Annotated in this window: 53 protein-coding genes and 1 pseudogene; 18 read left to right on the top strand and 36 right to left on the bottom strand. The window is 60.8% G+C overall.

Features of this window, described 5'->3' with window-relative positions; genetic code table 11:
* Positions 1-129: 129 nt before the first annotated feature.
* From A37A_RS0108425 to A37A_RS0108405, 4 genes and pseudogenes are all read right to left on the bottom strand, one after another.
* A complete protein-coding gene (locus tag A37A_RS0108425; RefSeq protein WP_020494194.1) occupies positions 130-2658 on the bottom strand; it encodes a tetratricopeptide repeat protein in 2529 nt (842 codons plus the stop codon).
* Positions 2655-5540 (bottom strand): excinuclease ABC subunit UvrA, encoded by a 2886-nt coding sequence (gene uvrA / locus A37A_RS0108420; RefSeq protein ID WP_018291077.1) that lies wholly within the window; start codon positions 5538-5540, stop codon positions 2655-2657. The genes A37A_RS0108425 and uvrA overlap by 4 nt, the downstream gene beginning before the upstream one ends.
* Positions 5541-5837: 297 nt before the next feature.
* Positions 5838-6163: pseudogene (locus A37A_RS16540) on the bottom strand (type II toxin-antitoxin system PemK/MazF family toxin).
* Entirely contained in the window at positions 6160-6417 is a 258-nt protein-coding gene (locus A37A_RS0108405) for an antitoxin (protein ID WP_018291074.1), read from the bottom strand. The pseudogene A37A_RS16540 and the gene A37A_RS0108405 overlap by 4 nt, the downstream one beginning before the upstream one ends.
* Positions 6418-6647: 230 nt before the next feature.
* Here A37A_RS0108405 and A37A_RS0108400 point away from each other — a divergent pair, with 230 nt between their 5' ends.
* Positions 6648-7304 (top strand): hypothetical protein, encoded by a 657-nt coding sequence (locus A37A_RS0108400; protein WP_040888741.1) that lies wholly within the window; start codon positions 6648-6650, stop codon positions 7302-7304.
* A gap of 89 nt (positions 7305-7393) precedes the next feature.
* On the opposite strand, the gene A37A_RS16535 is transcribed toward A37A_RS0108400, so the two are convergent.
* The 9 genes from A37A_RS16535 to A37A_RS0108355 form a co-directional block, all read right to left on the bottom strand.
* A complete protein-coding gene (locus A37A_RS16535) occupies positions 7394-8389 on the bottom strand; it encodes an MBL fold metallo-hydrolase (protein ID WP_018291072.1) in 996 nt (331 codons plus the stop codon).
* On the bottom strand, positions 8379-9770 hold the full coding sequence (locus tag A37A_RS16530; RefSeq protein ID WP_018291071.1) for a hypothetical protein: 1392 nt from the start codon (positions 9768-9770) through the stop codon (positions 8379-8381). The genes A37A_RS16535 and A37A_RS16530 overlap by 11 nt, the downstream gene beginning before the upstream one ends.
* A gap of 27 nt (positions 9771-9797) precedes the next feature.
* Positions 9798-10409, bottom strand: coding sequence for a YceI family protein (locus A37A_RS0108385; RefSeq protein WP_018291070.1), 612 nt, complete (start codon positions 10407-10409; stop codon positions 9798-9800).
* 48 nt (positions 10410-10457) lie between these two features.
* Positions 10458-12413, bottom strand: coding sequence for a cytochrome c (locus tag A37A_RS18315; protein WP_018291069.1), 1956 nt, complete (start codon positions 12411-12413; stop codon positions 10458-10460).
* Positions 12406-12861, bottom strand: a complete 456-nt coding sequence (locus A37A_RS0108375) for a hypothetical protein (RefSeq protein ID WP_018291068.1) — start codon at positions 12859-12861, stop codon at positions 12406-12408. Before A37A_RS0108375 ends, A37A_RS18315 begins: the two co-directional genes overlap by 8 nt.
* On the bottom strand, positions 12858-13574 hold the full coding sequence (locus A37A_RS0108370; RefSeq protein ID WP_018291067.1) for an ABC transporter ATP-binding protein: 717 nt from the start codon (positions 13572-13574) through the stop codon (positions 12858-12860). The genes A37A_RS0108375 and A37A_RS0108370 overlap by 4 nt, the downstream gene beginning before the upstream one ends.
* Positions 13571-14683 carry an ABC transporter permease gene (locus A37A_RS0108365; protein WP_018291066.1) on the bottom strand — a complete coding sequence of 371 codons (1113 nt, stop codon included), beginning with the start codon at positions 14681-14683 and terminating at the stop codon, positions 13571-13573. Before A37A_RS0108365 ends, A37A_RS0108370 begins: the two co-directional genes overlap by 4 nt.
* Complete coding sequence (locus A37A_RS0108360; RefSeq protein ID WP_020494192.1) at positions 14655-15515, bottom strand: polyprenyl synthetase family protein; 861 nt, start codon at positions 15513-15515, stop codon at positions 14655-14657. The genes A37A_RS0108365 and A37A_RS0108360 overlap by 29 nt, the downstream gene beginning before the upstream one ends.
* Before the next feature lie 390 nt (positions 15516-15905).
* The gene (locus A37A_RS0108355) at positions 15906-16733 is read right to left on the bottom strand and encodes a TlyA family RNA methyltransferase (RefSeq protein WP_018291064.1); all 828 of its coding nucleotides are present in this window, start codon (positions 16731-16733) and stop codon (positions 15906-15908) included.
* A gap of 97 nt (positions 16734-16830) precedes the next feature.
* Here A37A_RS0108355 and A37A_RS0108350 point away from each other — a divergent pair, with 97 nt between their 5' ends.
* On the top strand, positions 16831-18855 hold the full coding sequence (locus A37A_RS0108350; RefSeq protein ID WP_018291063.1) for a quinol:electron acceptor oxidoreductase subunit ActD: 2025 nt from the start codon (positions 16831-16833) through the stop codon (positions 18853-18855).
* Positions 18856-18875: 20 nt separating this feature from the next.
* On the opposite strand, the gene A37A_RS0108345 is transcribed toward A37A_RS0108350, so the two are convergent.
* From A37A_RS0108345 to A37A_RS0108310, 7 genes are all read right to left on the bottom strand, one after another.
* The gene (locus A37A_RS0108345) at positions 18876-19316 is read right to left on the bottom strand and encodes a hypothetical protein (protein ID WP_018291062.1); all 441 of its coding nucleotides are present in this window, start codon (positions 19314-19316) and stop codon (positions 18876-18878) included.
* A 100-nt stretch (positions 19317-19416) separates the two neighbouring features.
* Positions 19417-19926, bottom strand: coding sequence for a hypothetical protein (locus A37A_RS16520; protein ID WP_020494190.1), 510 nt, complete (start codon positions 19924-19926; stop codon positions 19417-19419).
* Entirely contained in the window at positions 19902-20276 is a 375-nt protein-coding gene (locus A37A_RS0108335; RefSeq protein WP_018291060.1) for a hypothetical protein, read from the bottom strand. Before A37A_RS0108335 ends, A37A_RS16520 begins: the two co-directional genes overlap by 25 nt.
* 162 nt (positions 20277-20438) lie before the next feature.
* Positions 20439-21344 (bottom strand): DUF72 domain-containing protein, encoded by a 906-nt coding sequence (locus A37A_RS0108325; RefSeq protein ID WP_018291059.1) that lies wholly within the window; start codon positions 21342-21344, stop codon positions 20439-20441.
* A gap of 27 nt (positions 21345-21371) precedes the next feature.
* Positions 21372-22394 (bottom strand): NAD-dependent epimerase/dehydratase family protein, encoded by a 1023-nt coding sequence (locus tag A37A_RS0108320; RefSeq protein ID WP_018291058.1) that lies wholly within the window; start codon positions 22392-22394, stop codon positions 21372-21374.
* On the bottom strand, positions 22391-23887 hold the full coding sequence (locus A37A_RS0108315) for a menaquinone biosynthesis decarboxylase (RefSeq protein ID WP_018291057.1): 1497 nt from the start codon (positions 23885-23887) through the stop codon (positions 22391-22393). Before A37A_RS0108315 ends, A37A_RS0108320 begins: the two co-directional genes overlap by 4 nt.
* 97 nt (positions 23888-23984) lie before the next feature.
* Entirely contained in the window at positions 23985-24782 is a 798-nt protein-coding gene (locus tag A37A_RS0108310; RefSeq protein ID WP_018291056.1) for a phosphoadenylyl-sulfate reductase, read from the bottom strand.
* A gap of 23 nt (positions 24783-24805) precedes the next feature.
* Between A37A_RS0108310 and cysD the strand changes: the two genes are divergently transcribed.
* Positions 24806-25612, top strand: a complete 807-nt coding sequence (gene cysD / locus A37A_RS0108305; RefSeq protein WP_018291055.1) for a sulfate adenylyltransferase subunit CysD — start codon at positions 24806-24808, stop codon at positions 25610-25612.
* Positions 25613-25629: 17 nt separating this feature from the next.
* A complete protein-coding gene (gene cysC / locus A37A_RS0108300) occupies positions 25630-27549 on the top strand; it encodes an adenylyl-sulfate kinase (protein ID WP_018291054.1) in 1920 nt (639 codons plus the stop codon).
* A 54-nt stretch (positions 27550-27603) separates the two neighbouring features.
* On the opposite strand, the gene A37A_RS16515 is transcribed toward cysC, so the two are convergent.
* The 9 genes from A37A_RS16515 to A37A_RS0108255 all read right to left on the bottom strand — a co-directional run bounded on the left by A37A_RS16515 (position 27604) and on the right by A37A_RS0108255 (position 35488).
* Positions 27604-28056, bottom strand: a complete 453-nt coding sequence (locus tag A37A_RS16515; protein WP_018291053.1) for a molybdenum cofactor biosynthesis protein MoaE — start codon at positions 28054-28056, stop codon at positions 27604-27606.
* A complete protein-coding gene (locus A37A_RS0108290; RefSeq protein WP_018291052.1) occupies positions 28057-28308 on the bottom strand; it encodes a MoaD/ThiS family protein in 252 nt (83 codons plus the stop codon). It abuts the gene before it with no gap.
* Positions 28309-28315: 7 nt separating this feature from the next.
* Positions 28316-29296 carry a GTP 3',8-cyclase MoaA gene (gene moaA, locus A37A_RS0108285; RefSeq protein ID WP_018291051.1) on the bottom strand — a complete coding sequence of 327 codons (981 nt, stop codon included), beginning with the start codon at positions 29294-29296 and terminating at the stop codon, positions 28316-28318.
* 217 nt (positions 29297-29513) lie between these two features.
* Positions 29514-29936 (bottom strand): DUF1844 domain-containing protein, encoded by a 423-nt coding sequence (locus A37A_RS18310; RefSeq protein ID WP_018291050.1) that lies wholly within the window; start codon positions 29934-29936, stop codon positions 29514-29516.
* A gap of 49 nt (positions 29937-29985) precedes the next feature.
* Complete coding sequence (locus A37A_RS0108275; RefSeq protein WP_081616224.1) at positions 29986-32568, bottom strand: pitrilysin family protein; 2583 nt, start codon at positions 32566-32568, stop codon at positions 29986-29988.
* A gap of 60 nt (positions 32569-32628) precedes the next feature.
* Complete coding sequence (locus tag A37A_RS0108270) at positions 32629-33087, bottom strand: Minf_1886 family protein (RefSeq protein ID WP_018291048.1); 459 nt, start codon at positions 33085-33087, stop codon at positions 32629-32631.
* Positions 33088-33119: 32 nt separating this feature from the next.
* Positions 33120-33302, bottom strand: a complete 183-nt coding sequence (locus A37A_RS0108265; RefSeq protein ID WP_018291047.1) for a hypothetical protein — start codon at positions 33300-33302, stop codon at positions 33120-33122.
* A gap of 371 nt (positions 33303-33673) precedes the next feature.
* On the bottom strand, positions 33674-33910 hold the full coding sequence (locus tag A37A_RS19200) for a DDE transposase family protein (RefSeq protein ID WP_081616223.1): 237 nt from the start codon (positions 33908-33910) through the stop codon (positions 33674-33676).
* A gap of 72 nt (positions 33911-33982) precedes the next feature.
* Positions 33983-35488 carry a transposase family protein gene (locus tag A37A_RS0108255; RefSeq protein WP_026195735.1) on the bottom strand — a complete coding sequence of 502 codons (1506 nt, stop codon included), beginning with the start codon at positions 35486-35488 and terminating at the stop codon, positions 33983-33985.
* Positions 35489-35650: 162 nt separating this feature from the next.
* Between A37A_RS0108255 and A37A_RS0108250 the strand changes: the two genes are divergently transcribed.
* The 6 genes from A37A_RS0108250 to A37A_RS0108225 all read left to right on the top strand — a co-directional run bounded on the left by A37A_RS0108250 (position 35651) and on the right by A37A_RS0108225 (position 42294).
* Positions 35651-36514 (top strand): hypothetical protein, encoded by an 864-nt coding sequence (locus A37A_RS0108250; RefSeq protein ID WP_018291045.1) that lies wholly within the window; start codon positions 35651-35653, stop codon positions 36512-36514.
* A gap of 82 nt (positions 36515-36596) precedes the next feature.
* On the top strand, positions 36597-37847 hold the full coding sequence (lpxK, locus tag A37A_RS0108245) for a tetraacyldisaccharide 4'-kinase (protein ID WP_018291044.1): 1251 nt from the start codon (positions 36597-36599) through the stop codon (positions 37845-37847).
* Complete coding sequence (waaF, locus tag A37A_RS0108240; RefSeq protein ID WP_018291043.1) at positions 37844-38836, top strand: lipopolysaccharide heptosyltransferase II; 993 nt, start codon at positions 37844-37846, stop codon at positions 38834-38836. The genes lpxK and waaF overlap by 4 nt, the downstream gene beginning before the upstream one ends.
* Complete coding sequence (murJ, locus tag A37A_RS0108235) at positions 38794-40536, top strand: murein biosynthesis integral membrane protein MurJ (RefSeq protein ID WP_155996527.1); 1743 nt, start codon at positions 38794-38796, stop codon at positions 40534-40536. The genes waaF and murJ overlap by 43 nt, the downstream gene beginning before the upstream one ends.
* A 107-nt stretch (positions 40537-40643) precedes the next feature.
* Positions 40644-41462, top strand: a complete 819-nt coding sequence (locus A37A_RS0108230; protein WP_020494184.1) for a BtpA/SgcQ family protein — start codon at positions 40644-40646, stop codon at positions 41460-41462.
* Positions 41440-42294, top strand: a complete 855-nt coding sequence (locus A37A_RS0108225) for a L,D-transpeptidase (RefSeq protein ID WP_018291040.1) — start codon at positions 41440-41442, stop codon at positions 42292-42294. Before A37A_RS0108230 ends, A37A_RS0108225 begins: the two co-directional genes overlap by 23 nt.
* A 56-nt stretch (positions 42295-42350) precedes the next feature.
* Here the strand turns inward: A37A_RS0108225 and A37A_RS0108220 are convergent, their stop codons facing one another.
* Genes A37A_RS0108220 through nuoB form a run of 7 tightly spaced genes read right to left on the bottom strand, consistent with a single transcriptional unit; the run spans position 42351 to position 49546 of the window.
* Positions 42351-43481 carry a complex I subunit 1 family protein gene (locus A37A_RS0108220; RefSeq protein ID WP_018291039.1) on the bottom strand — a complete coding sequence of 377 codons (1131 nt, stop codon included), beginning with the start codon at positions 43479-43481 and terminating at the stop codon, positions 42351-42353.
* A 14-nt stretch (positions 43482-43495) separates the two neighbouring features.
* On the bottom strand, positions 43496-45181 hold the full coding sequence (locus tag A37A_RS0108215) for a molybdopterin-dependent oxidoreductase (RefSeq protein WP_018291038.1): 1686 nt from the start codon (positions 45179-45181) through the stop codon (positions 43496-43498).
* Positions 45182-45205: 24 nt separating this feature from the next.
* On the bottom strand, positions 45206-46585 hold the full coding sequence (gene nuoF / locus A37A_RS0108210; protein WP_018291037.1) for an NADH-quinone oxidoreductase subunit NuoF: 1380 nt from the start codon (positions 46583-46585) through the stop codon (positions 45206-45208).
* A gap of 1 nt (position 46586) precedes the next feature.
* Positions 46587-47141: an NAD(P)H-dependent oxidoreductase subunit E gene (locus A37A_RS0108205; protein WP_018291036.1), complete on the bottom strand. Its 555-nt coding sequence runs from the start codon at positions 47139-47141 to the stop codon at positions 46587-46589.
* Positions 47142-47160: 19 nt separating this feature from the next.
* Positions 47161-48396: an NADH dehydrogenase (quinone) subunit D gene (nuoD, locus tag A37A_RS0108200; RefSeq protein WP_018291035.1), complete on the bottom strand. Its 1236-nt coding sequence runs from the start codon at positions 48394-48396 to the stop codon at positions 47161-47163.
* Entirely contained in the window at positions 48393-48980 is a 588-nt protein-coding gene (locus tag A37A_RS0108195; protein WP_018291034.1) for an NADH-quinone oxidoreductase subunit C, read from the bottom strand. The genes nuoD and A37A_RS0108195 overlap by 4 nt, the downstream gene beginning before the upstream one ends.
* 56 nt (positions 48981-49036) lie before the next feature.
* A complete protein-coding gene (gene nuoB, locus A37A_RS0108190) occupies positions 49037-49546 on the bottom strand; it encodes an NADH-quinone oxidoreductase subunit NuoB (RefSeq protein ID WP_018291033.1) in 510 nt (169 codons plus the stop codon).
* Positions 49547-49659: 113 nt separating this feature from the next.
* On the opposite strand from nuoB, the gene A37A_RS16505 reads away from it, so the two are divergent.
* From A37A_RS16505 to rpiB, 8 genes are all read left to right on the top strand, one after another.
* Positions 49660-50214, top strand: coding sequence for a low molecular weight phosphatase family protein (locus tag A37A_RS16505; protein ID WP_018291032.1), 555 nt, complete (start codon positions 49660-49662; stop codon positions 50212-50214).
* The gene (gene hisC / locus A37A_RS0108180; protein WP_018291031.1) at positions 50211-51341 is read left to right on the top strand and encodes a histidinol-phosphate transaminase; all 1131 of its coding nucleotides are present in this window, start codon (positions 50211-50213) and stop codon (positions 51339-51341) included. The genes A37A_RS16505 and hisC overlap by 4 nt, the downstream gene beginning before the upstream one ends.
* Positions 51338-52198: a prephenate dehydrogenase/arogenate dehydrogenase family protein gene (locus tag A37A_RS0108175; protein ID WP_018291030.1), complete on the top strand. Its 861-nt coding sequence runs from the start codon at positions 51338-51340 to the stop codon at positions 52196-52198. The genes hisC and A37A_RS0108175 overlap by 4 nt, the downstream gene beginning before the upstream one ends.
* A gap of 38 nt (positions 52199-52236) precedes the next feature.
* A complete protein-coding gene (locus A37A_RS0108170) occupies positions 52237-53487 on the top strand; it encodes an ABC transporter permease (protein ID WP_020494183.1) in 1251 nt (416 codons plus the stop codon).
* The gene (locus A37A_RS0108165) at positions 53480-54271 is read left to right on the top strand and encodes an ABC transporter ATP-binding protein (protein WP_018291028.1); all 792 of its coding nucleotides are present in this window, start codon (positions 53480-53482) and stop codon (positions 54269-54271) included. Before A37A_RS0108170 ends, A37A_RS0108165 begins: the two co-directional genes overlap by 8 nt.
* Before the next feature lie 99 nt (positions 54272-54370).
* On the top strand, positions 54371-55300 hold the full coding sequence (gene ilvE, locus A37A_RS0108160; protein ID WP_155996526.1) for a branched-chain-amino-acid transaminase: 930 nt from the start codon (positions 54371-54373) through the stop codon (positions 55298-55300).
* Positions 55301-55329: 29 nt separating this feature from the next.
* Positions 55330-55785 carry a UvrB/UvrC motif-containing protein gene (locus A37A_RS0108155; RefSeq protein WP_231363830.1) on the top strand — a complete coding sequence of 152 codons (456 nt, stop codon included), beginning with the start codon at positions 55330-55332 and terminating at the stop codon, positions 55783-55785.
* Positions 55786-55836: 51 nt separating this feature from the next.
* Complete coding sequence (rpiB, locus tag A37A_RS0108150; RefSeq protein WP_018291025.1) at positions 55837-56277, top strand: ribose 5-phosphate isomerase B; 441 nt, start codon at positions 55837-55839, stop codon at positions 56275-56277.
* Positions 56278-56410: the final 133 nt, after the last annotated feature.

The following is a 56410-nucleotide window of genomic DNA, read 5'->3' as shown; positions in this document are numbered from 1 at the left end:
GAGAGATACTCAGGCACTGCCAGACCGAAAGGGGCAGCTCCCGCTACGGCTCTCCTACGTCGCACCGCGCCACTCCTCGACTCTACACAAGCTTTCTCCTGCGGCTGGCGATGACCGGACGGTAGCCCATCAAGAGCCTTCCTCGAAGAGAAAATGATCCCGACGAAGCCGATTGACCGTCTCATGGAATTCTTCTCGCGTGGGTCCCCCCAACTCTTCCATCTTTCGATAAATGGTCACCGCTCCTCTCCAATCCTGAGCTTTTTCCTTGAGCGAAGCAGCCTGAATTCCGGCTTCGATCCGCCAGCGAATCTCCGGAGCGTTTCGCTTTCCGGAACCTTCTTTCGTGGCTCCCAAGCGACCATCCAAGACATCAAGATAAACCGAGAGCGCATCCTCTTCGCGTCCTTGCTTTTGCAAACAGATTCCCAACTTGAAACCTGCCTCATCCCGCTCTGCCGGATCGGCTTCCTTTTCTCTCAAGACCGCAGCAAACGCCTTTGCGGCTTCTCCATAGACCTTCGGAGTCTTGGAACTCTCTGCGAAGAGACAGTCCCCCTTTCGAAGCAGGGCTTCGGTTCGGATCGGCCCGGACGGGCTCTCCTCCAAGACCGCGTCAAAAAGAATCATCGCGTTGCCGTATTCTGCCAGTTGCTGATCGATCTTTCCTTGCAAAAGTCTGGCCTCCGCCTTCCATGAGGAACTCTCCGAGATTCGATCCAGGAGATGAAGCGCATCCATAAGATCATGGCGTCCTACTGCGGCCTTCGCCGCCCAGTAGTAGGCCGAATCCGCCAAGGGATTCTGGGGATAGTCCTGGGCGATGCGTTCAAAATCTGCCTGGGCGCCAGCATAATCTTGGGCATTGTAACCAAACTGGGCCGCCCCGAACAGCGCCTTTGGAGCAAGAGAAACGGCCGCTTTATTCGCCGCGAGATCCGCTAACCGCTGCCTTGCCTCTGCATCGGTCAGCCTCCCGCTGCGGTATCCGGCAAAGGCTCCCCGGTAAAGCGCTTCCGGCACAAGCGGGTCATTTGGGAAATCCCGGACGAGCCGTTCGTATTCGGCAAATGCCCGTGCATCCCCTCCTTCTTCCGCGTAGAGACCAGCGAGCTCCAGGAGGAGCTGCGGCTGGCTCGATCGTAGTCCTGGCTCTTGCAGGCCTGCTTCCAGTGCCCGTTCCGCCTCCTTCGGTCGCCTTACCTCCCGGAGGAGCTCTGCCTCCAGCAGCAGCAGACGAGAGCGCAAGGAACTATGCGGAAAACGCTCGACAAAGATCGCTTTCGTCTTTTCGAACTCCTCGAGCCGCTTTTCTCGTGCGAAGGAGATCAAACGATTGTAGAGGCTCTCCTCCGGGAAAACGCCGGCTCGCTCCGCCAAGCGAAAATTCTCTTCGGCGAAAGCGGCGTCCCCTCGAACCAGGGCGATCTCGCCCAAGCGAAAGGCGGAATAGGGAGCCAAAACCCCGCCCCCCTTCTCGACCAGAAGAAGGGATCGCGCCGCGGCATCCCACGCATCATCCTCTTGATAAAGCCGACCAAGCGCGTAACGGATCGCCAAATCCGACTCCCGCCCCAGCTTCCGACGGCTGGTCTCCTCCAAGAGGGCTTCTGCTCCCTCCCTGTCGCCGCTTCTTGTTCGCGCCTGCGCGATGGCGAAGGCAAGCCTCGCCTGCCCTTCGCTCGCGTTCCAACCCCGCTGGAGCTCGCCAAGTTTCCTTTCCGCCTCGGGAAGACGCTGCAGAGCCGCCGCACTCTCCAAATAACGCTCGCTGATCCGGAACCAAAGATTCCGTGCCTCCTCCAACTCGAGCGCTTTTTCCAAGGCGGCCATCGCCTTGCCGCTCTGACCCACCTTTTCATACGCCTCGCCCAGTCCGAGGTAAGCCTGCGCAAGCAGCTCTCTTGGACATCGCCCCGTCCTCGCTACCGCCTCGTAGAGCGGAATGGTTCGAGCGGGATCGTCCGCTCGATGAAGCTCCGCCAGCCAAAAACGAGCCTCGCAGAGGGCATCTTCCATTCGGCCTTCCCCTTGAATCACTCGACCAAAGAGGGTCTCCGCTTCCTCGCGCCGTCCTAGGGAGAGCGCGATCCGAGCCCGAAGAAGAAGTGTGCGCGTTTGTGTTTCGCCAGCCGTTCCGCGCTCCAGCTTTTCCAACACCGATTCGGCCTCCCGCACCTTTCCGGTCCGCCACAAGCACCACCCGAGCGCAAGCTGTGCCCTCTGCGCCAGAGGGCCCGCCAACGGCTTGGCAAGGGAAGCGCGATAGTCCTGAATCGCTTCTGTCCATCGTTGCAAAGCGCAGAGACATTCGGCTCGCCAGAACAGAGCCTCTCCCGCCGCGGCTTTCGGTAGCCGATTCCTGGCAATCGGAGTGAGCAGCTCCTCCGCCGCCCGATAGCGGCCAAGGAAGTAGAGCGCCTTCCCCTCAAGAAGGCTTGCACTCGAGGCGAGAGGGCTATCCGGGAAACGCTTCCGAAAGCCCTCGACCTCCTGCACGCATCGAGCGAAAAGTCCATCCTCGAAGGCAGTAAGAGCTGGCGCCAACGCCTCTTCTTGAGCCATGGCGCCTGGGAGTCCGCCTACCCAGGCAAGGAGGATGACGAGGATACCGAGGCCGGCCATCCCCCCTCGCTTGGACGATCGTTCTTCCCTCATGCTCTCACGGCCCCCTTCTCCGCTACCTGGACTCTGACTCTGATTGCCTCTCTTTGCTCGCGAAGAAATCGGCCTGTCCAGCTCGCCGGCTCCTGTGCTACTTGCGCAGGGGTCCCTTGAGCGACAACCTGTCCACCGCCCTCCCCTCCCTCGGGCCCCAGATCGATCAAGTAGTCGGCGCGCTGCAGAACGCGCAGGTTGTGTTCAATGAGGATGATCGTGTTGCCCGCGTCTCTCAACAGGGCTAGGACCTCCATCAGCTTTTCAATATCGGCGAGATGGAGCCCCGTCGTGGGCTCGTCGAGGATGTAGAGCGTCTTTCCCGATGTCTGCCGGTCGAGCTCCGCTGCGAGTTTCACCCGTTGGGCCTCTCCACCCGATAGGCTCGTCGCCGACTGGCCAAGGCAGAGATACCCCAACCCGACCCGAGCCAAGGTATCGAGCCTATCCCAGATGGCGGGAACCGGGCGAAAAAACTCTCGGCCTTCCTCCACCGTCATCTCGAGCACCTCGGCAATGTTCTTTCCGCGATAGGTGACTTCCAACGTTTCCCGGTTGAAACGCTTTCCGCCGCACGACTGGCAGGGAACGTAGACAGCGGGCAGGAAACTCATTTCGACCTCGATCGCCCCTTGTCCTTGGCATCGTTCGCATCGTCCTCCGGGGACGTTGAAGCTGAACCGGTCAGGACCGTATCCCCGCACGCGTGCGGCAGGGAGGCGGGCAAAAAGCAGCCGAAGCTCCTGAAAGGCTCCAGAGAAGGTCAAGGGATTCGACCGGGGCGAGCGCCCAATCGGTTCCTGATCGACGATCACCAGACGCTCCAACGCTTCCGCTCCCTCGACGCGATCGTGAGCGCCCGGCTCTGCTCGTGCGCCATGCAGTCGACGCTGCAACGCGCGGCTCAAGATGTCATGGACGAGCGTGCTCTTCCCTGAGCCGCTCACACCCGAAACGGCGGTCAGGCACGCCAGCGGGAAGCTTACTGTGATGTTCCGAAGATTGTTTGCCCGAGCGCCAACCACGCGCAGCCACCCCGCATCGGGTGATCTGCTGCCCCCCCCTCCCGGGGCCACTGGCTCGCGCAGACAGGCACCCGTGATCGAGTGCGGACGGCTCAAAACCTCCTGAGGAGCGCCCGCTCCAAGCACCCGGCCTCCAAGCGGCCCCGCACCCGGCCCCATCTCGATGAGATAGTCCGCGCTGAGGATCGTTTCCTCGTCATGCTCCACCACAACCACCGTGTTTCCCAGATCGCGCAATTCGGCCAGCAGACCCAGCAGTCTACGATGGTCGCGTGGATGAAGTCCTACGCTCGGCTCATCCAGAACATACAGCACTCCGCTCAAGCGTGCTCCCATCTGGGTCGCCAGCCGAATGCGCTGAGCTTCGCCTCCCGAGAGCGTTCGGGTTTCCCGATCGAGGGTCAGATAACCCAACCCAGCTCTCCTCAAAAATTCGAGACGCTCGCCGAGCTCTCGGAAGACGTCGGCGGCCACCGCTTTCTTTTCCAGAGGAATGGGGATTGCTTTCAGCCAACGTCCTGCCTCATCGACCGAAAATGCGGCCACCTCCCGGATGTTGCGCGGAGCCCAGCCGTTTGCCTGGATCGTCACCGCCAGGACCTCGGGGCGAAGGCGAGCGCCACGGCACGAACGGCAGACGCTGCGAGCCAGGAAGGGACGAAGCTTGGCGCGCAGAGCCGAAGAGCGCGCCTCTCGATAAATCCTCTCCAAGCCGGGAAGAACCCCTTCGAAGGCGCTCTTCTGCTTTCTCCGTTTCGCCGCTGGGCCGCCTTCGACCCCGGATCCCTGCAGGACGACTTCCCGGAAGACCTCCGAGCACTCCTGCCAGGGCCGGCTCATCTCCTCGCCGAATTCTTTTGCCAGCCTTTCGAGCTCTTGGTGACAAACCGCTTGGAGGGCCTTACCTAGCCTGCGCCATGGGGCGATCGGCATCTGCGCAAGAGGAAGCGAGGGATCCGGCACGACCGCATCCACATCGAAAGCGAACTCCGTTCCCAAGCCGTGGCAGGCCGGGCAAGCCCCGAGGGGATTGTTGAACGAAAAATGGCGGGGGGAATAATCGGGAAATCGGAAACCCGTCTCCGGATCGAAGTGACGGTCGCTGAAAAGACGCTCGCCAGCCTCCCCCTCCGGGGTCTGGTAGAGCAGAAGGACCACGCCATCGCCCGTCTTGATCGTCAATTCTAGGGAGTCGTGCAATCGGCTTTTGGCTTCCGATTCGCAACGAAGACGATCGACGAGGGCATCCACGGTGTACGGCCCTTTTCCGCGCAAGATCTCCGCCTCTTCCAACTCGATGAGATTCCCGTTCACTCGGGCCCGGACAAACCCGCGCTGCCGCATCCGCTCGACCGCCTGGCGGAATTCCTTTCGCCCCCCCCCGCGAATCACCGGGGCCAGCAGTTGAAGCGACGTCCCGGGAGGCAGGGCCAGAATCTCGCCGATCATCTCCGGCACGGTGTATCGCCGCAGCGGTTTACCGGTCTGCGGATGATGGGGAGTACCGAAATGCGCAAAGAGAAGGCGCAGAAACTCGTAGACGTCGGTCGCCGTGGCGACCGTCGATCGCGGACTGCTTCCCGATGTCCGCTGCTCGATCGCGATGGCTGGGGAAAGCCCTTCGATTCGGTCGACCTCCGGCTTCTCCCACCCACCCAGAACCTGCCGGGCATAGGTCGACAAGCTCTCGACGTAACGTCGCTGCGCTTCGGCATAGAGCGTGTCGAAGGCCAGCGAGGATTTTCCGGAACCGCTCACCCCCGTGATGACGATGAACTGATGGCGCGGGAGGTCGACGTCGACATTCTGCAGGTTGTGCTCTCGCGCCCCGCGTATCTGGATCCACTCTCCTGCCATTCCGATAAGGCAGCCCTTTCGTGCCGCCGGCTAATCGGTCAACTTACCATTACCTCCGAGCGGGTCAACTCTCCGGGGCGAGCCAACGGTTGGCAGGCAGGGGCTCCCGCGCACTGGACGATGCAGAAGGGAATGCAGGCTACCAAAGTCTCCGGCTGCCAAGACCGCAACTCTTGCCTGCGGAAATGCCGATGCTTCAAATTCCGAATCCCATGATCCGGTCGGGTCCTCACGCCCGGAAGGGATGGGAAACGGTTGTAACGCTTTTCGATGGAATGGAGCAGGATTTGGTGGAAGTCACTCAAAGATCGTGACGGTCTTCGCCAGAACCTCATCCATGATGGCCGAGGTCAAGCTTTCCACCTTGCGCCCGTTGCGGGCCGTCAGATCGAGGACGCGGGGCTGACCGCAGCGCACGACCCCGGTTGTCTTTGTTCCGGTCAGTGGCACAGCAAAGCCGATGCGACGGACGAATCCGCCGCCCTTCGTAATGGGTAGAATGACCGGCAGTCTGGTTGCCCGGTTGAAATCGTCGGGCGAGATGATGAACACGGGCGATGCCCACGCTGTTCCCGGCCTCGCGTGGGTTCCAGATCGACCATGTACACGTCGCCGCGCCTCATATTAGTTCGTCGCCCACGGCCGGGGCATCCACCCATTCGCGTTCCTCCGCTGGCTGCGGTTGCGAGTAGTCAGATGCGGCCAACAACTCGGCCATCGTGTAATGAGGCCGTGCCGCTGGTTCGATCACGAGGCGACCGTGATCGACGGGCAAGCCGATCTTGGCGCCGGCTTGCAGGTGCAGAACATCGAGCAACGCGCGGGGGACGGCCAGCATGACCGACCCGCCGACCTTACGCAGATTCGTGGTATGCATTGGCGTCTCTCAAGAATTATATCCATATGTAACTTCCGGCAGCCGATCTTTCAAGGCTTTCGTTGGTGCGACGTCAAGGCGGCGGAACGCTTTTCGATGGAATGGAGCAGTATTTCGTGGAAGTCACACAGGGTGCCGCTTACCCTCCTCTCTCAATCGCCAAGGTGTAGAATGGAGAAGCGATTGAAGCCCCTGACCCCGCGGCAATCGCGACCTTTTGCATGCAACCGATGAAACGGATCGTCGAGCCCGAGTGGATCGATCGGCTGGATCCCGAGAGTCCCGAAGCACAACGGAGCCGACGCGAGTTGCGGCGAATGAACGCCTTGATGCGGAATTTCGACTGGTTCCGGACCCGGCTTGCCGAAGACACTTCCGGCTCCTGGCAAGGCTTGGAGATAGGAGCGGGAGATGGGGCCCTGGGCGCGCATCTCTTTGCCGACCCGACGACTCGACGGCGCATCGAGTTCGCAGGAATCGACCGCATCGGCAGACCCGCCTGTTGGCCGACAAGCTGGCAATGGGTGCAGGAAGATATTCTGCAGTTTCAAAGATGGAAGGAGTTCCCTCTTCTCATCGCGAACATGGTGCTCCATCATTTTTCGGAAGACGAACTCGTGCGGCTGGGTGTCCAAATACGGGAATCCTGTCGCTTTTTCTTCGCGCTCGAAACCGCACGGAGACTGCTCCATCTCGCCCAAGCGCGCGTTCTGCGAACGCTCGGAGCCTTGGGACCGGTCGGCTACCATGATGCATCCACAAGCATCCGCGCGGGCTTCGTCGGAGAAGAGCTTCCGCAGTTTCTCGGTCTACGCTCCAGCGAGTGGCGCTGGAGGATCCGTTCGACCTTCTTTGGGGCGTATCAGTTCGTTGCCGAGAGGCGATAGTCAACCCTCCCGATACGGATTGGGATGCATGGCCTTCCCTCTCCGCTCCCGCGGGCAAACCGCAGGAGAACGCTTGGGAGAAAGGCAGGCTAGAGGCGAATGATCTCCCCCAGCTTGGGCGCCCGGAAGGAGTCTTCCGAAAGCCCGAGAAGCCGGCGGGCGTCGGCAAGGAGCTGAAGGGGCTCCTCCCACGGTTCGTCGGAGAGACGGAAGGTTCCCCAATGCATGGCCAGCGACGTCCTGGCCTGGAGATCCCGATGCAATTGGGCCGCCTCCATGGGATTGAGGTGAAGCGGTTGCTGCAACCACGAGGGCCGATAGGCTCCGATGGGAAGCAGGGCAAGCTCGACGGGTCCCAGAGGCTTGCTCAACTCCGCATGAAAGCGAGCATAACCGGTGTCGCCTGCGAAAAAGATCTGGCGGCCTCGCGAGGAAAGCAGCCAACTGCACCAGAGAACGCGGTCGCGATCCAGTGGACTTCTCGCCGAAGCGTGCTGCGCGGGGAGACAGAGAAGCTTCCACGAGCCGTCGGCGATGAACTCTCCCCATCCGAATTCCACAATCCGGCTGAACCCCCATCGCGCGAGGAGCGGCCGAAGGCCCAGCGGACAGCAGATAAGAGTCGCGCGAGGAAGCTGCTGGAGGCTGGCTCGGTCGCAATGATCGAAGTGGGAGTGGCTGAGGATCACAAGGTCGGGAGCGGGACTTTCTTCGCGGCGGAACGGGGAGGGGCGACGGCGGCGGAAGCCCGGAATGGGCCAGGGTGCGCAGTACTCTCCGAAGAGAGGATCGGTGAAGACGGTGAGTCCATCGAGTTGAAGAAGAAAAGTCGAATGACCCAGCCAAGTAGCCACGATGCGCTCCGGTGGCGGATTGCGTAGCGCGGGCCAGTCGACGAAGACTTCTTCCGGCAGGCAGGCTCCACCTCGGCCTGCGGCTTGGCTCCTCGGAGGCCGGCTGGCAAGCTTCCAACGAAAGATATCCTTCCAGCGGGGAACCCAGGGCGAGTCGATGTTCTGGAAACGGCCGTCCTTCCGGCTGACCTTCCAAGGAAATTCGGGCAGGCGTTCCGGTCTATACCCCATGGCCTTCCGAACGCTCCCGCTCTCCTCGAAGCAAGGCAAACAGCCAGGAAAGGGAAACGGCGGTCATGCAGACGCCGCCCGCCGCCCGCAGAAAATAGAGCCAGCGTACCTCGGTCGCATGGTGCCACAGCCATCCGGGCAACCGTACCTCGTTCCATCCAATGGCAGCGAGCGCCAGGAGATGGAGGAAGAGTCCCGCATGCCACAAGGAAAAGCGTATCGGCTCCCCCAGGAGGTCCGGGCCTCCGGGAACTCCTCTGGCTAACTGCAAGAGCAGCAGCATGTTCAAACTGGTCAGCATGCCGGCCATAGCAATATGCGCGTGGGCGACAAGTAGATGGGAATACTTCGCGGCATCGAGAATTCCCGGCAGGAAAAAGGCAAAGCCCGTGATCACCAAGGCCGCCCACCATCCCGCGAAGGAAATCCCCCAAAGCCGCGAGCCGTCCGCCCAGGCGAAGGAGCGCAGATAGAGAGGCAGCAGGGGAATCCAGATCAGGAGGCATGCCAATCCCCCGATCTGCTTCCAGTCCCGGTTCGACTGGTCACCATGATTGAGCAGCAGGTAGAGAATGCTCTCCGCCACGAAGACGCCCCAGAAGGGACGTGCCCTGTGTCGATTCCGGCGTGGAATCTCCAGAAAGACGGGGAGGAGCCCGAGGATGAGGACAACCGCTAGGGTAGAACCCAGAAGATTGGTACCGGTCGACCCCCCGCTTTCCGGATTGATGGGTGGATAAAGCTGGGGTTTGGTTGCGTTCCAGATGGCCAGGGGGACGGTGCCGAGCCCGGCAAGCAGAAGCCAGTCGAGCATCGAGGGGATCCGAACCAAGCCCTCGCTCTGCTCGCCGCTCTTTTTTCCCCGGAACCCGCGGATCAGAGTGTAAGCCAGCAGACCCCAGAGCCCGACAAGAACGGCAACGAAGCAGATCCGGGACAGACCCGACCAATCCAGGAAGAGCTTGCCGCTGCTCTCCCCTTCGAGCCACCAGGCGCCGCCGAGCCCGAGAGCCCACGACCAGAGTGCAAAAGACCAGCGCGCCTGGAGCAGCGCGGCGGGTCGGCGAGGAAGCCATCGGCTCAAGAGAACGCCGACAACCGGGAGAGAGCACCAGCCGTAGAGTTGCCAGTTGAGATGGACCGCCATCCACCTCCCATAGCCCGCAGGACCGGAAACGCTTCCCAACTCCGGCCAGCAGAGGAGAAGCGCGAGCCAGAGTCCGACGAAATTGGCGGCGCTCAGCCACAGGAGGCTGAAGCCGGCGGTGAGCCGGTAAAGTCCGGTCTGAAATCCGACCGGCCTTCGCTGTTCGCCAAGGAAAAAATTCATCGCACTGGCCCGGGAGGGCGATCCGTCCTCCAAGACAGGACGGATCGCCATTCCTCCCGAGAGTCGCAACAGGTCCGGTTAAGGGAGAACGAAGGCAAACTGATATTCGATGGGTAAGGTGGTGCCGACCGTCATGAACGCTTTCTTAATCTGGGGCAGGTTGAATTGAAGGGTGTCGAGGTTTGTCTTGCCGGAGACCATGATCCGTTTTTCTTCCTGCCACCAGAGCGCGTCACTGTTCAGCGGATGTCGCACTCCATTCAGATCGAAGGTGCCGGAAACCGAGACGTGAGCCGGATCCTGGGCCGTGGCGGTCGAACAATTACCGGAGAGCACGCGGATCCCCTCACATCGAAACGAGGCTTGCGGATGAAGCTTGGCGTGAAGCCAGAGGAACATCTCCTCGTCCCGCTTCTTGTGGAAGGTCGTAAGGCCCGCGATCGGGAAGACCAACACGGACTTCTGGATCGACGGGGTTGCCGCGGCTTCCCAATCCGCGCTCCCCGTGATCCGGGTTTCCGCGCCGTGGAAGTCGTGGAGGAAGGAGTCCCCCACAAATTTCACGTGGCTTTTGCTGCTGTCGACCGGCAGCGAGACGGGCTGGGCCGAGGCCCAGCCGGTCCCCCAAAGCGCGGTGAGCAGAAGAAGGCTCAGAGGGCGAAGAATGGATCTGTTCGGTCGTATGGACATGTTGTCTCCTGTTAATCTATGTTTCTGTCTCTGTCGCGAGCTTCCCGACTAAGGAGCACGCGTTGACTCGTCGCCTCTCGTCGACAATCGGGCGAGGTGGGCGGCTAGTCCGAGAATCGCGGAGTCCTCCAAACTTTCATGGCCGGCCATCGTTGTGCCGGGAATTCCGAATTTTATGATTCGGGCCAAGCCGACGAGCCGCTCGGGGGCTTCGGACTGCGTTCCCCCCAGCCAGCAGCTTCGTGTCAAGTCGCTGGGAACAGGGGATCCCACGAGCGAGGAGAGAGGCCCGTCGCCCCTACCCGAGAACCCGTGACATTGCGCGCAGTTTTCCGCAAAGAGCCTCGCCCCTGTCGTGGAATCGACGGGGCAGCTCTCTAGAGCGGGGCGCCATCGCTGCACGGCCTCCATTCGCTCTTCTCGGGTCATCGAGCCGAGATCCTGCAAGTAGGCGACAAGCGCCTCTCCCCGAGGATCGCCCTCCACGAAGAGATGCCCGTAGGAAGGCATGCGCGAGTCAGGGACGACCGAGCGCGGGTTAATCAGGTGCAGCCGGTTCCACTGAGCCGAGCGTCGATTGCCCACGCGCAGCAGATCGGGTCCTTGACGGCGATTGCCGATGAGGGGAGGAATCTCCTCTCTGGCCTCCCGCGGAGGCTGGGAAGGGCCCCACCACTCCTCATCGCGGGTGCCCGGCCGTACGTATTGAGAATGGCAATGGATGCATCCCTCGCGGATGTAGACCTCTCTGCCGAGCCTTTCCGGACTCTGCGCGGAGGACGAACTCTGGAAGGAGAGAAGCTGCTTTTCATGAAGTCGATAGGCGAGAAGGCCGATTGCGCACAAACCCGCCCAGTAGGGGATCGATTGGGGCGTCGCAAGAGAAAAGAGTGACCGGGGAAGGATCAGGCAGATAGCGGCAATCAGCGTGGAACTGGCAAGAAAGAGTCGTGGAACCGAATGGAGATTTTGGGCCATTCCAATCCCCATGGCCGAACCGACCCACCCGGCGATGACGTAAAGGAGGGCGGCATGCCAGGCGGTGGACCGTGCGCATGTCGCGTTCGACAGGCTGCCTGGAGCAAAGACCAGCGCGGTCGAATAGAGGGAGACCCCGACTGGGTAAAGCCAACCCGCGGCTCTTGCGCCGACGCCATCGCTGCCCAACATGGCCGCAGATCCGGCCAGCAACAGGAAGGAGAGCGCCAGGACCTCCCGTAGGTTACCCCGATCAAGGCTCCAACCGGCCGCACACGCGGCGACGAAGTGGATAACGCCGTTCCTCCATTGGAAGCTTGCTCCCCCCCAAGCGAACCGATTGAGGAGAGGCGTCGCTTCCAGGATGGTGAAACACGCCGAATCGAGCCAGACCAGCGCCAGGAAGACGACAACGATCCTTTCAAAGCCGAAAGCCCGTCGGTCGGTCGATCGGAGCGTGTGAGCATCGGCCGCCCTCGCCAAACCGGCAGTGCTTATCGCCCCAAGACCGCAGGCAATTGCGCCAGCAATCGCCTGCACCTTGGGCGAGCCGGCGAAGAGAGCGGGAACGTTACAAAGTCCATAGGCGATACCGGTCCCTAAACCGATCTGGAAACCTCGTCGTCCGCAATCGAGCAGGATGGGAATGCTCGCACAGAGGCTGACGGTGAGAAGTCCTACCGATGCTCCGATTGCTGCGGCAAGAAGGGTAAAGGAGACGGCATTACGAGCGGTCGTCGAGAGGAGAGCGGCGGCTCCGCTGGCCACGAAGCCGACGAGCAAGAGGATCCTCAGGCGGGAGTAGTCGAAGAGCTTGGCGGCCAGCAGGCTTCCCCCGATTCCGCCGAGCCCCATCGAGAGGAGCACGCGTTGGAGATTTCCGCCGGCGATGCCCTGATCATGGACCAAGCCCAGGAAGCCGAATTGAGCAAAGAGCAGAAAATTCACATAGGTCGCCGCAATGGCCACGATGGCAGCAAAAGCAGCAAGGACGGGAGGCGGGGAAAAGGTGTCGCGGTTAGGCATCACTGGGAAAGCTTCGCCAGAGCAAGAGGAATTGCGCCAATGCCCAGAATCCGTCGGTGAGCGAGACACTGATCCAGGCGCCTTCCATCTGGCCTCCGGCGATCTCTGCGGCGACGAAGACGCAGACTGCGGTTCGAAGAAGAGCCGTCAACTCCCAGACGGTCCGCAGGCAGCCCGCGCGACGGCCTGCCATCCAGCAAAACAGTCCATAAAAATAGCCGGCTCCGACCGCTGCGACGAAAACTCCGACAAACCGAACCCAGCTAACCTCTGGAACAGAGGCAACCCCCATCCGGGCGAGGGTCCATGCCGGAGCGAAGAGCAGGCAGAGGCCGGTGGCCAGATCGCCTCCGCCGGCAAAAAGGCTGAGAGCCAGCGCCGTTCTCGCTCCGTTTTCTCGGAACCCGACTCTTTTCGAGTCTCCCTGGATCGGGTGCGGAAAACTCATAACGGGAGCGCTTTCCCCTGATGGATATGCAGACTTCGATGGCATCCCTTGGTGAAGCGCTGGTCGTGCGTTGCGAGGATCACGGACGCCCCTTCCTCAGACACCAGGCGGAGGAACAGGTTGAAGACGACATCCGCGGTTCGTTCGTCGAGAGAGCCGGTCGGCTCGTCTGCAAAGATCACCTCCGGTCGATTCATGAGAGCCCGGCAGATCGCGGTCCGCTGCCGCTCGCCGCCGGAAAGATTCTGGATCCGGCTCGTGAGCCGGTGGGATAAGCCGACCTTCTCTGCCAGATAGCGAGCGCGCGCATCGATTTCCCGCGCAGGCCGCCGCTCGGAAAAGCAGGGAATGCGCAAGTTCTCCAGCATCGTCAGGTCCGGTATGAGATTGTGCAGTTGAAAGACGAACCCCACGTGACGACGGCACAACCGCAGACGCGTTTCTTCCCGGGACGGATCCAGACCGAGAATGGTAATCTCCCCTCGATCCGGACGGTCCAATCCGCTGAGCAGGTGGAGGAGGGTACTCTTCCCGGAGCCCGAGGAGCCCCAGAGCGCCACCATTTCCGCGCGCCCAATTTCCAGGCTCACCCCTTGAATGACCGGAGTCTGCCCGTGATCGAAGCTCTTCCAGACATCGCGCGCGACGATGACGCTGGACGGCTTTTTTCCGGCGGCCGGGACCGAACCAAGGCGAGACTCTTCGGTGTTCATTCGAAACGCAAGGCTTCCGCAGGTGCGATCCGCGAAGCAAAGTAGGCGGGATAGAATGCGCCTGCGATCGCGGTGGCCAGAGTGACGACTGCCACTCCAACCAGGAGATCCATCCGGAGAGCCGCGCGGACATATCCTTGAAGCTGGGGAGCCGCGTTCATCGCCACGAGCGCAGCGAATCCCGCCACGCAACCGACCACACTCCCCAAACCGGAAAGGATCGCCGCTTCCCCCAAGATGAGACCGGCGACCTGCTGCCGGGAGAACCCGCACACCCGCAACACCGCGATCTCCCGCACGCGGGCAAACACCGACATCAGCATTGTGTTTGCCACTCCCATGCCACCAAGGAGGAACGAGCAGATCCCAATCGCCCAACTGGTGACATTGAGGATGCGAAACTGCGAGTAGGACCGGTTGAACTCCTTGTCCTCGAGTGCAATCAGATCCGGAAAGCGCGCATCGATCTGCTTCTGGAAGGCCACAAAGCTCGCCCCCGGCCGCAACTCCACCGTCGCCAAGGAAGCCTGCGATTCCTTATGGAAGAACTCCTGGGCGAGCGACAAGGGAAAGAAGACGCCGCCATCTTCGAACCCGTTTGCCGTGCGAAGCACGCCCCCGACAAGAAAGCGGCGGCTCCCAATCGGGATCTCCTGCCCTATCGTCGCCTTGAGGAAGGAAGCCGCCCGTTCCCCGAGATAGATGGCATCTTTCTCCCGGCCGAAGGCAGTGGCCGAGCCGTGTAGCCAGTGGGCTTGGCGGAGGCGCGGATTGTCGGCTTCCACTCCGAAGCAGGTGATGATGGGATGGTTCGGAGAACTGACGATTCCGACGAGCAGGGGGTCGACCCGTTTTACCAAGGGAAAGTTTCGGATCTCCTCGAGTTGGGAGGCACGAACACTGCTGAAGAACAGATCGGAGACATTCCTCTCAAAGAGAATGAACTGGCTCTCCGTCGACAGGATGTTTTGGAACATCCCTACGGCGCCCAAAACGATCGAAACAATGCACAACATGGAGGCTGCGCCGAAGCCGATACCGGCGGCCGTGATGAGGGAACGAAGCCGATGACGGCGAATGTTAATGAAAATGAGCTTGAGGAAGTCCATGCCAATCCGGCTCCTGCTCTTCGAGCAGAGAGGTGATCAGTCGTTCCGCAATGCTTTTTTGCACCGCGTCGAGAAACCCGAATCTGCGATCCCCCGTTAGGAGGCCGACGGCCTCTTGTGCCAGCCTTGAGAGCCGCATCAGGGAGGAGATGGTCTCTTCCTGGCCAACGGCGAGGAGGAGGTTCGGTCTGCGAAGTCGCGCATCCCTGCCGGCCATCCGACCGATGGAGGCGGGCTCGCTCGCGTCCCGGACGTCGTCAATCCCCTGGTAGAGTAGTCCCCAATAGACGCTGATCCGATTCAGAAGAAGCCGCTCCCGCATGGGGAGGTTTGCCGCCACGGCAGGAAAACCGAGAGCCAATCGAATCAGGGGAACCGTCTTCCCTAAAGCGATCCTCAGGACTTCCCGCCGGCCTCCGGGCCGATAGGCCAGATCTTGCGCCTGTCCATTGACAATGCCGGCCGATCCAAGACACCGGTCCAGGAGCCGATGCGCCTCCATCTGCCGAGATGCCGAAATCTGCGAAATCACTTCTCCCAGCAGCGCGTAGGCCCGGGTAATGAGGGCAAGACTCCCAAGAATGGCCGTGGGTTCCCCATGGAGAAGATGAAGGCAGATCCGCCCGCGCCTCTCCTTCGAATCATCCATGCACGGCAGATCATCCAGGAGCAGGGAGGCGACGTGGAAATATTCGACCGCGCAGGCAAACTTCTCCGCGATGTCCCTTCGGAATCCCGTGGCGACCATCGCGCCGTAGGCAAGCTGGGTTCGAAAGAGGCTTCCCGGATTGGTCAACGCACCGACAATCGCCATGCGCAAGGTCCGTTGCATCCCCGAGTGGAGGGGAGCATTGTCCTGAAGCGATCGATAGAGTGTTGTCCGGATAGATCCCCTTTCGCACATTAATAAATATTCACACATTAATAAAATTTCATTTCAATTACCAACTCGCTCATCAAGCGTAGTTTGACAATGCTGATCTCGCCGCAATGAACCCTGGACAAGAAGGTCAGTTAGCTCGCTCTGGTTGAGCATGAAACTGTGGGAGATTAACAGACGATTCCCCACTGTCAATAGTTATAAGCAAGCCTCAAGATGAGAGCGGATTCTTCACAACGAATACGCCACAAGAAAAGAGGGAGGATCGGGTACCGAGCGGAGGGCGGAACGCCGGACCCAAGAGAAGTTGGGGGATGCCAGGGAGCTTGGCTTGCGGCCGGCTCAATCGAATGGAGCCACCGTCCGGCGCAGACCCCAGAGGAACTCCTGATTCCCCGAACCTCCCAGGATCGGCGAAGGAAGCACCCCCCGATCCTCAATTTCCGCCCAAGCCTTTACCCAATCGCCCAAATCCGCTACGACGCGTTGCCGCACCGCTGGATCCCGAACGATTCCGCCCCTGCCCACCTCGGTCCGGCCTGCCTCGAACTGCGGCTTGATCAGCGCGACGATCCACCCCCCCGGGCGGACGAGGGGAAAGAGTGCCGGAAGGATCAGACGCAGCGAAATGAAGGCCACATCGGCCGTCGCCAAGTCCACGGGCTCTCCGAGATCCTCAGGCCGGAGCCGGCGGGCGTTGATCTTCTCGCGAACCAGGACTCGCGGGTCCTGCCGAAGCTTCCAATGGAGCTGCCCTCGGCCCACGTCCAAGGCGATAACCCGCCGGGCTCCCCTCTGCAAGAGGCAGTCGGTAAACCCTCCGGTCGAGGCTCCGACATCCAGGCAAACCCACCCGGCGGGATCAAGGGAAAAGTGGGAGAGACCGGCCTCGAGCTTGTGGCCGCCGCGGCTGACATAACGGTCTGGCTCTTCCAGCAAGAGGGGGGCTTCGCGATCGACCATGCGGCTCGGCTTGTCCGCCAGGGTCTCCCCGATGCGTACCCGCCCGGCGAGAATCGCCCGCTGCGCCGCGTCCCGGCTCTCGCAAAACCCTCGTTCCACTAGGGCCAGGTCAAGCCTGAGCTTTCGGGGTTCCGTACTCTTGCGCGCCTCTTCGTCCAGTGGCCTGTCCCCCGGTTTTCCCCGAAGCTTCTTTTCTTTTCCACGCATCGTCTTTCCGTTAATTACCTATTGTAGCGCCTTTCGGTAGGAAAGGCCGCTGGCGGTCTGGCAACAGGGTAATGTGAAGATTGGTTACTCTGGATCGATGCCTAGGGAGTTCTCGAGCCCTCCCAGCGAGACCTCATCTCTTGCCCCGGAAGCCATTACCGTTGCTCGCCCGCCTCTCTTAGGATCTCCCGGCACGGCCGCCTCGGTCACGAGAGGGGTCTGCAACCTCCTCGAACGTCCCGCTCCCCGCTGGTGGGGGCCGGCCACCCTCCTCACTGGTCTGATCGCCCTCTTCGTCCTCGCAACCAACTCGTATCTGATTGGGACCGGCATGGGCGTCTGGGGCGTCCAGATTCCCGTCGTTTGGGGATTTGCCATCATTAACTTCGTCTTTTGGATCGGCATCGGCCACGCGGGTACTCTCATCTCCGCGATCCTCCTGCTCACCCGGCAAAAGTGGCGCAACTCCTTGAACCGCGCCGCGGAAGCGAGCGCCGTCTTCGCGGTCGCCTGCGGAGCGATGTTTCCGGCAATGCACATCGGCCGCCAATGGATGGCCTGGTACCTCTTTCCGATTCCCGAATCGATCGCAGCCTGGCCGAACTTTCGAGCACCGCTGCTCTGGGACGTTGCCGCAGTCACGACCTATCTCACGGTCTCGGTGCTCTACTGGTATCTGGGGATGATCCCGGATTTTGCCACGCTGCGCGAGAGGGAAAAGCATCCCTGGCGGCAGAAGCTCTGGGCGATCCTCTCGATGGGCTGGTCGAGCTCGGCCCGGGAGTGGAATCACTATGAAATGGGCTACCTCTGCCTGGCCGGACTCCTCGCGCCGCTGGTGCTCTCCGTCCATTCCTTCGTCTCTTGCGATTTCGCGGCCATGGTCCTTCCCGGGTGGCATGCCACGATCTTCCCCCCCTACTTCGGCGCCGGAGCGATCTTCGGCGGCTTTGCCGTGATCCTCGTCCTTCTCATCCCCCTGCGGGCGCTCGTCCCGGAATTAAAGGAGTTCATCCTGCCCATCCACATCGAGCAGATGGCCAAGTGGCTGCTGACGACGGGATCCCTGGTTGGCTACGTCTACCTGATCGAGCTCTTCATTGCCTGGTACGGAGCGAATCCCTTTGAGCGCTATGCCTTCTGGAATCGGATCACCGGGCCGTACGCCCTGGAATTCTGGGGCATGCTCACCTGCAACGCCGTCGCACCGCAACTCCTCTGGTTCCGGCGGATCCGCCAGAGGCCCTGGATCGTCTTTGGAGTGGCTGTCCTAGCCAACATCGGCATGTGGCTCGAGCGCTTCGTTATCATCATCATCTCGCTCCACCGGGATTTTCTTCCCTCGTCCTGGAGTCTCTATCATCCCACCTGGGTAGACATCGGGCTCCTGATTGGCTCAGTCGGTCTCTTTCTCTTCCTCTTCCTTCTCTTCCTCCGTTTTCTCCCGGTCATCGCGATGTTCGAGGTGAAAGCCCTCTGCAGCCACTCCGAGGAGGCATCGTCCGCTTCCGCCAAGCCGGCTTCCCCCCCGCTCCCGAACCTCGGTTTGACTACTTTCGGGGTGGGCGCCCGGTTCCCCTCTGCCGAAGCGCTTTGTCGGGCTGGCCGCGCTCTCCGCGAGCGGGGCTTTCGAAAGATCGAGCTCTACTCGCCTTTCCCGTTCCACGGGCTGGCGGAGGCCGCCGGGCACGGGAGGAGCTGGGTCTCCGCCTGCGTCCTGGGAGGAGGGTTGCTCGGCTTTTGCCTTGCTGCTTCGCTCGAGATTCTGACTTCGGTCCCCCGCCCAGCTGCTCTGCGCGGCATTCTTTCCAGCCACTTTCTGGACCTTTTTTTCCCCCTGGTCCTGCAGGGAAAGCCCTACATGAGCACGCCGGCTTTTTTTGCCGTGGCTTTCGAGACGACCGCCCTGTTCGCAGCGATCGGAGCGGTGCTGGGAATCCTTCTCGGAAGCGCCCTGCCCCGCTTCCATAAGCCGATCTTCCACTGGGATCTCTTCAGCCGCAGGGGTCAGGATGACGGCTTCTTCCTCCTCGTCGAGCGGCAAGACCCGCAGTTTTCCGCCGACCTCCCTGAAGTCTTGGAAAGCATGGGCGCTTTGGAGATCAGCGCCGTTCCCGAGTGAGACAATACTTCTGGCCGGGTTCAGGGCGAAGCGCTCGCTTCGGCATGGACCGGAAGGATCGGCAGCGGCCGCTGACCGACCTTCTCGTTGTTCACCAGGATTACGATCCAGTAGACCGCCGGTTGAGGCACTAGGAAGGGGGGCATCGGAATGGGGAGATCGAGAACCGTCTGCTCCTCGAAGGGCGGAGCATCGGGGGGAAATTGGATCTGCCCCGAGGCGCTCGCCAACACGTGTCCAGACTGAGGATCCTCGACACGGGTCGCGATGTCCAGCCTCGGGACTCGTCCCCGCAGGTGCGTGAGCCAAACGGTGATAAAAAAGGGTGGGGTAGGAAAAGGAAACCGGGGCAACCGAAGCTGACCAAAGGAGTTGACCAGAGAAAGCTTCTCGGTTCCTTTCTCCCGAACCACTAGGTCGGAGAGCAAGATCGCCGGACAGAGAACGGGCTCCTGGACCACGGCTCCTCACCATAGGAGGGCCTGCTTCGAGAAGCAAGCCCTCCTCCTTCCCCGGCACTGGTGCCGAGCACGATTTTCCGGAAAGACCGCATCGAGGCGGCTATTCCCGACGGGTTCCCACGGCGGCTTCCGAGCCTCCTCGGCTCTCCTTGGAGGCGAATTGGGCTTTCAACTCCTTTTCCAACTGCTCTCGCAGCGACTTCCGCTCTCCCTCGGTCTCCTTCCAAAGCTGACGAGCCATCTCCTCACGACGCTGCCAATATTGGCGCCGGAAGGCCGCGCGCTGATCTTCGGAAAGCGTGAGTCCCAATCGCTCCGCCTCTCGATCGGCGGCGCGGACGCGCTCCACCCGCATCCGGGCGATTCGCTCCAGAAATCTTCCTTTTTGCTCGAGATTCATCTCCTGGAACCGAGGCCACTTTCCCAACTCGGCCAGCAGGCGATCATCGGGTAGCTCCAGGAGTCCGATGATCTTCTGCTTCACCACCCATCTCTGGTGGTCGGGTTCTTGCGCAGCAGAGGCCGCATGATCCCCCGCGCGCAAGGAAACTCCTCCGACCAGCAGACCCGCGATCAACCAGCCCGCTAAAACGAACTCTCTTCTTCCCATAGAACGGTTTCTCCTATTTCTGCTTCTCCGTTTTCCGCGTGCTCCGGCAGGAGCTGTCCTTGGAGCCAGCCGACATCTTCAACCTCTCGATGGGATTCGATCGAAGAGAAGGCCGCTCGGGCTAAGCCCGCCTCCTGCCCGCTTCTCCGTTCCGACACCCAGAAGACACAGCTCCCTCCCCCAAAGATAAGAAAGAGGAAGACTCCGAAGCCCCACTCCAACTGCGCCCATCGCCTTCGTCGACCCTTCTCGACCGCAAGGCGCGACAGAGTCCTGGGTGCCAGCGAACCACCGAGTTGAGGCGGAGGCGCCTGCTTTAGAAGCTGCCAAAGCGGATCTTGTTCGCCCATGCACTAGGATCCAACCCTGCCGCAGCTCCTTTGTTTCGGTTTTTCTGCTTGCGTTCCTTCCTCTTTGCCACAGTGGCCTTCGTTGGCATTTGCTTCGAGCTGCTTGGCCTTCTCCTCTGCTCGGACGGAGGAGGAGGGGGGGCAGGGAGGGACGCCAATGGGCTATCCCGGCGATGTTGCCCGTCCCGCGATGATTTCTCGGAAACGAGCGGCGTTGCGCACTCCGTAGTCTCGATAACAGTTGTTGAACAGGACATGGATCTGCGAAGCCCGCAGGGATCTGACCCCGGCGGCAAGCTCGCGAAGCTCCCCATCGTCGTACCAGTACCGGAACCGATCGGCCGCGGAGGAGAGATTCCGGGCGATCCAGGTTTGTCGGTTCCTTCCATGCAGACGCACCACGGCAATCTCGGACTCTGGAATCGTCCAGAGGGCCGGAACGCTCGCCCGGGTCCCCTGCGGCCCGTCGACGATCACGGGAATGAGCCCATGCTCCCCCTCCCACCGGAGCGTCTCCTCGGTCCGCCCGCTGGAAAACCAGGTCGCATTGCGAAACTCGACGGCGATCCGATCGCTCTGGAGCATCTCGGCGCAATGCAGCAGATGCTCGATGTTCTCCTGCCCATAGGAAAACCAAGGCGGGAATTGAAAGAGAACGACGCCCAGCTTCCCCGATTCCCTCAGAGGAGAGAGGGCGTCGCGAAATCGCTTCCAGAGCTCCTGTCGAGCCTCTTCCGCCAGATCCCGATAATAGATCTTTTCTCGCCCTTCCCGGCCAGCTGGCGGCCTCAAATCCGGAGGAAGCGTGGCAGGAGAAGCGGGGTGTTGGGTAAAGAGGCGGAATGCCTTGCAGTCGAATACGAATCCTGCCGCAGTCCGCTCCGCCCACCGTTTTGCGTTTTCCCGCCGAGGAAGCGCGTAGTAGGTCGCATCGATTTCGACCAGCGGGAAATGGTCCGCATAGTACCGAAGGCGCGACTCGGGATCACGGGCTTCCGCCGGATACCAGCCGGAACTCAGCAGGGTGGGATCCGTCCAGGAAGCCGTTCCGACCAGGACAGTCGTCATCTCGCCGTGCGGAGGCGATCCCCCCTCTTACGACTCCATGAGATTCACGGCAACCTCCCGATACCAGGAGACGAACCTGTCGATCCCTACCCCAAGCGGTGTGTTCGGGGTAAAACCCGCCTCCTTCTCCAGTTCGGTCGTGTCCGCTGCGGTCGCCGTCACGTCGCCCGGAGGCGTCGGGGAAAAATGAAGAATCGCCTTTTTGCCGACCGCCTTCTCGATCGCCTCCACCAGCTCTCGAACGGAAAGCGGGGTGCGATTGCCGACGTTGAAAATCCGGTAGGCAGCCGAACTGCTCGAGGGGTCCGGATGAACCGGATCCCAGTGGGGGTCTGAGGCGGGCGGCCGAGAAATGAGTCGCGCCACCGCCTCGATCACGTCGTCGACGTAGGTAAAGTCCCGCCGCAGCTCCCCTTTTCCGTAAACCTCGATCGGCTCGCCCCGCAGAATGGCGCGCGTAAAGGAAAAGTAGGCCATGTCGGGACGCCCCCAAGGCCCGTAGACGGTAAAGAAGCGCAATCCGGTGGTCGGCAGCCCATAGAGATGGCTATAGGCATGAGCGAGCAGTTCCCCCGCCCGCTTGGTGGCGGCGTAGACGCTGGCCGGATGGCCCGTATCCCCTCGCACCGAAAACGGAAGCGAGGCATTCAAGCCGTAGACCGAGCTCGAACTCGCATAGAGCAGATGAGACAGGACTTCGGAACGCCGGGCGGCTTCGAGCAGATGCACCGTCCCAAGGACGTTGTCTTCCACGTAGGCGGCCGGCTCTCGGAGGCTATAGCGAACGCCAGCCTGGGCCGCGAAGTGGACGATCGCCTGCGGCTGCTCCCGCCTCAGGAGTTCGTCGATCGGTTCCGGATTGCGCAGATCGAGTCTTTCGAACCGGAACGAAGGGGAGTCCCGAAGAAGGCGCAGCCTTGCCTCCTTGAGCGTGACAGAGTAGTAGGAATTCAGGTTGTCGATCCCGACGACCTGCTCGCCCTGTTCGAGGAGCCTTCGAGCGAGCGAAAATCCGAGGAAGCCCGCACTGCCGGTGATTAAAATCTTCATCGTCTAAAAGCCCCTTTCTTCCCTTCCTTGCTTCTCGAGAATCGCGCAAAAAGCTCCCGAAGGAAATCGCTCGGAAGAGAAACCTCCTCCGGCCAGGGACGGGGATAGCCTTCGACCGGCAGCTTCCGGGTGGCGTCGATGCCGACATGACTCCCGATGTTCGGGACCGCCGGGGCGTGATCCAAGCTATCGCTGGGTCCCCGAGTAAAGAGAAAGTCCCGCTCCGGATCGACATTGGCGCAAAGATGAAAGAGGACGTCCGACGTGTCCCGGACGTTCACCTCGGCATCGACGACGACCAGGATCTTGGTAAACATCATCTGCCCCATGCCCCAGAGCCCGTGCATCACCTTGTAGGCCTGATAGGGATACTGCTTGCGAATGCTCACGAAGACCAGGTTGTGGAAGACTCCTTCGGGAGGGAGCGCTAAATCCACGATCTCCGGGAAGTTCGACTGAAGGATGGGGAAGAGCAGGCGGACGCTGGCGGTACCCAAATAGAAGTCCTCCATCGGTGGCTTGCCGACGATCGTCGCCGGGTAGACGGCGTCCTTCCGGTGGGTGATACAAGTAAGGTGAAAGACCGGGTAAGGCTCCACGGGCGTGTAGAAACCGGTGTGATCCCCAAACGGTCCTTCGGGGCGAAGCTCAGGCGGTTCCACGTACCCTTCGAGCACGAAATCCGAGCTCGCCGGCACCTCGAGGTCGACCGTTTCGCAGCGGACCAGAGGAATACCCTTCTTTCGCAGAAATCCAGCGAAGAGCAGCTCGTCGATCCCGTCCGGAAGGGGTGCGGTGGCCGCGAAGGTGAGGATTGGATCGCCGCCCAGGCAGACGGCGACCGGCATGCGCACCCCTTTCTTCCAATACTCCTTCCCGTGGCGAGCTCCGACCTTGTGGATCTGCCAGTGCATGCCGGTCGTGGCCCTGTCGTAGACCTGCATTCGATACATGCCGACATTCCGTCTTCCCGTCTCGGGATCTTTCGTAAAGACCTGCGGCAGCGTGATGAAGGATCCCCCGTCCTTCGGCCAGCATCGGAGAACCGGAAGGATGGCCAAATCGATCTCCGCCGAAGGTCCCATCCTTACGATCCGGTCCCGGCAGGGTCCGTACTTGACCTGGTGTGGCCGGCTCTGCATGAGTCCAAGCCCCTTGCGAAAGAGCTCCCAACCTTCCCGGAACGAGCGAGGCGGCTCGGCGCGCAGAAGCGTTCGGATCTCCTCGACGAGCTTTTCCACCGGCACTCCCAGAACGAGCTCGATCCGCCGCTCGGAACCAAAGGCATTGATCAGCACCGGAAACGGAGAAATCAATCCGGTCGGAAGGAGAGGCTTTTCCACGAGGAGCGCGTTACCCCCTCCCGGAGACTTCATCTCCCGGTCCGCCAGCGCGGTGATCTCCAGCTCCGTCCGCACCGGCTCCGAGATCCGAACCAGCTCCCCTTCCCGCTCTAATTGACGGGCAAACTCAGCAAAACCTCCGCACTCCATGGGTTGACCCGCTCCTCTCGCCCTCCAGCAACGAGGGAATGGCGTATACGATACCCAAGGGCCCCGAGCTAACAGAAGGAAAAAGCCAACCCGCCGTTTACGAAGGCTGCTGATGAAGGCCGCACTCGCGCTTCCATCCGAAAAAGCGGGTCTCCTCCGGCAGCATCCCCTCTTCCCACGGTCGGCTCGTCGGGACATCCCCCACCGATACATAGCCTTGGGAAGCGAGCGGATGCCGCGGAAGCGCCCACTGATCGAGATAGGCTTCGACCTGCTCGTCGCTCCAATCGACGATCGGGTGCATCTTCGCCATGTCGCCCTGCCATTGGAGAACCGGCAAATCCGCCCGCGTTCTCGCCTGTGTCCGGCGCACTCCCGCTAGCCAGCACTGGGCGCGCAATCCCGCCAAGGCCCGACGCATCGGCTCGACCTTGCGTAGTTCATTGTATCGATTTAGCCCCTCTACTCCGTTTTCCCAGAGTCGCCCGTGCCGAGCCTCGAACCAACCGGCGGAAAGCGGAGCTTGCGCCACGTGAAGCCGAAGCCCGAGCCGCTCGGCTAGCAGGTCCACGTATCGGTAGGTTTCGGGGAAGAGATAACCGGTATCGACGAAAATCACCGGTATTTTCGGCCGAAGCCGCGTTGCCAGATGAAGGAGGACGGCCGCCTGAATGCCGAAGCTCGAGCTCAACACCACCCGGTCACCGAACCGATCGAATGCCCACTGAAGACGCTCCACCACGCTCTTCCCTTCCAAGGCCGCTTCTGTTTCCATGCTTTCCCCGGCTTCCCCCACTTTGCCCTCGCTCCCGCTTCCCTCCTCTGTTTGAATCTCCTCCAGATCGGGAAGAGTGGAAGCAGCCCCGCGGGTTTCAAAAGTGCTTGGCTTTCCCATATCTCTGTTTACTCTATAGACTCATGAGCAATTTGAGCAAGCTTGAATCGCAGAGCGTTTTTCTCCTGAGAGAGGCTTACCGGACGTTCCAACGCATCGGAATGCCTTGGTCGATGGGGAAGGACTCGAACGTTCTTCTCTGGCTTGCGCAAAAAGCATTCTGCGGCCGAATCCCCTTCCCGGTTCTCCACATCGATACAACGTACGAATTTCCCGAAATGATGGAGTTCCGCGCATGGGCAGAGACGCATTACGGCCTCCAGCTCATCGTGAAGATCAACGAAGAGGCGATTGCCCGCGGCGTTGGCTACGAAACACACGACCCCATCACGGTCACCCATGAACTCAAGACTGTCGCTCTTCAGCAGGTACTGGCTGAATATCGATGGGACGCTCTGATCACCGGCATTCGTCGAGACGAAGATCCGACGCGGGCGAAGGAACGCTACTTTTCCCCGCGCTCTTCCGAAGGGGAATGGAACTACAAGGACCAGCCTCCGGAATTCTGGAATCAATTCGCTCTTCCCCCCAAAGGGGCGGGCGGTCACGTTCGGGTGCAACCCCTGCTCGACTGGACCGAATACGATATCTGGCTCTATATCCGCCGAGAAAGGATCCCGATTCCCCCCCTCTATTTTGCACGGAATGGCAAGCGCTTCCGCTCCATCGGCTGCCAACCGATCACCCATCCGGTGCCGAGCACAGCATCGACGGTGGATGAGATCATCTCCGAGCTCTACGCCACGCGCACTCCCGAGCGGGCCGGACGAGCGCAAGACCATCACGAGCGAAACGCGATGCAAAAGCTTCGCGCCAAGGGATTCCTGTAAGAAGGGGCCAATCTACCATGCATTTTTCCACCTCAGAGGAAGTAGTGCCGATCGTCGTGATCGGCCATGTCGACCACGGAAAATCGACCCTAATCGGTCGTCTGCTCTTCGATACGGGCTCCGTCCCGGAGGGGAAGGCCGAAGAGCTCGCCCGAGCTGCTGCTGCCGAGGGGATGCCCTTCGAGCATGCTTTCCTGCTCGATTCCCTCCTCGAAGAACAGGCTCAGAACGTGACGATCGACACTACGGAGATCCGGTTCCGAACGAAGAAAAGGCGATATGCGATCATCGACGCTCCCGGCCACAAAGAGTTCCTCAAGAACATGCTCTCCGGCGCAGCGAGAGCCCACGCGGCCGTACTGGTCGTCGACGCTCAGGAAGGGGTTCGGGAGCAGACGCGCCGGCATGCGATGCTGCTGCCGATCCTGGGGATTCAGCACATCATCGTGGCGGTCAATAAGATGGACCTGGTGGACTTTTCGGAAGGCCGCTACCGGGAAATTGTGGGAGCCCTGGCGACTCTCTTTCAGGAGCTCGGCCTGCCGGAACCCACCTCTCTCCCGCTTTCCGCTCGAAGCGGAGAGAACATCGTCCAACCAAGCTTGCAAATGCTCTGGCACATCGGAGGGCCTCTTCTCGAAGCGCTCGACTCGGTTCCCTCTCCCCCTCGCCTCGATGCGTTGCCGCTTCGCTTCGCCGTGCAGGATATCTATCGCCGCGGCACCGAACGGCTCGTGGCAGGGCGCGTGGAAACGGGCACGTTGCGCGTCGGGGATGAGCTTCTTTTCTGGCCGGGCCGCAAGCGAGCGCGCCTACGCGCCTTCGCGGAGTGGCCGACCGAAACGACGCCTACGGAAGCTTCCGCCGGTCGATCGACGGCGCTGATCCTGGAAGAGGAGATCTTCGTGGAACGGGGGATGATCGGCAGCTCCCTCGAAAGGACGCCGATCGAGGCGCGCGAATTTCCCGCCAAGATTTTTTGGCTCGGACCGGACCCTCTCCGGGTCGGAGAACATTACGAGCTCCGCTTAGTGACGCAATCGGTGAGCGCGCGCGTCCTAGAAGTGGATCGGGTGATCGACGCGGAAACTCTCTCCGTCCAAGATTCCTGCAAGCCGGGAGTGGAGCCGAACGAGATCGCAGAGGTACTGGTTCGCACCCAGCGACCCCTTGCCTTCGACAATGCTTCCGAGATTGCCCAGACCGGACGATTTATTTTGGCCAGGGAAGGGAGAATTCTCGGTGGGGGAATCGTTCTTGGTGCCCGCTACCCGAGAGCTTCCCTGCCTCCGATTCAAAGCAGCCCTCTTTTTTGGACGGAAGGGGAGATCGACCGGTACGAACGGGCACGCGCGCAGGGGCACAGCGGGGCAATCATCTGGTTTACCGGCCTTTCCGGAGCGGGCAAATCGACGCTCGCGTTCCAGTTGGAGGCCCAGTTGTTTCGCCGCGGGATCTGGGCCTACGTTCTGGACGGAGACAATCTGCGCCATGGACTCTCGAGCGATCTCAACTTTAGCTCCGAAGATAGGAGAGAAAACATCCGGAGAGCGGCAGAAGCCGCTCGCATCCTGGCCGATGCAGGTAGTGTGGCGATCGTGGCCTTGATCTCGCCTTTTCGGGGCGACCGGCGGAAGGCGCGAGAAATCGCCGAAGCCGCAGGCATCCCCTTTCGAGAGGTCTTCGTTCACGCTCCCCTCGAGGTTTGCCGGGCGCGCGATCCGAAAGCCCTCTATGCCCGGGCCGAGCGCGGGGAGATCTCCGAATTCACAGGCGTCGATTCCCCCTATGAAATTCCTGAAGCAGCCGAGCTTGAGATCCCTACCCATGAGCTCTCGCCCACCGAGTGCCTCGAACAATTGATGAAGATCACCCTGGAAGCGATCACCCTCCCGAATCGGCCTTCCTTGCGGGAGGATCCCGCAGCGAACATTTAACCGCTATGGCTACTCGGCAGGAGATGCCGCTCAGCCGCCGCTCCTGCAACCGGGTCAGGAGCCTTCCACGACGGAAGGCATGCGTTCGCCTGCAACTTCAGGAGATGCTCCTGGTGAGGCTAACGCGACGGCGGTTTTCCAGATCGGGACGGCTTCCTTGAGTTTTCGGATGGCCTCTTCGGCGATCCGAAACGCGGTTCCGCGCCTCTCGGCGGCGACCCGGAGATAGAGAGAGGGCTCCCCTACGGGAACCGTTCCCACCCGATGAATGAGGATGAACTCGTCACAGAGCCCGGGCTGCGCCACCTCCTCGGCGACTCGCTCCAGCTCCTTCCGAGCCATTGCCCGGTAAGCCTCGTATTCGAGTGCCAGGATCGGCCTGCCTCCTTCCCGGCCACGCACGACACCGAAGAATTCGACGATCGCCCCGGATGCCCCATCGGAGGGCAAGGCGATCTCCGGCCGCTCGATACGCCTGTCGATCAGAGCAATAGAGACCTTCACCATTCATCCCCCGCTGACCGGAGGGAGCACTGCCATCTCGCCTGCCTCTCCGACCGGGGCGTCCCAAGAACAATACTCGAGATCCAAGCTGACACGAGCTCCGAAGTTCCTCTCAAAAAAACCGGGAGAGAGCCTCTCGAGGATTTCGCGCGGGGTCTCCTCGGGTCGAACGGAGACGAGGCGTTCCCGAAAACCCAGGAATTCCTTCGCCTGCGCGAAGAGGAGAAGTCGGATCGTCCTCTCTTCGTTGCCCATTTCTCTCTCATCCGCCTAACGCCGTCATCGTTCGCTCCGGCTCGTAGTAATCTCGGAAGGAGTGTTCGAGCGGCTTCTTCCGTAACGTGTCCAGGAAGGTCTCGCGCAAGCCTTCTCGGTCGATCGCCGGGCGTAAAAAGGGGCGCAGATCGACCTCCATCTGGTTGCCCAGGCACGGCCGAAGCCTCCCATCTGCCGTAAGACGCATCTTGTTGCACTGCTCGCAAAAGTGGAGATCGCTCAGCGCTCCGATGAAACCCACGGTGACTCCGCGCTTTCCCATCCGGAAATAACGGGCGGGGCCGAAGCCCAGCGACTGGCCCACGGGCTCAAGCTGGTCCATTTTTTCCAGCTTGCGGCGGATCTCGGATGCCGAAAGAAAATTCTCCGGACGAAGCACCTCCCGAGACGTCACGGGCATGAGCTCGATGAATCGGAGAATGAGGCCTCTTTGCGCGGCAAAATCGAGCAACGGCTCGATCTGATCCTCGTTACGATGGCGCAGCAGGACCGTGTTGAGTTTGATCGACGGAAAGCCGAGCCGGCGTGCGGCGTCGATCCCTTGGAGCACGAGGCCGAGCTGGCCTCCCGTAATTTCGTAATACCGCTTCGGATCGATGGCATCCAAGCTGACATTGATCCCGGCAAGGCCTGCTTCCCGCAATTGGGCGGCCAAGCCCGCCAAGCGGGTGCCGTTGGTCGAGAGCCGCACGCTCCTCACTCCAGGAATCTTCACGACTCCGCGCACCAGATCGGGTACTCCCGGCCGGACTAGCGGCTCCCCACCGGTGATACGAAAATCGGTGAATCCAAGTTCCACCGAAACCGCCACCGTCGCCAAGATTTCCTCGTAGCTCAAAAGGTCTTCGGTCTCTCTCCACCCGACGAAATCCCGGGGAAAGCAGTAGAGACAGCGCTCGTTGCAGCGATCCGTCACCGAAATCCGCAAATAATGAACGGACCGCCGAAAGCTATCCTGACAACTCACACGCCTCTTTCCTGCCACAAAAAGCTAGCCGCCATTTCTCACAAGCGTTCTCCTGCGGCTTGCACAATGGCCTTGTCTGCTTCGTTCTCGCTTGGTTTTCCATCCTTGCAGTATCTCCTCATACAACTCCGGTGGAAAACCGGTGCCTCGCCCCCAAGCCCATTTGCGGCGCCTCGGCTACGAAATTTGTGAGAAATGGCGGCGAACCAGCGAGACTTCACCCGTAGCTCTTGAAAAACTTCTTCTTGGTTTCCTCGCTCCCGGAGGGCTCCTGCGGGGAGGAGGTCGAAGTGGCCCGTGGCGGAACAGCCCGTCCCTCGCCGAAGGGTTCCGAAGTCTGCGGCGGGGAAACCGCCGGCGCGCGCCCTCGACCCTGGCTTGCCTCTACATACGCCAAGCGCAGCTCGGTCAGGGCGCTACCGAGAAACGCTTGCTCCCGAGGCTGAAGATTGCCACGTGTCTTTACTTCCAGAGCCTCTAGGTGATCGATGATCTCCCGTGCGTCCGGAAGACGGGGCTCTATCGCCTCCCTACCTGGCAGGGGAATTCGTCCCAGTAGAAGGAGAACATGGTCGATCTGCATCTGCACGTGACGCGCAAAACGAGCCTCCACTTCCGCGTCGGAGAGTGAATGATCCATGCCTAACCAAACGTTCTTTTCCGAAAAGACTCAACCGATTTCTGCAAAGTTACGGCCGGACGATCCCCACCACATACCCCTGGGTCGCGAAATAGGACCGAAGAACGCCATTGACCTCGTCCAGTCCCATCGCCCCTAAGCGATGGAGCCTCCGCTCGTCGTAATCCCAGCCCAAGCCTACGAGTTCGTGCAGAGCCGAACTCGTCATGATCGAGGCGGGATTCTGCCAGGACATCTTTTCCTCGCTAATCAGTTTTGCCCGAGCTCGTTCGAGTTCCTTCTCCGAAAGGCCCCCCTCGGCAAGACGGAAGACCTCCTCGAGCAATATGCGCTCCACCTCTCCTTCCTTGCCCGGCGCGGTTCCCGCGTAGAAATAGAAATACCCCGCCTGGCGGCCGACGAAACGAGAAGCGCTCACAAAGTAGGCCAGGCCCAATTCGTCACGCACACGGACGAAAAGCCGGCTGCCTAGGTCGGAAAGAGACTCCCCGACCACGGCAAGAGCCAATTGATCAGGATGAACCAGTTCCGGTATCGGGAAGGCGATCTCCACGATGGCTTGCTCCTTGCCCGTGACCCGCTTCTCGGCCCGCACGGGTTGCGAAGGGCGAGGCGGCAGGGGAGCAGAGGGGAGCGCCGAGGCCACGCCTAACCGGGAGGCCATAGCCCGAACAATGACCGGTTGCCACTCCGCCGGGTCTACCGGACCCGCTCCCGCAATAATCAGCCGATTCGTGAGAAGGACCTTGCGAATGAAGTCCTCCACATCGGCCGCACGAATCGAAGCAAGACTCTCCTCTGTCCCCAAGACGTTGCCCCCATAGGGATGTTCCCCCCATAGGGCTCGGCGAACGAGATTGCGAGCGATGGTAAGCGGATCGTCTCGTTCGGCCTGGAGCAGAGAGAGCTGCTTGCGTTTTTCGATGGCGATCTCTTCCTCCCGGCATGCCGGTTCCAGGAGCATCTCCAGAAAGAGTTCCAGCGCAGGCGCCCACTGGTCGCTCAAGACCTCCAGCGATAGGCCCGCAGAATTATTCCCAGCGTCGGCGGCAATCGAACCGCCGAGCTCCTCTACCTCTCGAGCAATCCTCGCTGCCGTCCGGTTCCGAGTGCCCTTGAGGAGGAGTTGTGAGGAAAGAAAGCAGATCCCCTCCTTTCCCCTGGGTTCGAAAAGGAGTCCACCGTCAAAGGCAGCCCGGAAGAACTGGAGCGGCAAGCCGTTTTCGAGCGAAAGCATTCGAAATCCGCCGCCCGCTTTCGTCAAGGACGGGGTGTGTCTGCTTCCGGGATGGGCGCCGACGGCCGGCCGGTAAGATGCGGGCTTGAAGTCGACAGGAACAAGGTCAATGCGATTTTCCTTATGCGGCACCAGATATCGGCGCGCCACTCGTTGCACCTCCTCGGCGCTCACACCAAGCAAGAGTCGCAAGAACGTTTCCTTCAAATAGGGATCTCGGGCCAACAACCAGCCGGAGCCCACCGCCTCCCCCTTGCCCGCCATGCTCTTCAGGTCGGCGATCGAACGCGCGAGGTTCAACCGGCGGGCCAGACTCAAGTCCGCTTCCGCCGGCAGCGACTCTCGGATCCGGGAAAGCTCCTCACGGAGACGGCCTGCCAGCTTCTCCAGCCGCGCCGGGGCGCACCGCGCCTCGACGCCGAAAACGCCAACCTCCAGTCCGGCGAACGCAAACGCCTCGACTTCTTCGGCCAAGCTCTCCTGCTCGACCAACTTTTGGTGCAGAATTGAACTCCGACTCTCGCCGAGCAACAAGGCGAGGACCCGAAGCGCCGCAGAGTCCGGGTGACCCAACCCGGGAACGGGATAGAAGATGGCGATGCGGGCCAACTCGCTCGGGAAAGCTTTTCGAGTATACCGCGCGGCAACTTGGACGGGTTCCTCCGGAATCAGAATATCGGAAAGAAACCGACGCGGCTCCCTGCCGAAACACCCCTCCGCGGCTTCGAAAACCTCGTCCGCTTCCACCGCGCCGGAAACGACGAGAAAGAGATTTTGCGGCGCGTAACGCTCTCGATGGTAGGCAACAACGTCCTCTCGGCTCAACGCATCGAAGAGATCGATCTGTCCAATGATGGGAAACCGCAACGGATGCCTCAGGAACGTAGTTTCCAAAGCCGCTTGCATGAGCTGGCTCTCGGGATCGTCCTCGACCATGGCGAACTCTCGTCGGATCACATCCTTTTCCCGGGCAAATTCCTCCGAATCGATCGCGGGATGGAGCACGGCGTCGGCGAGGATCGGCAGGGCCTGCCGCCAGGACTCCGCCGGCAGATCGATATGATAGACGGTCCGTTCGTAAGTGGTATAGGCGTTGAAATGACCGCCAAGATCCTGAATCTCCTGGACCATCTGCACGCCGGTCCGCGTGGGAGTCCCCTTAAAGAGGAGATGCTCCAAGAGATGAGAGATCCCCGAGCCGATCCAGCGGCCCTCATGAATGCTCCCGGTCGCGCACCAACACTGGAGGGAGACCACCGGTGCACGCGTGTCTCGATTGACGAGCACGGTCAGGCCATTCTTCAGTGCCGTTCGCTCTACTGCTAAGAGCGACAGCGGTAACGGTTCTCTGGTCACCGGCGACTGGCCGCTGGTCGATCGTAATGTGGAACTCATGGCGATCCTCGGGGAGAAGAGCCGACGGTGGACCCCGCGACTCTCCTGGCTCCACCCTTGTTATGCGGCCGGCGCCTTCTTCTTCGCTCGACTGGTCTTGCTAGCGGATCGTTTCCCAGCCGCTCGAACCGTCCCCACCGGACAAAACGGTTTCACAAACGCTGAGGTGAAACTGAAGCCATTTTTAAAATCTTTCCGCGTTCCTGCGCCCGTCTGGCCTAATATCCCGTAGGAAGCAAGGGCAAGGATCACGTCGCCTAGATCGCCGCAGTTCCGGATCCCCCACTCACTCAAAACCAGCTTGCTCATGGGCCCAAATTCTTGAAGGGCATGCGTACGCAAGGCTTCCAAAATCTCCTTGCCCGACGCGGCGGTCACCATTCGACGCTTGCCCTTGCGCTTTCCCCCTTTTTCGTTCGAATGGAGAGCTTCCCGAACGAAATAGTACGCTTCGTCGACATATCGTCCATCCCGCTCGCAAATCTCCTCGACAATGCTCGCAAAGTTCCGCTTGCGCATATTTTCTGGTACTCCCCCCCTTTTCTCGAAACCTACGAATTGTGGGGAAGCTGTTCCACGAGCTCCCGGCCGAGATCTTTGCTCCCACCAGATTCACGCAAGAGCTTGACCATCCCGCCTAGCGTCAGCACGACGATCAGGAAGAGCACGAGCCCCTGCTCCCGACGGGTCAACCAGACGTCTCGACTCTTCCACCAAGCTCGCAGACCGGCCACCTTGCTGCATATCTCTCCTGAACGGTCTCAACATTTCAAGCAGTTTTCCCGGCACCATTCTGCTGCAAGGAGCTAGCCTGCCTGTCTCGCAAGCGTTCTCCTGCGGCAGGCGAGATGGACCCGGCTGCTCCGTTGGGACTTGGGTTTTTGGCCCTCCTCGCAGGATGTCGTCATACCGCTCCGGGGAAAACCGGCGCCCCGCCTCGCATCCAAGCCCATAGGCGGCGCCTTGGCTGCAAAATCTGTGACAAATGGCGGCTAGAACCTTCTGGGAGAACAGGCGTCGCGATCGGACTGCGGACGGAACCCGATCCTCGCATTGGCGAACCGCCAAAGATGGATGGCTCGCCCAGGGTCTTTTGTTTTGGAGTTCATGCGGCGGCGAGGATGGCCAGACATTGTTTGGGACTGGAGAGGAGTCGTTCGCGGAACTGCGGGAGGGATTGTTCGCCGAGGCGTTCGGAGAGGAGCCAGAGGAGGGCGTTACGGATGAGCGCCAAGTTGGCCAGCAGGTTGGGCTGACGGGAACGGGAACGGTCTTCGCCCATCAGGACATCGCGTCGCCAATGATTGCGGATTTCGATCCCGCCCCAATGTTCTCGGATCAAGTTTAACCATTCTTGGGGCGAATACTGATCCGGTGGCGAGCTGGAGAGGTAGTAACGGGACTCGGGTGCCGGTCAGACCATCCTTTTTCTTCGTGCGCCTGGCTGCGCACCCACGATCAGGGCGCGGGCAAAGGGGAAGTCGACGACCAGGGGCTCGATGGGGGGAAGGCATGGAGCCCTCGGGTTTCGACCCGGCCATGACCGGTTTGGTTGTCGGGCAAAAAGGGGGGTGTCGGGCAAGGCGTCCAAGGCTTGAGCCTCTTGGAGCAAGCGAGGGGCTGATTTCCCTTGATCCCGAACAGGTAATCGCCCCCTTTTTTCGACGATGAGACGGGCCTGGCGCCGCGCTGACAATGCAACGGGTCGGGCCGTGATGATTTTGCCATCCAGGGCGGGCAGCTTTTCCAGCAGCGCCACCGCCGCGCTTTGTTCGCAACGGGGCGTGTCCTGCCCTGCTTTGTGGTCGTGGACCGCCACCGCTTGCGGGGCGCCGTCCTCCTGTTGGGCCAAGGTCAGGAGGCCAATGTGGTGACGAATCATTTTGCCGTCCATGGCCAGCGCCTGCGGCAGCAGGCCGCTGTGGGCTTGCAGCCAGTCGGTGAGCCTGGAAGCGAAGGCTTCGGGATCCATGCGGGTGAGCACCTGGTAGAAGACACTGTAGCCGGGAACCGGATGGAAGCCTCCGGTGCCCTTCTTGAGCGGCAAGCCCAGCCGACGGCGTTGGGGCTGGGTCAGACTGGTGGCAAAACGGGCGATCTCGGCGATCTCCCGCCGCCCGGCCAAAAGCGCCATCGCGATCAAGGTCAACACCGATCCGACCGGATAGTGGGCGTTCTTCTTGCGCGGATCGGGCGCTTTCCAAAAGACCTCCAGCAACGATTCGAGCTGTTGGGCGTTGACCGGCAGCGTGCCCGAGGGCCTCGCGCTCAAACCGGCGCGGCACTCTTCGGGTAATTGGGCCGCCCGTAACGTTTGCCGCGCTTGCGCCGAAAGAGGACGCAGCCAGAGCCGCTTGGGCCGGTCATTGGGCAAGGTAAAAAATCGGCCCGGATGGCGGCTGTAGCCGGCGCTGTAGCCGACCGCCCCCTCCCAGTTGCTCGCCTTGTAGCAGGTCCCCGTATAGGCGCCTGCCGATCGGTGAAGCTCTCGGCCAAAAGCGGAGTGTAGCCAAAACGATCCCGCCACTGCCCCGGCAACGCCCGCAAGGCCGCTCCCAAAGGCTTGGGAGGCCAGATTGGGGCGCCGCCCCCTTGGGAGTAAGCAGCAAGCAGCAGAAAAACGCCGATTTTGTACGATCAACTTGAGCCGCTCCACCCGCTGTACGGCGCTCCATCCAATCCACCGATCCCGATCCTTGAGCGCGTAGCAGGCCGGCCCCCAAACCAGCAGCGCCACCGCCTGCCCATCTTGGGCAATGACCTGGCGTAAATAGTCGCCTACCGATCGCCCCGCCCCCAGATAGTGGCGCTCCTTCAACTGCCCATCGAACCATTCGATTTCTTCGGGGGAACTGGCAATCGAAACTTCCAGTCCGCAATCCCTTGCCCCATCGGCTCTTAAATGGAAAAGCTGTTTCATCGAGCCTATGGCATCGAAAAAGTCGCCTCATGTCTAGCCTTTCTTTCCCTCCCTGGCGCAGAATCACTTGACCGTTCATAAAAAAAGGCCCTGATGGCTCGCCTGAGAAGGTCTGCTTTTTTCTTGCTTTTCCACTCCTCCCTCGTCCGGATAGGCGAAGCAATGTCCGCATTCCGCATCCTCGCTCCGACTAAGCTGTTTTCTCCCTGGCTTCTCGACGCACTGCGCGGTTCCCTCGGCTCGGAAGTCACCGTAGAAGCTTATGCGAGGGAGGAAGAGACCCGCAACCTGGTTTCCTCCGGTTCCTTCGACCTAGCAGCGCTACCCGATACGATGTTTCTTCCCCTCCTCCAAGCGAGCCAGCTCCTACCTCTTGCTGCAGCCCTTCCCTCTGCGCTCCCGGCGGAGCCGAAATTCCTCCACCACTATTTCGATCCGGCCAACCAATATGCTTGGCCCTTTGGCTTCACTCTGCTGGCGATCGGCGGCCGGGGCATTCCCTCGGAGCTGCCGAGCCATTGGAAGCAACTCGCAGACCAGCGAATCCCTTTCCAGTTTCCCTCCTCCGCTCTTATTTCCCGCTTCCTCTTCGCAGCCCTCGAGCATGGCTTTCCTCCTCCCCCTAGCGCGGTACGCAGCCAAGCCGCACCGGCCGAGCCGAGCCAGGGCAAGAACGCCCGCATCCAAGTCGACTTCGTGCAGCCTCTCGAGCAGCGACAGGAAGGCCCCGGCTGGATCGTCCGCATCCCCGCGGAAGGCTCTTGGATCCGGCTTTTGCACTGGGCCATCCCTCGTGGATGCGCTAACCCGAAGGTCGCGGGAGCGGCTCTCCGCGAGCTTTATCGTCCCGGAAATCTCGGCCGTTACACATCGGAGTCCTTCCTTGCGGTCACGGCCCGAGAAGCGCGCCAAGTTGTCCCAGCAGAGCTTCTCCAAAATCCCAACGTCTATCCGGCCGACTCCCTCCTCGACCGATGCATCTTCGCTCGGGTAGACTGGCTGCCCTCTTCATCCAACGTCGGTTGATCGGCGCCCTCGAATCCGGTCGGCGGCAGAAAGCGCGAAAGAAAGGACGGAGGAGAGACAAGACAAAGGAAATTAGCATCGCATGCCTCGCTGGACGGATCGGTTCGAGCGCTTCGCGATCGATGTGATCTTAGAGCGCCGGGATGGAAAGGGCGCGGCCCTGTTGCGTGGCCTCCTTTTCCTGCTCTCTTCGCTCTACGGCCCCTTGGTCCGTCTCCGAATCTGGCTCTACAGCCGCAACTTCCTCCATTCCCACTCCTTGGGGTGCCTGATCATCAGCGTCGGCAACCTCACCGTTGGCGGAACGGGGAAGACCCCGGTAGTGGAAAAACTTGCCCGAGAACTCACTCGCGCGGGCCGCCGGGTCGCCATTCTCAGCCGCGGCTACAAAAGCGCGGCGCGCCCGTTTTGGACACGATGGCGGCAAACGGCCCAGGGGGAGACGCCCCATCCCTCTCCGCGTGTCGTTTCCGATGGGAAGCGGGCTTTCCTGGGACCGCTTTTGGCGGGGGACGAGCCCTACATGCTTGCCTCTAATCTGCAGGGGGTCGTAATCCTGACCGGAAAGGACCGCGTGCGATCCGCCCTCACTGCGATCCGGCGATGGGGAGTCGACACCCTCCTCCTCGACGACGGCTTCCAATATCTTCCTCTCAAAGAGCGGATCGACATTGTCCTGGTCGACCGGGAAACACCGTTCGGCAATCGGTTCCTGCTGCCCCGCGGTACTCTTCGAGAGCCAATGAGCCATCTTCGCCGGGCGGATATCCTCCTTCTCACCAAGTGCGACGGCTCTCCGCTCGCGGAGCTGAAATCCGAATTGCGTCGATACAATCGACACGCCCCCATGATCGAGTGCGCCCACCTCCCTCGCTATCTTGCCCAAGTGAACACCGGAGAAAGGCGGGCCTTGCCCTTCCTTCAAGGGCTTCGCGTCGTCGCCCTTTCCGGGATCGCCCGCCCGGAGAGCTTCGAGAACGGACTTCGGAAGCTCGGGGCCGAGATCGTCTATTCTCGGCGCTTTGCCGACCACCACCGCTTTTCCGAGCAGGAGCTTCTCCGCGTTTTCGAACGGGCAAAAGCCCGTTCCGCCGCCGCCATCGTGACGACCGAAAAAGACTCAGTTCGTCTTCCTTTCCTTCGCATTCCCCCTCCGGTTCCGATCTATTTTCTGCGCGTGGAAATCGAGTTTCTCCACGGAGCCGAGGCTCTCCAAATCCGCCTGCGCGAGAAAATGCGGGAACGGGTGCCGCTTACTTTTTCCTCGTCTGGCCGCACTTCCCCCGCCGTGGAGAAAGCAAGGCTCAATGGAGCCCATCCCGTTTTCCTGTGATTCCTCCCACTTCCCTTCTGGTCCGTTCCCCCAACTGGTTGGGGGACGCCGTCCTGAGTCTCCCTGCGGTGGCAAGTCTCAAAAGGTGGCTCGGCACGCGAATCCTTGCCGTAGCCACTCCTGAAAAATTGAGCGCTCTTTGGCGGCTCTGCCCGTTTGTCGATCGCGTAATCGCTCTCAACCGCACGGAGCGCCTCTTTGGCACGGCAAAAAGGCTGTGCGAGGGGAAATTCGAGGCTGCGCTCCTGCTCCCGAATTCCCCACGCTCGGCTCTTGAGGCGCGCCTTGCCGGCATTCCCACGATCTGGGGCAAGGCGGCTTGGCCCCGCTCCACGCTGTTGAGCCGCCCAGCTCTGCGAGGCGACCCCGGAGGCTGCTTCCCGCAGCAAGCCGCCAGCTACCTCGCCCTCGCCCAGGAGCTTGGAGCTTCTGGCTCCCTGGCAACACCCGAGTTGCGTCCCCCCTCCTCGTGGGGCAAACGGCCGGAACCCGTCATCGCCTTCTGTCCAGGTGCCGAATATGGCCCGGCGAAACGCTGGCCGGCCGAATTCTATAGGATTTTGGCCCGGCGGTTACATGCCGCCACGGGTTACCCGGTCTGCCTTTACGGGGCCGCCGGTGACCAGGATGTCTGCCGCCAGATCGCCTCGGGCGTTCCCGGTGTCGAAAGCTTCGCGGGTCAGACGACCTTGGAAGAGTTTCTCTCGGCCCTGGCGCACGCTCGGCTTGTCGTCTGCAACGATAGCGGAGCCATGCACGTCGCCGCTCTTCTCGGAGTGCCGGTCGTTGCCCTCTTTGGGTCGACTGACCCGGTGCGGACCGGCCCTTTGGGAAACACGACGCGGGTGCTCTCTCATCGGGTGCCCTGCGGTCCCTGTTTTCGCCGCTCCTGCCCGAGAGACTTGGCCTGCCTCCGCCAAATCGATCCAGAAGTAGTATTTACCACATGCCTGGAACAACTGGGCTTCTCCACGGCGGGTTCTTCGTGAGCGCTCCCAACGATCCTCAAGCTGCCCTGCCTCCCCCTCTTCCCCCTGGGCCGACGGAATCGACCGAGGGAAACGCCGCCACGCATCGGGCGGCGGGAGTCGTGAGCCTTGCGGTCATGGGTTCGCGGATCTTCGGTCTCATCCGCGAGCTGGTCTTTGCCGCACTTTTCGGTGCAGGCAAACTGCTCGACGCCTACCTCGCCGCTTTCCAAATTCCCAATCTTCTTCGTGACCTCTTCGCCGAAGGAGCACTCTCTACCGCGTTTACCACTGTCTTTGCCAAGACATGGGAAGAGCAGGGAAAGGCCAAGGCGTTTTCGCTAGCCAACCATCTCCTTGCGATCCTGCTGCTCCTCCTATCCGCGCTCTGCCTGGCGGGCATCCTCCTGGCCCCTCTCCTCGTCGAATTAACCAGCTTCGGCTTCCACGCGATTCCGGGAAAGTTTGAGCTAACGGTACGCCTCACACGAGTGCTCTTCCCCTTCATCCTCTTCGTCGCGCTTGCCGCTGTCGCCATGGGGATCTTGAACGCCGGCCGCATTTTCGGCCTGCCCGCCTCGGCCTCGACCGCCTTCAACATCGTTTCGGTTGTGCTCGGCGTTCTTTTCGCCTACGCGCTGGAACCCCAGCGCGATCCCTTTCATCCCTCGTTCGGGGAAGCCGCCGTCTTCGGAGTCTGCTTCGGCGTTCTCCTCGGAGGCCTTGCCCAGCTTTTGATTCAGCTTCCCGCCTTCCGCTGGATCGGGTACCACTGGCGATGGGAACTCGACCTTTCGGACCCGAAGCTTCGGGAAATCTGGCGCTTGATGATCCCCAGCATGATCGCCGGGGCGGCCGTCCAAGTGAACGTATTGATCAACGGGATGTTCGCTTCGGAAATCAACGGAGGTCGCTCCTGGCTCAACTGCGCTTTCCGTCTCATGCAATTTCCGATCGGAGTCTTCGGCGTGGCCATCGCCACGGTTACGCTCCCCACCGTCTCTCGCCAGCACGCTCGGGCAGATCTCGACTCTTTTCGCCGAACGCTGCGCCACTCCCTTCGTCTCGGCCTCTTTTACACGGTTCCCGCCGCTGTCGGGTTAGCCGTCCTCTCCGAGCCGCTGATCCGACTGATTTACCAGCATGGCCGCTTCAGCTCCTGGGATACCCATCAAACGGCAATGGCCTTGGAAGCCTACACCCTCGGGCTTGCCGGTTACGCGGGCATCAAGATCCTAGCTCCTTGCTTTTATGCCCTCGACTCGCCGAGCATCCCCCTCCGGGTCAGCCTCTTCGGCATCGCTCTCAACCTGCTGCTCAACTTCTTCCTAGTCAAAGGGCTCTCCTTCGGCCACGTCGGCTTGGCCCTTACCACCTCGTTCGTCGCCCTTCTCAATTGCGCTCAGCTCTTCCTCTCCCTCGACCAGCGTGTCTTCCCCGGAGGAGTCCGGCACTGGCTCTCCTTCCTCTGGCGCTTGGCACTGGCTTCCGCCGCTTGTGGCATTACCGCCGGCTCGGTTGCCCAAGCGGCGGGGCGATCTCCCTTGCTTTCCTTGCCTTTGGGCGGCGCGGTACTCGTCGCGGCAGCCGTTGCCTCCGGTGCCTTGGCCTTCTTCCTTTCCGCCCAGGCCCTCCGCCTGGACGAATGCCGCGAAGCCCTAGACCTTCTCTGCCGCGTTCTCCGGTTGCCGAAGAGGACGAGAAGAGGAGCAACGCCCTAACCACCATTTCTCACAAGCTTTCTCCTGCGGCTTGCACAATGAGCTTGTCTGAGACAAAGGGGAGCGAATCGCTTGTCCCAAGCCCGACTCTTCGTAAAGATTCCTCCGTGACCCGATTTGTGGAGCTTCCTCTGACCGCCGGCGGTCCAAAGCTCCTGATCGGCCTCGTGCATCTGCGACCGCTGCCCGGAGCGCCGAGGCATGACGGTCATTTCGACGGAGTGATCGAGGCTGCTCTCGCCGATGCCCGCGCTTGGCAAGAGGGCGGAGCGGACGCCCTCTGCATCGAGAACTACGGAGATGTCCCGTTCTGGAGGAACGCCGTGCCCCCGGAAACGGTCGCCGGCATGGCAGCCATCGGAAGCGAAATCCGCCGGATGACGTCGATGCCCCTAGGCTTCAATGTGCTGCGCAACGATCCTCGTGCGGCGCTCGCCCTCTGCGTGGCTTGCGGCGGAAGCTTCCTGCGTGTCAACGTCCTTGCGAACGCGGCGGTAACCGACCAAGGAGTGATGGAAGGGGAAGCGGCTTCCCTTCTTCGCGACAGGTCCCGTTTTGCGGCGGGAGTCCGCATTCTGGCTGACCTTCGCGTCAAGCACTCCTTGCCTCTGGCCCCTCGTCCGCTGGAAGAGGAGGCGCTCGATCTGGTCGAGCGGGCTCTGGCCGACGGAATCATCCTTACCGGACCAAGGACGGGAACCGAAGCCTCCCCCGAGGAAATCGATCGCGTCCGGAGGGTTTTGCCGCAAACTCCAATCCTCGTGGGAAGCGGGATCACGGAAAAGAACTGCTTCGGCTATCTTGCCGCGAGCGATGGGGTCCTTGTCGGAAGCTCCGTGAAAGCCTGCGGGATCGAGAGCCCAGTCGATCCGCAGAAGGTCGAGCGGCTCGCTCGCATCCTGCATGCGGGATTCCATCCGCATTGATTCGCGGAACCGGATTGGGATGAGGAATCGGTGGCTTACTTGGCTGAGTAGGAACCGCTTGCCGAGTTCGCTCGCCATTCTCCCCGAGCTGCTCCTGGCGCTCCTCTGGATCTGGAAGTCCCTTCTCCTCTGGCCCTTTCGGCTGGAGCAGCGCATTCTGGTCGTCGTAAGCGAAGCCAGCTCCTGGCAGGGGAGGCTTTCTTGCTGGGAACGGGTTCTCCCCTGGGGAGGATGGAGGCGAGACGGAGAGATCATCTCCGTCCTCCTCGGCCGCAATGGAGTCGCCTGGGGATCCGGCCTTCATCCGCCGCAGCCGGGTCTTCAGAAAGAGGAGGGTGATGGCCGGACTCCGGCGGGCCGATTCCGGCTCGGGCTTGTCCTGGGCGTCGCCCCATCTCTCCCGCAGGATGCAAAATGGCAGCTCTATCATCGGAAATCTCCGCTGGATGCCTGGATCGAAAATCCGGAGCTCCCCCAGTACAACCATCTCGTGACAATCCCGAATGGGGAAAGCCCACCAGACTGGTTCGAGGAGGAACGGCTGCGAATCGAGGATCCGGTGCTCGAATGGATGATCTTCGTGGAGCACAACTACCCCGCAAGCCGCCCGGGAGGAGGCAGCGCCGTTTTCCTCCATGGCCGATACGGGGAACGAGCAGCCACCTCCGGGTGCCTGGCTCTCGAAAAGAAGGCGCTCCTGAACCTAATCCGCTGGCTCGATCCGCGGGGAAATCCCGAGCTCGTCGTGCTGACCACCGACGACTATCGGCGCCTCTGGCGATCCTGGGAACTGCCCAACCCCACAAGGATCGGGCTGGCGCCGCCTCCTTGACCTGGTCGAGTCGCCGAACGAGCAAGCTGCGGCAGAAAGCTTGTCGGAAATGGCCGCTAAGGCGTTCCGCCAAAAACGGCGAGCAGGATCGCGACGAGCACGATGTTGGCCATGGAGAGGGGAAGCAAAACTTTCCAGCCAAGCGTCATCACCTGATCATAGCGAAATCGGGGAAGCGTCCAACGAATCCACATGAAGAAAAAGACGAGAAGGCAGACTTTGCCCAAGAAGACGAGCGCTTGGAGGAAGAAGGTGCTAAGAGAGGTCGCCGTTCCCAGCAGCCCGAAAGGCAGGCTCCAACCCCCGAGAAAGAGGGTGACGAAGAGGCCGCTGGCGGATATGAGCGCCGCGTATTCTCCCAGGAAGAACATGCCGAAACGCATGCCTCCATATTCGGTGTTATAGCCTCCCACGAGCTCCTGCTCGCTTTCCGGAAGGTCAAAGGGGGCCCGATTGGTCTCCGCAAAAAGGGTCACCAGGAAGATCAGAGAGGAGAGCAGGAGTGAAGGCCAAAGGAAAAGAAGATGCCAATCGAACTGTTTGCCGACAAAAGGCAAAAGGAGCCATCCCCGCTCGATCTGAAAGTCGACGATTTGGGGGAGACTCAAAGCCCCGGAGATCAAGAAGACGGGTATGGCCGAGAACCCCATGGCGACCTCGTAGGAGATCATCTGGGCGCTCGATCGGATGCCACCGAGAAATGCGTACTTGGAGTTGGACGACCATCCCGCCAGGACAATTCCATAGACCCCGAGAGAGGTCACCGCGAAGAGGAGAAGAGCGCCGATTCCCACGTTAGCGATCACCCCGGGTTGCGGGATCGCAAGGGAGAGTCCAGGTAAGTGGATGGGATCCACTCCCGCGAAGGGAATGACGCAAATGGCCAAGAGGGCCGGAAGGAAGGCGAGCATCGGAGCCAGATTGTAGTAGAAGCCCCGTACATGCCCGGGAACGAACTGTTCTTTGAGCATGAGCTTGAACGCGTCGGCCAGCGGTTGGCCCAACCCCATCAGGCGCGCCTTCACGAAAGGAAGCCCGACACGGTTCGGCCCGATCCGATCTTGCATCGCTGCGCTCACCTTTCTCTCTGCCAGGACGGCGTAGGCAACCAGTCCCAAAAGAACTCCGATGACCAGAAAGATCTTGATGAGGGTGCTGACAAGAAAAACAGTTAGCTCCGTGACCATGAATTTCGGTTCTCCTAGCCTGCTTGCGCGGGAAGCGGTACTCCCTGATCCCCAAGGCCAGACCAAGTAAAGCCGTGGAAGGCGGGGGTCGTCGCCACCATCTTTGAGAAAATGTCCGGTACGCTTTGGCCCACGTCCTCTCCCCCCAAGGCGAGAATCAGCCCTCGCAGAATCCAAACGTCTTCCTTCGCACGGCCCGGTGTCGGGATCGCCCGATGGAGTCGCTGGACCTGTCCAGCACGGTTGACCATGGACCCGCTCTTTTCCGCAAACGAAGCTCCCGGAAGCACCCAGTGAGCCCTTTCGCAGCTCTTGTCCTCGAGAATCCCTTGCCAAACGAGGAGGGAAAGGCGCTCGAGCATCTCCTCCGGTACTCCGGCACCGATCGCATCTTCGTGAAGGCAGAAAAGCGCGCGTACCTTCCCTTCCTCGATTCTTTTCCGCAGTTCAGGAAGCTTCTCGCCATCCGCCCCGATCCCCAAGATCCTGGCACCCTTGCTGTTGGGATTGAGGTCATCGCTTCGAAGAAGGCCATCCGCTTGTCCCTTCCGAGGAACGACTTCGGTGAAGATCTCGGATTCCCCGCGCAGGCTCTCCCGCAGACGCTGAACCAGAAACAGCTCTTCGTTGGTCAGGCGAGCGGAGACGAGAAGGGCAAGAGAGGAGGGTTCGAGCTTGCGCAAGGACTCGGCCACCTGCCCCAGGACGAGCGGCCATTCTCCAGGAAACAATCCGGTCTCGACACGTCTAGCCGGCTCGAGAACGCGATGCTTGCTATGGATGGGATGGAAGCCAAGACGGCCCTGATCACACATCCAGTGCGAGTTTACCGCCTCGTTGACGCGGGGGGTCAGCCGATAGACAAAACCCTCGCGGCTTCCAATGGTCACGTTGCAGCCGGTCGCGCAGTCAACGCAGATGCTCTGAGTCTCCTTCAGAAACCAAGCGCGCATCCGAAACCGGAAATCTTTGGTCGTCAAGGCCCCGACGGGACAGATGTCCGCCGTGTTGAGCGAATAGTTGCTCGTAAAACGCTGATCCGGATGAATCGACAGCCGGTTGTAGCCTCCCCGTTCGGTAATGCCCAGGCAGTCGTCATCCGCGATCTCCCGCGCAAAGCGAATGCACCGGGTGCAGAGGATGCACCGTTCGTCGTCGAGAAGAATCCGGGGCCCGATATCGACGCGCTTCGGTTTCCTGACCTTCTCCTCCCCGAATTGGCTCCGGCCTTTCCCGTAATCAAATGCATATTCCTGGAGCTTGCACTCTCCCGCTTGGTCGCAGATCGGGCAATCCAAGGGATGGTTGGCGAGCAGGAACTCCATGACCCCTTTCTGGCACGACTCGACCAGTGGAGAAGCCGTCCGAATCCCTAGCCCCTCGAAAGCAGTCGTCGCGCACGCGATCTGCGGCCTGGGCACCCACTGAAGCTCCGGTCGGCCCTCGCCATCGAGGACGGGCTTCCGATCGGGGCCGAGTTTCGGCGTACCCATCTCGAAGAGGCACATCCGGCAGTTACCCGCGATGGAAAGCTTCGGATGATAGCAGTAGTGGGGGATGAGCTTGCCGAATCGGCGGGCCACCTCGATCACGTTGAGACCAAGAGGTACGTCCACCCACTTTCCATCCAGATGAACATGGACCTGCGGGGAATCGGCAGAGGGCAAATCATGGTCGAAGGGATTTCGGATCAAGGCCATGGCTAGACTCGTAAAGTTGCTGACTCAGCAGGCGGGCTGCAGGCGCTCGTGCTCCTTTGCCGCCGCCTTGGCTTCAAATTCTTCCCGGAACTTGGCAACGAAGCTCTCCACCGGCCAGGAACAAGCCTCTCCGAAAGCACAGATCGTTCGGCCGGCAATCTGGTCCGCCAAGTCGAGAAGCTGCTGAGGATCCTCCGGCCTCCCCTCGCCTTCCCTCATGCGGTCGAGGATTTTGTGCATCCAGAGGGCCCCTTCCCGACACGGTGTGCACTGGCCGCAGGACTCGTGGGCGTAAAACGCCGAAAGGTTATTCAGGCATTCCACCATGTCTCGAGTGTGATCCATGACGATAATCCCCCCCGAACCCGACATGGAGCCGGAGGCCGCGATCGTGTCGAAGTCCAGCGGAAGATCCTCGAGCTTCATCTCGATCTCTTCCAGCCTGCCCTCCGAGTTCTTGCGACGGATTGGATAGATTTCCCCCGCGCGCAACACCTTCGCGGAAGACCCGCCAGGGATCACCGCCTTGAGCCGGTTGCCGTCGCGAATGCCGCCGCAGACCTCGTAAAGGAGCTCTCCGAGCGTGATCGCTCCCCCATCATACTCAAAGTAGCCGGGACGGCGGACATCCCCGCTCACACACCAGATGCGCGTGCCCGTATTGTTGGGAGTACCGATCTTGGAGTACGCCGCGCCTCCCATCTCGACGATATGCTTGACGTTGCACAAGGTCTCGACGTTGTTGACGATCGTTGGACAAAGGTAGAGACCCAACACGGCCGGGAAATAGGGCGGCTTGATGCGCGGATAGGCCCGCTTCCCCTCCAGCGATTCGATGAGGCCCGTCTCCTCCCCGCAAATGTAGGCGCCGGCGCCGCGAAAGACGAAAATATCCAAGTCGTATCCTGTGCCCAGGATGTTCGCACCCAAAAAGTTCTTGGCGCGCGCCTCGGCAAGGGCGCGCTCCAGGATCTGCGCCCCATGGGCCATCTCGCCCCGAATGTAGATGTAGGCGAGGTGCGCGCGATTCGCATAGGAGGAGATGATCATCCCTTCCAGAAGCTGGTGGGGATCCTTGTAAAGGATTTGGCGGTCCTTGAAGGTCCCGGGCTCCGACTCATCAGCGTTGCAGAGCAGATAGACCGGTTTTCGATTCTTCGCATGGTCGATGAAGCCCCACTTCGTTCCGGTCGGAAAGCCCGCTCCGCCCCTCCCCCGAAGCCCGGAAGCCTTGACCTCGGCCACGATCGCCGCTGGGTCCATCGAGAGAGCCTTACGCAATTGCTCGTAGCCCCCATGCCGCAGGTAACAATCGATGTCGGTGGTATAATCCGGCTCATCCACGAAACGGAGAATGATCCGATGCTCGGCTAACCGGTCGTTTGCTGCTCCGACTTTGGTCATTTCAATCTTTCCGCATGCCGCCCGTGGCGCGGCGAGCTTTACTCTTGGTCAAAACCCTCTCGACGGTATCGATCGTGGCCCGCTCGAACTCTTCTTCTCCCACCATCATCGCGGGAGCGCTCCCACAGGCCGCGAGACACTCCACGAATTCCACGGAATAAGCCCCATCCGGACTCACGTACATCCCGTGACCAGCGGAGGCGGTCGCTCCGCACCTTTCCCGGATCTCAGCAAAGAGATCGTGACTTCCGGCGAGAGCACAGGAAAGGGTGCGACAGACCTTGAAATTGATTTTTCCACCGGGCCGCACACGAAGCATCGGATAAAAAGTGACCAACTCCAAAAGATGGATTGGCTTCAACTCCAGCTTCTCCGCAATCCATTCGACCGCCCTCTGACTCACAAAACCAAACTCTTCCTGCCAGTGGTGAAGAAGCGGCAGAGCCGCACTCCGTCGAGAAACCGGATACTGCCGGATGATCTCGTCCGCCTTCCGCTCGAATTTGGCTCCCGGAGCCTCCGTCCCAGGAAGCAGGGGTTGTTCGGGTCCTACCATGCCAACTCGTCCTCCCGCATTATCGATCGCACTCGCCCATGACGAAATCGAGACTGCCAAGAATGGCCACCACATCCGCGATGAGATGTCCGGGAAGCAGTTTGGGCAGGATGCTCAGGCTCATGAAGCTCGGCGCACGAATCTTCAGTCGGTGAGGCACCCCACCTCCCTTGCTGAGGATGTAAAACCCAAGCTCGCCCTTCGGGTTTTCGGCCCCGAAGTAGACCTCTCCAGGTGGGGCGGTGATCCCTTCGGTCACGATCATGAAATGCTGAATCAACTCCTCCATCTTGGTGAGGACGGCCGCCTTCGGCGGATCGTAGCTCCGAACGTCGTCGACGCAAACCGGCCCCTTCGGGATCCGGGCTAGCGCCTGCTGCAGGATCCGCCGGCTCTGGCGCATCTCCTCTACCCGGGCGACAAAGCGATCATAACAGTCACCCGCACTGCCGAGGACTACATCAAAGTCATATTGTTCATAGCGGAGGTAAGGGGTCTTCTTGCGCAAATCGAACTCCACTCCGGAGCCCCGAAGGTTCGGACCGCTCAGCCCATAATCCACTGCGACGTCCGGTGGGATGATGCCGACCTCTTTTGTCCGATCTACGAAAATACGGTTACGGCAGAGCAGCTTGTCGACCTCGTCGATCTGTGCGCCAAATTGATCCACGAAGGCCTTCGCCCGATCCACCCAGCCGGCAGGCAGATCCCGAGCAACGCCGCCGACGCGGGTATAGGTCGTGGTGAATCGAGCACCGGTCAACTCCTCAATCAACGAATAGATCTTTTCCCGCTCGGTAAAGATGTAGAGAAAGACAGAAATCGCCCCGCAGTCCATAGCGAAGGCCCCCAACCCAAGGAGATGGGAGGAAATTCGAGCCAGTTCGCAGCAGATGACCCGGATCGCCTGACAGCGCGGCGGAACCGTCCAACCCATCAGCTTTTCGACCGCGCAGGCATAGGCAACGTTGTTTGCCAGTGGAGCCAGGTAGTCGAGGCGATCAGTGTAGGGGATGAACTGATTGTATTGCATGTTCTCCGCGATCTTTTCGTCGCCGCGATGCAAATACCCAATCACCGGATCCGCTTTCACTACGGTCTCTCCATCCAACTCGAGGAGGATCTGCAGCACCCCGTGAGTGCTGGGATGAGAAGGCCCAAGGTTTAGAATGAGCCGTTCCCCGGCTGGAGCGTCTGAAAGATCCTCGGTGGAGAGGGGAACCCTCTGAGTCAGGAGTTCGGTGGGCCCAGTCATAGGTTTTCCTCTTGCAGTCCGTCCGCGGGATGGGCACGAGGCTCTCGCCTCCCACTCTCCTCGGCAGGTTGCGTCACAAAGGGACCACCGTCCATCGGAGCAGGACGGGAGAAAGCCACTCCGCCGGCATCGCTTGCCTGCCCTTCGAGCGGGAAGTCTTTGCGCAGCGGGAAAAAGGGATATTCTTCCCACATCAGGATGCGGCGGAGGTCGGGATGTCCAGAAAACCGGACACCCATCATGTCAAAGGCCTCCCGCTCTTGCCAATTTGCCGTGCCATAGACCGCGCTGAGCGACGGGACCAGCGGCTCCTCTCCGCCGACACGCCCCTTCAGGCGAAGAAACATCCCGGAGTCCAGCGCAAAAAAGTGGTAGATCATTTCAAACCGGGGCTCTTCTCCCCAATGGTCGATCGGCGTGAGATCGACGAGCGTCCGATAGCCCGCCTTCTTGAGAAGCTTGGCTGCCTCCTCAATCGCGGAAAGCTCGATCCGCACCGTCGTCTCGCCGCGAAACTCGTCGACCCCCTGAATCCTCGCCCCTAGCTCTGCCCGAAGCCTCTCTACCGCTTCCGCATTCGTCATGATCTGGATTCTGAACTGCTTGCTTCCCTCTTTGGTCGATCCACCCGCAGCCTTCTTCAGGCCACCTGCTTCAGGCGACGCAGAGCGGGTTCGCCATCGATCTTGGCTTGGATGCGCAGGAGCCCGTCCACAAACGCCTCTGGCCGCGGGGGACAACCGGAAATGTAGACGTCGACGGGAAGGAGTCGATCAATCCCCTGAAGAACAGCGTAGCTTCGATACATCCCTCCACTCGAAGCGCAGGCCCCCATGGCAATCACCCACTTAGGCTCCGGCATTTGATCGTAAATTCGTTTTACCGCGTACGCCATCTTGTACGTTACGGTCCCTGCCACGACCATGAGATCCGCCTGCCGCGGAGAAAAGCGCATCACCTCCGCTCCGAAACGGGCAATGTCGAAGCGCGCGCATGAAGCGGCCATGAGCTCGATCGCACAGCAGGCGAGGCCCATCGGCATCGGCCAGATCGAGTTCTTCCGCATCCAATTGATGGCGGAATCCACGGTCGTAAGCACGACGTCCCCCTCGATCTTCGAGTTGTAGCTGAGTTCTTGCGTCTGCCGCATACCCGTCAATCTAACGAGGACGGTCTGCGCAGCAAGCAAAAAGGTCCGCTTCGATCCATACGCCTCTTTGATTTCGCGAAAGCCTTTTTTGCTGCTACGGTGCTCAAGGGTCGATGTACGAAAGCCTTCTCTTCCTCTGCACAGGCAACTATTACCGAAGCCGCTTCGCGGAAGCGGTCTTCAACTTTCATTCGTCTGCCTGGGAACTGCCGTGGCGAGCCTCTTCCCGAGGCCTTGCCGTAGGACCCGCTCCCTTTCCGATCTCTCCGTTTGCCCGCTCCCGACTGGAAGAACTCGGCATCCCGCTTGACCACACGGGTCCATCGCCGCTCCGCCTGTTGGAAGCAGACCTCGCTCAAGCGGGCCGCGTCATTGCGCTCCAGGAAAGGGAACACCGCCCGATGATCGCCCGCCTCTATCCCCAGTGGCTGGACCGAATCTGTTTTTGGGACATCGACGACGTCGACCGAATGCCCGCTCTGCTCGCACTCTCCAAGATCGAGAAACGTGTACTTCTTCTGCTGGAAGAACTCGCCGGAGACCCATCGTCCGGAACCCCGCGGGAAGCGTCGCTGCAAAGAGCAAGGGCTCAGCGGACGGAAGCACCGAACGGCTTGCAGGACGTCAGGCAAACCTTTAGCTTGGGCGAGGCAGCAAACGATCCGTGACCACCCTCGAAGACATCGTCAACCCGGGAATCCTTTCGCTGACTCCCTATGAACCCGGCAAGCCGATCGAGGAGCTTGCCCGGGAGCAAGGTTTTCCACCGGATCAGATTTGCAAGCTCGCCTCGAACGAAAATCCCCTCGGCCCCTCTCCAAAAGCCCTCCGGGCGATCCAAGAGGCGTTGCCACACATCCACCTCTATCCGGACGGAGCCGGACGGCTCCTCCGCGACGCCATTGCGCGCCACCACGGCCTCTCGGCGGAAAACATCGTCCTGGGCAACGGATCCAATGAAATCATCGAGCTTCTTTTCCACGTGTTCGTGCTGCCAAGAACCCACGAAGCCCTCTGCTCTCGCCACGCTTTTGCCGTCTATCGGCTGATGGCTCAACTCTTTGACGCCCCTTGCCGCGAAACGCCCGATCCCGGGTTCTGCCACGACCTGACCGCCATGAGGAAGGCCATCGGTCCGAACACGCGATTGATCTTTTTGACGAGCCCGAACAATCCAACGGGGACTCGCATTCCGAATCCGGAGCTTGAGGAGTTCGTTCGCGCCGCCCCGGCTCATGCCATCGTGGCCCTCGACGAGGCCTATATCGATTTTCTCGACGATCCGCCTCCGAGCGTCACGTGGGTGCGGGACGGAAAAAATGTCGTGCTGCTGCGCACGTTCTCCAAGATGTACGGCTTGGCCGGCCTCCGCATCGGCTATGCCATCGCCCCTGTCCCCATCGCTTCCTTGCTGCAGCGCGCCCGCCAGCCCTTCAACACCAATTCGCTGGCGCAAGCCGCGGCCGTGGCCGCGCTGGAAGATCAGGAGCATTGCGAAAACACCCGCCGAATCGTCCGGGAAGGCCGCATTCGCCTAGAGGAATCGTTTGCTCGCCTGGGTCTGAGGTTTGTTTCTTCCGCCGCCAACTTCGTCATGGTTCAGGTCGGCGATGGGGAGGCCCTCTTTCACAGCCTGCTTCGTCATGGGTGGATTGTGCGTCCACTGCGCAGCTATGGGTTGACGGAGTGGGTGCGGATCAGCATCGGCACCCCAGAGCAGACGACGCGTTTTCTGGAGGTCTTTCCCGCCACTCTACGGGAGACTGACCCAGCGCGGGGTTCCGCAGCACGATGAGCCGTCCTTTTCCGCTTTCGCGCCTAGCCGTCCTCGGTAGCGGCCTGATCGGCGGCTCGGTCGCTCTTGCTGCGCGACGGCATGCTCTCTGCCGGGAACTCGCGCTCTACAGCCGAGGCCCGGAAAAGCAAGCGGTGATGTCGGCGGGAATCGCCGACCTAGTGACGGATGACCCCGCCGAGGCGGTCCGAGAGGCGGCGTTCGTCGTCGTTGCCCTGCCCCTGGCCGCCATGGATTCCATCCTTCGCACGATTCAGGTTGCCCTCGACCCGAAGGTTGTCGTGACCGACACGTCCAGCGTCAAGCTGCCGGCCATGCGGCTTCTGCGGAGGAACCTGGAAGGACGGGCTCGCTGGGTGGGCAGCCATCCGATGAGCGGTGGGGAGCGTTCGGGGTTCGCTTTTGCCCGACCCGATCTCTTCGAGGGTGCGGTCGCGATTCTCACCCCCCCAGAGAAGGCCGAGGGAGAGGCGCTCTCCTTGGTCGAAACGTTCTGGCTCGCCTTGGGGTGCCGCATCGTCCATCTCACGGCCTCCGAGCACGACCGCCGGGTTGCCGCAGTGAGCCATCTGCCGCACCTGTTGGCGGCAGCCCTGGTATGCTCGGTGGACAACGAGGCTCTGGAGGTCGCAGGACCGGGGTTTCGCGACGTGACGCGTATCGCCGCCGCGTCGCCCGAGATGTGGAACGAAATCCTTCTGGCGAATCGCGAGAACATCCTGCTCGCTCTCCGTTCCTTCCTGACCTACCTGGAGGAAGCGAAAGAGAGTCTCGAAGGCGGAACCTCCTCCGCCGTGAAGAACCTTTTACTGGAGGCCTCGCAACGGAGGCTCTCCTTCGACCAGCGCCCCTCATGAACCGTCCCGCTGCTCCTTCGGAAGCACCCACGGGCACGATGCCTCGTTCCCTCCCCGGCTTCCTGGCGCTGCGTTACCTGCGTCCCAGGAGGAGCTTTGTTTCCGTCATCACTCTCCTGTCGTTGCTCGGCGTCACCCTGGGAGTTCTTGTCCTGGTTGTCGTTTTGGCCGTGATGGCGGGCTTCGAACGCGAGCTGCAGGAAAAGATCATCGGTTTCAATGCCCACCTCGTGGTTTCCAACGGCGACGTGCTCCACCATCCCGATCAGGAGGTCTCCCGACTGCTCAAAGAGCCCGGTGTCAAGGGCGCGGCGCCATTCGTGAGCGGCCCGGTCCTTGCCGAGTATGCCGACCGGATCACGACCCCGATCCTTCGCGGGATCGATCCTCAGGCCGAACTCGCTGTGATTCCGCTGCGCCGATATCTTGTTGCCGGCAAATACAACCTGCGGGCGGATACCGTTCTCGTCGGGGATGAGTGGGCCAAACGCAATGGAGCCACCGTGGGAGACAAGGTCGTGATCTATGCTCCTCGACATCTTCAGGTGCTGCGCGACTCGGCCAATTTCGGAAAAAAGGCGATTCCGTTGCCAACGGAACTGGAGATTTCCGGAATCTTTCGGACGGGCCTCTTCGAATATGATTCCACCTTTTTTCTGACCTCTCTCCAGAATGCCCAATATCTCTACAATCTCGGCCATGGGGTTCATGGAATCGCCTTGCGCGTCCAGAACCCGATGGACGCCGATCGCATCAAGGCCCGGCTCAATACTTCCTTTCCGCCGCCCATGGAAGCGATTACCTGGATGGATCAAAACCGATCCCTGTTCACGGCGATCGCCGTCGAAAAGGTAACCATGGCGGTGATCCTTTTCTTCATCATCCTGGTTGCCGCCTTTGGGCTCTGTAGTACTCTCATCACGATCACCGCGCAGAAGCGTCGGGAGATCGGACTTCTCAAGGCTCTGGGAGCAACGGACGGTCAAGTGCTTGGGATCTTCATCTTTCACGGACTGATCGTCGGACTCTTGGGAACGGCGGCAGGGTTGATTCTCGCCGCGTTGGCCCTGCGATATTTGAACGTGCTGCGCAGTCTCATCGGACGAACGCTCGGAATCGATCTCTTTTCGGCGGATGTCTATCACTTTGCTACGATTCCGGTCGTCATCGATCCGTCACAGATCGCAGGGATCGCCGCTAGTGCAGTCCTCCTCTGCATCTGCGCGGCATGGATTCCCGCATGGAATGCCGCCAGACTGGTGCCGGCAACCGCGTTGCGCTATGAATGAGACGGAGAGCCGCGAGAAAGCCGAGCGCGCTCCTGTCCTCACGGCAGAACGTCTCCAGAAGAGCTTCCGCGCAGGATCCACTGCCGTTTTGGTGCTGACGGGGATCGACATGGTCTTCCGCGAAGGGCTCTGCTACACCATTCAGGGGGTATCCGGATCGGGGAAGACGACGCTGCTGCATCTCCTCGCGGGGCTCGAAAATCCTGATTCCGGGCAGGTTCTCTATCGGAATCAGGACATCTCCCGCTTCTCCCGCAAGCAGCTTGCGGTATGGCGCGGGCAGGCCATCGGCCTGGTCTTCCAGGCCTACCACCTGCTACCCGAACTCACGGCCTTGGAAAATGTGAACCTTCCGGCCATGCTCTTCGGGCAGCGAGACGCAAAACCGGGATGGGAACTTTTGAAAGCCGTCGGCATGATCCATCGATCGCATCATCGCCCCTCGGAGCTTTCGGGGGGTGAGCAGCAGCGCGTGGCCATCGCACGTGCGCTCCGGAACGATCCGGAAATTCTGATCGCCGACGAGCCGACAGGAAACTTGGACGAGGAAACCGGCATGGAGGTCATTGATCTCCTCCTGAGTCTCCATAAGAGCCGAGGCAAGACCTTGGTTCTGGCAACCCACGATCCACGGTTGGCCCAGAGAGGAGATCGGCAGTTGGTCTTGACCGGAGGAAAACTCGAGCACGCGGGCCGTCCGTTCCATCCCTCCCCTTCGAGACCCGATTCTCCGACAGTCACTTCGGAATCGCGACGCGAACGGGAATCGAAAAGGTTTTCGTAAGCGGACGAGATTCAGAGCTTGCTTCTCTGGGCTGGATCGGGAAAGAACCCTTTCGCGCCCGCGCGGACGCAGAACGGACCCGAGCGACGAGTAATGTCGATGAAGGAACAACGAGAAAAGAAGATTTTTTTGAATGGCGAATTCGTCGCCGAAGCGGACGCCAAGGTGTCCGTGTTCGATCACGGTCTGCTTTACGGAGATGGGGTTTTTGAGGGGATCCGAGCCTACGGAGGGCGTGTCTTCCGCCTCGAGGAACACCTGGAGCGCCTCTTCGATTCGGCCAAGGCGATTCGCCTGACCATTCCGCTGACCTTGGAAGAGCTCACGAACGCGGTCTTGGAATGCTGTCGAATCAATTCCCTCTGGGATGGTTACGTTCGCCTCGTGGTCACCCGGGGCAAGGGCGATCTCGGGTTAAACCCGGCATCCTGCCCCAAGCCGACGCTTTTTATCATTGCGGACGCCATTCGCCTTTATCCCCCCTCTGTGTACGAACGAGGACTCCGGCTCCATACCGCAGCGATCAGACGGGTCTCCTCCGAAGCGCTGGAGCCGGCGATCAAATCTCTCAATTACCTCAACAACATTTTGGCCAAGATGGAAGCGAGCGCCTCCGCCTCCGATGAGTCGCTACTCCTCAACGAGCAAGGTTGCGTGGCGGAATGTTCCGGTGACAATATTTTCGCGTTCAAGCATGGCGAGCTCGCGACCCCTCCTGTTTCCGCCGGCGTGCTGCCGGGAATCACCCGACGAGAGATTCTCCGGCTCGCGCGGGAAGAGGGAATCCATGCCGTAGAACGGAATATGACCCGCTACGACCTCTTGGTCGCCGATGAAGTATTCGTAACTGGCACAGCGGCGGAAATCGTCCCCGTGATCGAGATCGATGGAATCTCGATCGCTACGGGGAAACCGGGTTCTCTGACGCAAAGGCTCTTGCTGCGCTTTCGCGCCTTGACCCGAAGCACCGGCCCCCTTATTTTTAGCTCAGCGAGGCCAGTGGCGGCCGAAGCAGAACAGCAGCAATGAAGTGCCATTTCTGCGAAGAACCGGCGACCGTGCATCTAACGCAGATCGTCGGAGGCAAGGTTCAGAAGGTACATCTTTGCGAGAAGTGCGCCAAGGAAAAGGGCGTATCGGATCCTTCCGTCTTCTCGCTTGCGGATATGCTATTGGGCAACTCACAGGATGAAGAACGTCTCGTCACCAAAAATGAGCTAACCTGCCCTCAGTGTGGCTTTACGCAGTCGGATTTCAAAAAGACCGGGCGACTCGGTTGCCCATATTGCTACGAGGTCTTCTCGGAAATCGTCGACTCGATGCTTCGAGACATGCACAAGGGCGTCATCCACAAGGGCAAGATGCCCGCCAAGTTTTTGCGCCATCAATTTTACCAGAGGCGCTTGGAGGATCTGCACGAGACCCTGCGCAAAGCGGTCACGGAGGAGCGATACGAGGAGGCCGCCCTGCTTCGCGATGAGATCACCCAGCTTGAGACACAGCTAAACGGCTAAAACGCGAAAGCCAACGCCTATAGAAACATAGAAAGAGAGAGAATCATCTTCATGAAAATCGCCATCGGGTCGGATCACGCCGGTTTTACCTACAAGGAAAGGATCAAGGAGTACCTGAAGAACCTTGGCCACGAGGTGATCGACTGCGGCACCGGATCGCCCGAGCCCGTCGACTATCCCGACTACGTTCGCCCGCCGGCCGTGCTCGTTGCAGAGGGCAAAGCGGATCGCGGCATCGTCCTGGGAGGTTCGGGAAACGGCGAGGCTATGGTCGCCAACAAGGTCCGGGGCGTCCGCTGCGCGTACTGCTTCAACGAGGAGTCGACCCGCCTCGGCCGCGCGCACAACGATGCGAACGTCATTTCCATCGGAGAGCGTCTCGTCTCCGAGGAGACAGCGCTCAAGATCGTTCCGATCTTCCTCGAGACTCCCTTCGAAGGCGGCCGCCACATCCAGCGCATTCGCAAGATGATGGCCGGTGAGCTAAAGTAGAACGGCCCATTTACTTTAGCCGCCATTTCTCACAAGCTTTCTCCTGCGGCTTGCACAATGGGCTTGTCTGCTTCGCTCTCGCTTGGTTTTCCATCCTTGCAGTATGTCCTCATACAGCTCCGGTGGAAAACCG

It is taken from the genome of Verrucomicrobium sp. 3C (assembly GCF_000379365.1).
GTDB lineage: Bacteria > Verrucomicrobiota > Verrucomicrobiia > Methylacidiphilales > Methylacidiphilaceae > Methylacidimicrobium.
This window is presented reverse-complemented; position numbering and strand designations above follow the sequence as displayed.

Excerpts from the sequence above, each read along its gene's own strand:
- A37A_RS0108425 (WP_020494194.1), bottom strand. The coding sequence starts at position 2,658 with ATGAGGGAAGAACGATCGTCCAAGCGAGGGGGGATGGCCGGCCTCGGT.
- uvrA (WP_018291077.1), bottom strand. The coding sequence starts at position 5,540 with ATGGCAGGAGAGTGGATCCAGATACGCGGGGCGCGAGAGCACAACCTG.
- A37A_RS0108405 (WP_018291074.1), bottom strand. The coding sequence starts at position 6,417 with ATGCATACCACGAATCTGCGTAAGGTCGGCGGGTCGGTCATGCTGGCC.
- A37A_RS0108400 (WP_040888741.1), top strand. The coding sequence starts at position 6,648 with ATGAAACGGATCGTCGAGCCCGAGTGGATCGATCGGCTGGATCCCGAG.
- A37A_RS16535 (WP_018291072.1), bottom strand. The coding sequence starts at position 8,389 with ATGGGGTATAGACCGGAACGCCTGCCCGAATTTCCTTGGAAGGTCAGC.
- A37A_RS16530 (WP_018291071.1), bottom strand. The coding sequence starts at position 9,770 with ATGGCGATCCGTCCTGTCTTGGAGGACGGATCGCCCTCCCGGGCCAGT.
- A37A_RS0108385 (WP_018291070.1), bottom strand. The coding sequence starts at position 10,409 with ATGTCCATACGACCGAACAGATCCATTCTTCGCCCTCTGAGCCTTCTT.
- A37A_RS18315 (WP_018291069.1), bottom strand. The coding sequence starts at position 12,413 with ATGCCTAACCGCGACACCTTTTCCCCGCCTCCCGTCCTTGCTGCTTTT.
- A37A_RS0108375 (WP_018291068.1), bottom strand. The coding sequence starts at position 12,861 with ATGAGTTTTCCGCACCCGATCCAGGGAGACTCGAAAAGAGTCGGGTTC.
- A37A_RS0108370 (WP_018291067.1), bottom strand. The coding sequence starts at position 13,574 with ATGAACACCGAAGAGTCTCGCCTTGGTTCGGTCCCGGCCGCCGGAAAA.
- A37A_RS0108365 (WP_018291066.1), bottom strand. The coding sequence starts at position 14,683 with ATGGACTTCCTCAAGCTCATTTTCATTAACATTCGCCGTCATCGGCTT.
- A37A_RS0108360 (WP_020494192.1), bottom strand. The coding sequence starts at position 15,515 with ATGCAACGGACCTTGCGCATGGCGATTGTCGGTGCGTTGACCAATCCG.
- A37A_RS0108355 (WP_018291064.1), bottom strand. The coding sequence starts at position 16,733 with ATGCGTGGAAAAGAAAAGAAGCTTCGGGGAAAACCGGGGGACAGGCCA.
- A37A_RS0108350 (WP_018291063.1), top strand. The coding sequence starts at position 16,831 with ATGCCTAGGGAGTTCTCGAGCCCTCCCAGCGAGACCTCATCTCTTGCC.
- A37A_RS16520 (WP_020494190.1), bottom strand. The coding sequence starts at position 19,926 with ATGGGAAGAAGAGAGTTCGTTTTAGCGGGCTGGTTGATCGCGGGTCTG.
- A37A_RS0108335 (WP_018291060.1), bottom strand. The coding sequence starts at position 20,276 with ATGGGCGAACAAGATCCGCTTTGGCAGCTTCTAAAGCAGGCGCCTCCG.
- A37A_RS0108325 (WP_018291059.1), bottom strand. The coding sequence starts at position 21,344 with ATGACGACTGTCCTGGTCGGAACGGCTTCCTGGACGGATCCCACCCTG.
- A37A_RS0108320 (WP_018291058.1), bottom strand. The coding sequence starts at position 22,394 with ATGAAGATTTTAATCACCGGCAGTGCGGGCTTCCTCGGATTTTCGCTC.
- A37A_RS0108315 (WP_018291057.1), bottom strand. The coding sequence starts at position 23,887 with ATGGAGTGCGGAGGTTTTGCTGAGTTTGCCCGTCAATTAGAGCGGGAA.
- A37A_RS0108310 (WP_018291056.1), bottom strand. The coding sequence starts at position 24,782 with ATGGGAAAGCCAAGCACTTTTGAAACCCGCGGGGCTGCTTCCACTCTT.
- cysD (WP_018291055.1), top strand. The coding sequence starts at position 24,806 with ATGAGCAATTTGAGCAAGCTTGAATCGCAGAGCGTTTTTCTCCTGAGA.
- cysC (WP_018291054.1), top strand. The coding sequence starts at position 25,630 with ATGCATTTTTCCACCTCAGAGGAAGTAGTGCCGATCGTCGTGATCGGC.
- A37A_RS16515 (WP_018291053.1), bottom strand. The coding sequence starts at position 28,056 with ATGGTGAAGGTCTCTATTGCTCTGATCGACAGGCGTATCGAGCGGCCG.
- A37A_RS0108290 (WP_018291052.1), bottom strand. The coding sequence starts at position 28,308 with ATGGGCAACGAAGAGAGGACGATCCGACTTCTCCTCTTCGCGCAGGCG.
- A37A_RS18310 (WP_018291050.1), bottom strand. The coding sequence starts at position 29,936 with ATGGATCATTCACTCTCCGACGCGGAAGTGGAGGCTCGTTTTGCGCGT.
- A37A_RS0108275 (WP_081616224.1), bottom strand. The coding sequence starts at position 32,568 with ATGAGTTCCACATTACGATCGACCAGCGGCCAGTCGCCGGTGACCAGA.
- A37A_RS0108270 (WP_018291048.1), bottom strand. The coding sequence starts at position 33,087 with ATGCGCAAGCGGAACTTTGCGAGCATTGTCGAGGAGATTTGCGAGCGG.
- A37A_RS0108255 (WP_026195735.1), bottom strand. The coding sequence starts at position 35,488 with ATGAAACAGCTTTTCCATTTAAGAGCCGATGGGGCAAGGGATTGCGGA.
- A37A_RS0108250 (WP_018291045.1), top strand. The coding sequence starts at position 35,651 with ATGTCCGCATTCCGCATCCTCGCTCCGACTAAGCTGTTTTCTCCCTGG.
- lpxK (WP_018291044.1), top strand. The coding sequence starts at position 36,597 with ATGCCTCGCTGGACGGATCGGTTCGAGCGCTTCGCGATCGATGTGATC.
- murJ (WP_155996527.1), top strand. The coding sequence starts at position 38,794 with ATGCCTGGAACAACTGGGCTTCTCCACGGCGGGTTCTTCGTGAGCGCT.
- A37A_RS0108225 (WP_018291040.1), top strand. The coding sequence starts at position 41,440 with ATGCGGGATTCCATCCGCATTGATTCGCGGAACCGGATTGGGATGAGG.
- A37A_RS0108220 (WP_018291039.1), bottom strand. The coding sequence starts at position 43,481 with ATGGTCACGGAGCTAACTGTTTTTCTTGTCAGCACCCTCATCAAGATC.
- A37A_RS0108215 (WP_018291038.1), bottom strand. The coding sequence starts at position 45,181 with ATGGCCTTGATCCGAAATCCCTTCGACCATGATTTGCCCTCTGCCGAT.
- nuoF (WP_018291037.1), bottom strand. The coding sequence starts at position 46,585 with ATGACCAAAGTCGGAGCAGCAAACGACCGGTTAGCCGAGCATCGGATC.
- A37A_RS0108205 (WP_018291036.1), bottom strand. The coding sequence starts at position 47,141 with ATGGTAGGACCCGAACAACCCCTGCTTCCTGGGACGGAGGCTCCGGGA.
- nuoD (WP_018291035.1), bottom strand. The coding sequence starts at position 48,396 with ATGACTGGGCCCACCGAACTCCTGACTCAGAGGGTTCCCCTCTCCACC.
- A37A_RS0108195 (WP_018291034.1), bottom strand. The coding sequence starts at position 48,980 with ATGACGAATGCGGAAGCGGTAGAGAGGCTTCGGGCAGAGCTAGGGGCG.
- nuoB (WP_018291033.1), bottom strand. The coding sequence starts at position 49,546 with ATGCGGCAGACGCAAGAACTCAGCTACAACTCGAAGATCGAGGGGGAC.
- A37A_RS16505 (WP_018291032.1), top strand. The coding sequence starts at position 49,660 with ATGTACGAAAGCCTTCTCTTCCTCTGCACAGGCAACTATTACCGAAGC.
- A37A_RS0108175 (WP_018291030.1), top strand. The coding sequence starts at position 51,338 with ATGAGCCGTCCTTTTCCGCTTTCGCGCCTAGCCGTCCTCGGTAGCGGC.
- A37A_RS0108170 (WP_020494183.1), top strand. The coding sequence starts at position 52,237 with ATGCCTCGTTCCCTCCCCGGCTTCCTGGCGCTGCGTTACCTGCGTCCC.
- A37A_RS0108165 (WP_018291028.1), top strand. The coding sequence starts at position 53,480 with ATGAATGAGACGGAGAGCCGCGAGAAAGCCGAGCGCGCTCCTGTCCTC.
- ilvE (WP_155996526.1), top strand. The coding sequence starts at position 54,371 with ATGAAGGAACAACGAGAAAAGAAGATTTTTTTGAATGGCGAATTCGTC.
- rpiB (WP_018291025.1), top strand. The coding sequence starts at position 55,837 with ATGAAAATCGCCATCGGGTCGGATCACGCCGGTTTTACCTACAAGGAA.